Source organism: Pseudoalteromonas sp. 20-92 (genome assembly GCF_030847595.1).
Lineage (GTDB): Bacteria > Pseudomonadota > Gammaproteobacteria > Enterobacterales > Alteromonadaceae > Pseudoalteromonas > Pseudoalteromonas fuliginea.
Genome location: NZ_JANJGQ010000016.1, coordinates 57,672 through 104,458, shown reverse-complemented (window position 1 = coordinate 104,458; position 46,787 = coordinate 57,672). Strand labels below are relative to the sequence as shown.

Annotated in this window: 39 protein-coding genes and 2 pseudogenes (1 of these 41 only partly in view); 16 read left to right on the top strand and 25 right to left on the bottom strand. The window is 39.0% G+C overall.

Annotated elements, in window-relative coordinates; all coding sequences use genetic code 11:
- Nucleotides 1-174 precede the first annotated feature (174 nt).
- The 6 genes and pseudogenes from NRL14_RS14045 to NRL14_RS14020 form a co-directional block, all read right to left on the bottom strand.
- A pseudogene (locus tag NRL14_RS14045) lies at nt 175-579 on the bottom strand (transposase); the annotation flags it as partial.
- A 157-nt stretch (nt 580-736) separates the two neighbouring features.
- Entirely contained in the window at nt 737-1,579 is an 843-nt protein-coding gene (locus NRL14_RS14040; RefSeq protein ID WP_306724929.1) for a DUF4435 domain-containing protein, read from the bottom strand.
- Complete coding sequence (locus NRL14_RS14035) at nt 1,572-2,834, bottom strand: ATP-binding protein (RefSeq protein WP_306724928.1); 1,263 nt, start codon at nt 2,832-2,834, stop codon at nt 1,572-1,574. The genes NRL14_RS14040 and NRL14_RS14035 overlap by 8 nt, the downstream gene beginning before the upstream one ends.
- 131 nt (nt 2,835-2,965) lie before the next feature.
- Complete coding sequence (locus NRL14_RS14030) at nt 2,966-3,577, bottom strand: cold shock domain-containing protein (protein ID WP_306724927.1); 612 nt, start codon at nt 3,575-3,577, stop codon at nt 2,966-2,968.
- A 155-nt stretch (nt 3,578-3,732) separates the two neighbouring features.
- Nucleotides 3,733-4,236, bottom strand: coding sequence for a DUF421 domain-containing protein (locus NRL14_RS14025; RefSeq protein WP_306724926.1), 504 nt, complete (start codon nt 4,234-4,236; stop codon nt 3,733-3,735).
- Between the two features lie 91 nt (nt 4,237-4,327).
- Complete coding sequence (locus NRL14_RS14020; protein WP_306724925.1) at nt 4,328-4,768, bottom strand: GNAT family N-acetyltransferase; 441 nt, start codon at nt 4,766-4,768, stop codon at nt 4,328-4,330.
- A gap of 122 nt (nt 4,769-4,890) precedes the next feature.
- On the opposite strand from NRL14_RS14020, the gene gloA reads away from it, so the two are divergent.
- On the top strand, nt 4,891-5,418 hold the full coding sequence (gene gloA, locus NRL14_RS14015) for a lactoylglutathione lyase (protein ID WP_306724924.1): 528 nt from the start codon (nt 4,891-4,893) through the stop codon (nt 5,416-5,418).
- An 88-nt stretch (nt 5,419-5,506) separates the two neighbouring features.
- Here the strand turns inward: gloA and htpX are convergent, their stop codons facing one another.
- From htpX to bioB, 6 genes and pseudogenes are all read right to left on the bottom strand, one after another.
- Nucleotides 5,507-6,370 carry a protease HtpX gene (gene htpX / locus NRL14_RS14010; protein ID WP_282130414.1) on the bottom strand — a complete coding sequence of 288 codons (864 nt, stop codon included), beginning with the start codon at nt 6,368-6,370 and terminating at the stop codon, nt 5,507-5,509.
- 211 nt (nt 6,371-6,581) lie between these two features.
- Nucleotides 6,582-8,164: pseudogene (locus tag NRL14_RS14005) on the bottom strand (FAD-dependent oxidoreductase).
- Nucleotides 8,165-8,285: 121 nt separating this feature from the next.
- Complete coding sequence (gene bioD / locus NRL14_RS14000; RefSeq protein WP_306724921.1) at nt 8,286-8,969, bottom strand: dethiobiotin synthase; 684 nt, start codon at nt 8,967-8,969, stop codon at nt 8,286-8,288.
- Nucleotides 8,970-8,997: 28 nt separating this feature from the next.
- Nucleotides 8,998-9,873: a methyltransferase domain-containing protein gene (locus tag NRL14_RS13995; protein WP_306724920.1), complete on the bottom strand. Its 876-nt coding sequence runs from the start codon at nt 9,871-9,873 to the stop codon at nt 8,998-9,000.
- Nucleotides 9,870-11,027 carry an 8-amino-7-oxononanoate synthase gene (locus NRL14_RS13990; protein WP_306724919.1) on the bottom strand — a complete coding sequence of 386 codons (1,158 nt, stop codon included), beginning with the start codon at nt 11,025-11,027 and terminating at the stop codon, nt 9,870-9,872. Before NRL14_RS13990 ends, NRL14_RS13995 begins: the two co-directional genes overlap by 4 nt.
- 14 nt (nt 11,028-11,041) lie before the next feature.
- Nucleotides 11,042-12,082 (bottom strand): biotin synthase BioB, encoded by a 1,041-nt coding sequence (bioB, locus tag NRL14_RS13985; protein WP_306724918.1) that lies wholly within the window; start codon nt 12,080-12,082, stop codon nt 11,042-11,044.
- 94 nt (nt 12,083-12,176) lie between these two features.
- Here bioB and bioA point away from each other — a divergent pair, with 94 nt between their 5' ends.
- The 6 genes from bioA (at nt 12,177) to NRL14_RS13955 (ending at nt 18,698) form a co-directional block, all read left to right on the top strand.
- Nucleotides 12,177-13,478, top strand: a complete 1,302-nt coding sequence (bioA, locus tag NRL14_RS13980; RefSeq protein ID WP_306724917.1) for an adenosylmethionine--8-amino-7-oxononanoate transaminase — start codon at nt 12,177-12,179, stop codon at nt 13,476-13,478.
- A gap of 171 nt (nt 13,479-13,649) precedes the next feature.
- On the top strand, nt 13,650-14,462 hold the full coding sequence (locus NRL14_RS13975; protein ID WP_306724916.1) for a hypothetical protein: 813 nt from the start codon (nt 13,650-13,652) through the stop codon (nt 14,460-14,462).
- The gene (locus NRL14_RS13970) at nt 14,463-15,503 is read left to right on the top strand and encodes an extracellular solute-binding protein (protein ID WP_306724915.1); all 1,041 of its coding nucleotides are present in this window, start codon (nt 14,463-14,465) and stop codon (nt 15,501-15,503) included.
- Complete coding sequence (locus tag NRL14_RS13965; protein ID WP_306724914.1) at nt 15,503-17,002, top strand: iron ABC transporter permease; 1,500 nt, start codon at nt 15,503-15,505, stop codon at nt 17,000-17,002. The genes NRL14_RS13970 and NRL14_RS13965 overlap by 1 nt, the downstream gene beginning before the upstream one ends.
- Before the next feature lie 14 nt (nt 17,003-17,016).
- Entirely contained in the window at nt 17,017-18,033 is a 1,017-nt protein-coding gene (locus NRL14_RS13960) for an ABC transporter ATP-binding protein (RefSeq protein WP_306724913.1), read from the top strand.
- 35 nt (nt 18,034-18,068) lie between these two features.
- A complete protein-coding gene (locus tag NRL14_RS13955) occupies nt 18,069-18,698 on the top strand; it encodes a Vat family streptogramin A O-acetyltransferase (RefSeq protein ID WP_306724912.1) in 630 nt (209 codons plus the stop codon).
- Between the two features lie 4 nt (nt 18,699-18,702).
- On the opposite strand, the gene NRL14_RS13950 is transcribed toward NRL14_RS13955, so the two are convergent.
- Nucleotides 18,703-19,137: an AAA family ATPase gene (locus NRL14_RS13950; protein ID WP_008133749.1), complete on the bottom strand. Its 435-nt coding sequence runs from the start codon at nt 19,135-19,137 to the stop codon at nt 18,703-18,705.
- Nucleotides 19,138-19,434: 297 nt separating this feature from the next.
- Between NRL14_RS13950 and asnS the strand changes: the two genes are divergently transcribed.
- On the top strand, nt 19,435-20,832 hold the full coding sequence (gene asnS / locus NRL14_RS13945; RefSeq protein WP_002961230.1) for an asparagine--tRNA ligase: 1,398 nt from the start codon (nt 19,435-19,437) through the stop codon (nt 20,830-20,832).
- A 140-nt stretch (nt 20,833-20,972) separates the two neighbouring features.
- Here asnS and NRL14_RS13940 read toward each other — a convergent pair whose 3' ends face one another.
- Both NRL14_RS13940 and NRL14_RS13935 read right to left on the bottom strand, forming a co-directional pair.
- Nucleotides 20,973-21,899 (bottom strand): electron transfer flavoprotein subunit alpha/FixB family protein, encoded by a 927-nt coding sequence (locus NRL14_RS13940; RefSeq protein WP_306724911.1) that lies wholly within the window; start codon nt 21,897-21,899, stop codon nt 20,973-20,975.
- Nucleotides 21,900-22,649 carry an electron transfer flavoprotein subunit beta/FixA family protein gene (locus NRL14_RS13935; protein WP_007375779.1) on the bottom strand — a complete coding sequence of 250 codons (750 nt, stop codon included), beginning with the start codon at nt 22,647-22,649 and terminating at the stop codon, nt 21,900-21,902.
- A 221-nt stretch (nt 22,650-22,870) separates the two neighbouring features.
- Here NRL14_RS13935 and NRL14_RS13930 point away from each other — a divergent pair, with 221 nt between their 5' ends.
- From NRL14_RS13930 to NRL14_RS13905, 6 genes are all read left to right on the top strand, one after another.
- A complete protein-coding gene (locus NRL14_RS13930) occupies nt 22,871-24,517 on the top strand; it encodes an electron transfer flavoprotein-ubiquinone oxidoreductase (protein ID WP_306724910.1) in 1,647 nt (548 codons plus the stop codon).
- Between the two features lie 132 nt (nt 24,518-24,649).
- Nucleotides 24,650-25,114 (top strand): acyl-CoA thioesterase, encoded by a 465-nt coding sequence (locus NRL14_RS13925; protein WP_007375777.1) that lies wholly within the window; start codon nt 24,650-24,652, stop codon nt 25,112-25,114.
- A gap of 269 nt (nt 25,115-25,383) precedes the next feature.
- Nucleotides 25,384-25,953 carry an outer membrane beta-barrel protein gene (locus NRL14_RS13920; RefSeq protein WP_008133741.1) on the top strand — a complete coding sequence of 190 codons (570 nt, stop codon included), beginning with the start codon at nt 25,384-25,386 and terminating at the stop codon, nt 25,951-25,953.
- A gap of 178 nt (nt 25,954-26,131) precedes the next feature.
- Entirely contained in the window at nt 26,132-26,836 is a 705-nt protein-coding gene (gene tsaA, locus NRL14_RS13915) for a tRNA (N6-threonylcarbamoyladenosine(37)-N6)-methyltransferase TrmO (protein WP_033031846.1), read from the top strand.
- Nucleotides 26,837-26,925: 89 nt separating this feature from the next.
- A complete protein-coding gene (locus NRL14_RS13910) occupies nt 26,926-28,650 on the top strand; it encodes a proline--tRNA ligase (RefSeq protein WP_306724909.1) in 1,725 nt (574 codons plus the stop codon).
- 361 nt (nt 28,651-29,011) lie between these two features.
- Nucleotides 29,012-29,857, top strand: a complete 846-nt coding sequence (locus NRL14_RS13905) for a UDP-2,3-diacylglucosamine diphosphatase (protein WP_306724908.1) — start codon at nt 29,012-29,014, stop codon at nt 29,855-29,857.
- A gap of 29 nt (nt 29,858-29,886) precedes the next feature.
- Here the strand turns inward: NRL14_RS13905 and NRL14_RS13900 are convergent, their stop codons facing one another.
- The 4 genes from NRL14_RS13900 to NRL14_RS13885 form a co-directional block, all read right to left on the bottom strand.
- Nucleotides 29,887-32,889, bottom strand: a complete 3,003-nt coding sequence (locus NRL14_RS13900) for an ATP-binding protein (RefSeq protein ID WP_373462534.1) — start codon at nt 32,887-32,889, stop codon at nt 29,887-29,889.
- Nucleotides 32,890-33,973: 1,084 nt separating this feature from the next.
- Complete coding sequence (locus NRL14_RS13895; protein ID WP_306724930.1) at nt 33,974-35,182, bottom strand: ABC transporter permease; 1,209 nt, start codon at nt 35,180-35,182, stop codon at nt 33,974-33,976.
- Nucleotides 35,175-35,963 (bottom strand): ATP-binding cassette domain-containing protein, encoded by a 789-nt coding sequence (locus NRL14_RS13890; protein WP_306724906.1) that lies wholly within the window; start codon nt 35,961-35,963, stop codon nt 35,175-35,177. The genes NRL14_RS13895 and NRL14_RS13890 overlap by 8 nt, the downstream gene beginning before the upstream one ends.
- A complete protein-coding gene (locus NRL14_RS13885; protein ID WP_306724905.1) occupies nt 35,960-36,772 on the bottom strand; it encodes a DUF3025 domain-containing protein in 813 nt (270 codons plus the stop codon). Before NRL14_RS13885 ends, NRL14_RS13890 begins: the two co-directional genes overlap by 4 nt.
- Before the next feature lie 112 nt (nt 36,773-36,884).
- Here NRL14_RS13885 and NRL14_RS13880 point away from each other — a divergent pair, with 112 nt between their 5' ends.
- Nucleotides 36,885-38,510, top strand: a complete 1,626-nt coding sequence (locus NRL14_RS13880; RefSeq protein WP_033028365.1) for a M28 family metallopeptidase — start codon at nt 36,885-36,887, stop codon at nt 38,508-38,510.
- 243 nt (nt 38,511-38,753) lie between these two features.
- Nucleotides 38,754-39,929, top strand: a complete 1,176-nt coding sequence (locus tag NRL14_RS13875) for a putative manganese transporter (protein ID WP_306724904.1) — start codon at nt 38,754-38,756, stop codon at nt 39,927-39,929.
- A 69-nt stretch (nt 39,930-39,998) separates the two neighbouring features.
- Here NRL14_RS13875 and NRL14_RS13870 read toward each other — a convergent pair whose 3' ends face one another.
- The 6 genes from NRL14_RS13870 to pgm all read right to left on the bottom strand — a co-directional run.
- Complete coding sequence (locus tag NRL14_RS13870; protein WP_033014910.1) at nt 39,999-40,358, bottom strand: DUF805 domain-containing protein; 360 nt, start codon at nt 40,356-40,358, stop codon at nt 39,999-40,001.
- A gap of 152 nt (nt 40,359-40,510) precedes the next feature.
- On the bottom strand, nt 40,511-42,097 hold the full coding sequence (locus tag NRL14_RS13865; protein ID WP_306724903.1) for a dihydrolipoyllysine-residue acetyltransferase: 1,587 nt from the start codon (nt 42,095-42,097) through the stop codon (nt 40,511-40,513).
- A gap of 8 nt (nt 42,098-42,105) precedes the next feature.
- Nucleotides 42,106-43,083, bottom strand: coding sequence for an alpha-ketoacid dehydrogenase subunit beta (locus NRL14_RS13860; RefSeq protein ID WP_033028368.1), 978 nt, complete (start codon nt 43,081-43,083; stop codon nt 42,106-42,108).
- Entirely contained in the window at nt 43,083-44,297 is a 1,215-nt protein-coding gene (locus NRL14_RS13855) for a thiamine pyrophosphate-dependent dehydrogenase E1 component subunit alpha (protein ID WP_306724902.1), read from the bottom strand. Before NRL14_RS13855 ends, NRL14_RS13860 begins: the two co-directional genes overlap by 1 nt.
- 265 nt (nt 44,298-44,562) lie before the next feature.
- Nucleotides 44,563-45,615, bottom strand: coding sequence for a succinylglutamate desuccinylase (gene astE, locus NRL14_RS13850; protein ID WP_306724901.1), 1,053 nt, complete (start codon nt 45,613-45,615; stop codon nt 44,563-44,565).
- Nucleotides 45,616-45,736: 121 nt separating this feature from the next.
- Nucleotides 45,737-46,787 carry the 3' portion of a phosphoglucomutase (alpha-D-glucose-1,6-bisphosphate-dependent) gene (pgm, locus tag NRL14_RS13845; RefSeq protein ID WP_306724900.1) on the bottom strand. The gene runs 587 nt beyond the window's last position, so 1,051 of the gene's 1,638 nt are visible here — the last part of the coding sequence; its start codon lies beyond the right edge, outside the window; the stop codon is at nt 45,737-45,739.

Below are 46,787 nucleotides of genomic sequence, written 5' to 3'. Positions count from 1 at the left end.
AAAAATGCACGACGAACACAGCGTGAAATACAGTGATAGTATTTTGTATCAACCAAACTTACTTGACGCTTTCTTGCGATAGCCATGAGACACTCTGCTTGTTTTTTGTACTAACCAAAGGCTAGCCTTTAATTTTGAAAAGTGCAAAATTTAGGATGGGTGTCATTGTTAATCGCTTGATAGACGCTCTCGATATTCCTTTACTGTTTGATTAAAAAAGATAAGCTCAACTTTACTTAGCCTTTCACCCTGTATGTACTTTTGCGTTAACAATGTGCCTTTACAGAGTTTATGCCAGCGAATAATAATCGCTTTATCATTCAGCCTATTTGCCTGTTTATCATCAACATACAACACTAAATGCGTGTGGTTACTCATAACGGCATAAGCACAGACGTCAATACAAAACACCTTGGCTAACTCAAGCAGTTTGTCTTCAACCCAGCCTCTGCGGTGCTCGTAAGATTGACCCGTAAAATAGTCTTCACCACATAAAAATGCACGACGCACGCAACGTGAAATACAGTGGTAGTACTTTGTATCAACCAAACTTACTTGACGCTTTCTTGCGATTGCCATAAGACACCCTGCTTGTTTTTTGCACTGAACAAAGCCTAGTACTCCGTTTCAAAAAGTGCAAAAATTAGAATGGGTGTCATATTTTTTTTGTAATTAGGATGGGTGTCATCCTAATTCTAATTCTGTTTTTTGTTAATCACCTTCATAAGTTTAATTACTAAGCGGCTATAGAAAGATTTTTGATTGCATCTGAATAATAGTTATAGTGTTTATGCTCTTCATCAAAATTATTTTCAAAAGCAAGTAAAAGTGATCCAAATAAGGCATCATTGGAAATACTTACTTTTGAATTAATTTGCTTTATGCTAGCTGAGATGAACTTTGATACAGCAGAAAATAAAAAATGTCCTCTTATAAAATCACTAAAATCTCTTGGTATTTCACCGATTAAATTTATTATTGTATCAATTTCATTTTGAGACACTGAAAAGCCAATATTTGCTATAAATTCATTCACTTTAATCTCACATACATCATGAGATTTTTTTGATTTTAAAAACTTAGAACAATTATCACCAACAACTGAAATACCCAAACCATTTAGCTCATTGTGGACATCATAAATGACTAGGTTCTTCATAATCCGAGTAAAATAACTTAGCCATACACCCAGCTCTTGACTAGGTATATTTTTAGCAGAAATTTTACCTACACTTCGAATTACTTTTAATATTGTAGATGGACAAATTAAAGAATTTTCAATTGCGTAACCATAAGTTCTTATTATATTGGGGTTGCGTAAATTACCTTTCAAAATTTCAAAATCACTATCACAAGCAATTACGCCTTGTAATTTACCTAACTCTAATTCCTCTATATATTTTGCTAGTTCATTTGAACCACCAACTTCTTGAACTTCAACTTTGTACTCAGCCAAACTATTAAATACGACTTCCCAGAAAGGAACATCATCTTCTCCTTCCACATAAACCATAACATCTGCATTATAAAACAAATGCACGATATTATTAGCATCTTCAGAGTGGTAAAAATCATCCATTTATAATTCGCTCCATATCGTAAATAGAATCTCTGTACTTAGATGCAACCTCTGGCGAGTGAGTTGCTGCTATAATTTGTGCATTAGGATTTAATTGCTTTATCGCAGGTATGATTTTTCTTTGCCATGAGATGTGTAAAGATAACTCTGGTTCATCTGTTAAAAATATAAATGGCTTTTTTCTTTGTAATAGTGTTTCTATGAATAATATTAATAGCTGTTTTTCACCTGAAGATAAACCATCATAACTGATCGCGTTATGCTCATTGTTAATAACTAAATTACCTCCATTAAATTGAAAAATTTTATCGGTGATAAAGTCTTTTATTATTTCCAAAAAAAGATCTATTGGAGAAAAAATATGCGATGTAATTTCTTCTGCAATTAAAGACATTTTAATTATTTTTTGAGTCTTCCTTAAAGCTTCAAGTGAAGCAAAATCTATTTGAAAAGAAGATTCCCCTTTATTCTCTTTTTTTAATTCTGCAACGGTTTCATCAATTTTCATGACATGAAAGTTTATTTTTTTTCTAACATCTGAATCCATTGCATTCAGTTGGCTATATGCAGAAATCAAACTTGATTTTTCTTTATCTTTGTCAAAGTCTAACGCATACCCCTTCGTCTCAATATCTTCTTTAGAATAAAGAATTGATGCTAAAACATCTTTTTGAAGTGATGTAGCCACTTCTCTAGCTTGCTGCGATAGATCAAGTTGGTAATGTGTTAAGCCACGTAGTAATTCTGTAAGACGGTGATCAACTGGTGCGACAGCTCTAGCACCGTGCTTATCTCTTATTTCATAATCTTGACCATTCCGAAGCCTATAAACAGATAGAGATGATAACGAAACTAGTTCAGATAGTATGCGCCTTAGTTCTTCAGACTCTTCATGAGCTTTTCTTCGATGATGCACAGCAAAGCGCCTATCTTCTGCTGCTATGATCCTAACATTATATTTAGATTGTGATATTTGGTATTCCATTGTTAAAAAAGGAACATTGTCATTCTCAATTTTGCTAGCTCTTATAGTCTTTTGTTTACCATTTTGAGTTAATCTAATTTCAACGTAACTAAAATCGTTATCACTAATGCCATCTACGTCTACAGATAAAACTGAATATAGTATGTTCATAAACGTTGTCTTACCAGTACCATTTTTACCTATAATGATATTTACGTCTTCGTTAAATTGGCAAGTTGCATTAAATCTTTGCCAGAAGTTATCAATTTTTACACTTTGAATTTTATACATAGTTAAAATCTACACTTTATTATGAAAATGATGTACTTACGGACGCTTAGCGCTAAGCTAAGCTAAGCATTCAATAAAACTTATCTTAAGCCTAAACCTTTATAACTAAAAGGCTTATAACTACCCTAGCTTTAAAAGCGTGAATCCCTCTCACATGGGTCACCATCTCTATCGCCATCCATTTTTGTGTACGGGCAGTTATTTATAAAAAATACCGCCTCTGAACGTGAGGTCATTTGGCTACAGTGCTGCCTGCCATCACAGGTAAAGTTTTGTGAGTTTTGAGGAATTACAATTTTTGGGTATTGCTCATCAAACGTGGTTAAATCGGAGTTGGTGGATAAATCATTGGTGATAATGGGTGTTTGGCTGCTTGAGTGAGTGTTGTATTTATTAATTGTATAAAAGCAAAGGGCGGCAATAAGCGCAATTGAGGCAACTTTACCTAAAAAGCTACTGGCAAAATTAGATTTGGCAATGCGATGCGGCTGTTGTTTGTGTTTTTGGTAAGGTGCTTTTAGTAATTTAAGCTCTGCAACGCCTTCTATGCGGCAGTTAATTGCTTTGGTTTTACCGTCGGGCTGTGTTGCCACTTCAAAGTAAATAGTGTCGCCAACTTTTGGCTTACGGCTCATGTGCTTGAGCGCTGATATGTGTATAAACGTGTCGTGTTCTAGGGTGTCTGATTTAATAAAACCAAAACCTTTGTCGGTTTTCCACGACTTTAACAATCCTTTGTTCATTTATCCACCTGTTCTGCTTAAGCTGCAATTTACGCAAATTCCATTTAGTTAACACTTGTTATTATACGTTCCATAATTAAAACCATGCAACAAGTAATATTATTTACAGTTATTTTAAACCTTCAAATTATTGGTATTTGTCACCGATTAAATAGCTAAAAAACATCACTTAACGCAGTTTTAGAGTCACTGTTACTGTGAGCCATTACACTAAAACTGCCGTCTGTTTCGAGCACGACTGCGGCTACATCTTCAATGGCTAATATGCCTGCACCACGAATAGCAGCGCGAATTTCTGATTTAGTTACCCGCTGCGATTTAAGTGCAGCAGTGCAGTATTCACTATCACTCAGTAAAAGCGTGGGTTCTGCTTTTATAAGCGCTGCAAATTTTGATGAGCGCATACTAAGCCACGTAATAACATATTGCAGCCCTATTAATACGACAAAGGCAAGTATGCCCTCAGCTAAAGGGATACTTTTAGAAATAATAACAGACGCCAATATAGAGCCCAGCGCAATGGTGACTATAAAGTCGAACACGTTCCACTTTGAAAGCGTACGTTTACCCGATATACGCAGCCAAAACACCAGTGCTACATAACCCAGTACACATATTGTAAGTACACGTAATAACCCCTGCATATCATCATAAAACATAGTGGTTCCTTGCTATTAAAGGTGGCAATTAGCTTTTACTTATAACCCTTCATGGCGCTAAGTTAAATAACGATGAATAAAGTGCCTGCATTTACTTTGTTAGTTGTTTTACAAACTTAATTTTGCTTTGCTCTGTGCTTTGTTTATCAACGTAGCCACAAACGAGATAACCATTAGTGATGAGCATAGTGAGCATTTGAGGAAACCGGTTCATAGATTTAACGTGTATATTGGTAAAGCCTTGTTCACGAGCCCACTTTTCTTGTTGAACAAGTAATTTTTTAGCAATACCTAATCGACGATAGTTAAAGTGCACCCCGCCAAGCCAACTATAAAACTGTGTATTAGATAGCTCATAGCCAATTTTAAAACCAACTAATGTATCTTCTTTATGTGCTACTAATATCAATGCTTTTTTGTTTTCTAAACGGTTCCGTAAAGTGTCACTATCAATGGTTGTTAGCAGTTCAGGGACATATTCACTCACTGCGGTTATATCTTCAATGGTGCCTGTAGTTATAGTTATAGCCATAAAATTCCTTGTTTTTTATTATATGATTTGACCTAGACAGTTTAAATTTAAACTACGGTTGATTATGATGGTTTAAGCATTATATCTTTATTTTCGCTTTATCATTTTTTGAAAGGATCACCATGTCTAACTATAACGAATCTCCAGAACAAGTTGCACAGGCCACTCATGGCTTTGTTATGCAACAAACTATGTTACGTATTAAAGATCCAAAGCCGTCGCTTGAATTTTACCAAAATGTATTAGGTATGAAACTGTTAGGTAAGTATGATTTTCCTGGTATGAAATTTACGCTTTACTTTTTAGGCTACGAGCAAGAATTGCCACAAGGTGATGATAAAACTAAAGCAGAATGGGTGTTTCGTCGCCCTGCGCTAATTGAGCTTACTCATAACTGGGGCACTGAAACCGACGACAGCTTTGAGGGATACCACAGTGGTAACCAAGAACCAAAAGGCTTTGGCCATATTGGTATTAGCGTACCAGATGTTTATGCGGCCAGTGAACGCTTTACAAAGTACGATGTTGAGTTTGTTAAAAAACCAGATGATGGCTCAATGAAAGGCTTAGCCTTTATTAAAGATCCCGACGGCTACTGGATAGAAATACTGTCTGCCGAAGGTATTACTGAAATTATTCTTTCTCAATAATTATTCTTTTCAATTGCTAAAATATTACGGATAAAAAAAGCCTGCTAAAAAGCAGGCTTTGGGTATGTAGCAAGTAATGCTTAAAACATTACTTACGTAGTGCGTCTATTCGTGCATCGAGCGGTGGGTGCGACGAAAACAACTCAGCAACACCTTTGCCACTTGCAATACCAAAGGCCATCATTGAGCCTTCTAATTGCGAAGGATGGTTTTGCTTTAATCGCTCAAGAGCTGAGCGCATTTTATCTGCACCTACTAATTTAGCTGCGCCGCTGTCGGCTGCAAACTCACGCTTACGGCTGTAACTTGCAACTACTATGCTTGCTAGCACGCCAAATAATACTTGGAATAACATATCGAATAAGAAGTATGTCCAGCTACTGCCGCCCTCTTCCTCATCGCTATTAATAAAGTTATCTACAATGCCTGCCAGTACTTTTGCGGCAAATATTACAAAGGTGTTTACCACGCCTTGTATTAGCGTAAGCGTTACCATGTCGCCGTTAGCAATATGCGATACTTCGTGGGCAAGTACGGCTTCGGCCTGATCTTTGGTCATGTTGTGCATTAAGCCTGTGCTTACTGCCACTAACGAGTTGTTTTTACTTGGGCCCGTTGCAAACGCGTTCATTTCTGGGCTGTCGTAAATAGCCACTTCTGGCATTTTAATACCTGCTTTTTGTGCTTGCGCAGATACCGTTTGTACAAGCCAATGTTCGGTTTCGTTTCGAGGCTGCGTAATTACATGCGCGCCTGTTGATTTTTTAGCGATCCATTTCGACATAAATAACGAAATAAACGATCCACCAAAACCAAATACGGTGGCTATAAGTAAAATTCCGCCAAGGCTACGATGGCTTAAGCCCAGCGCACTCATTATTATTGAAAGCACTACACCTAATACCAACATAACCGCTAGGTTAGTTAATAAAAACAAAAATACACGTTTCATATTGTCCTCACAAAAATAGGTTTGATCACCGAACGTAACATTAAATTAGGTTAAAGCAATCACTGCGTCATGACACACTATGTCATAACATTAGCGCTATTCTGTGACAAACTATGTCATAACACAAGTGTTATTTATGTGTTTATTGATAATTTTTTTGAGAGGAGTTTTATAGCCAATTTAAGACTGACATTTCTCTATAATCAGTTTATTACAAGCTGTTATTTAGCTCTGCCATATCAATTGGAAAACCACGCTCGTGTGCCAATATGCGCGCAACTTCGCCAATATTTTCGCCGCTATTATGTTTAAGGTAAGACCATTGATGGGTACTGCGGTGATGATTTACAGCAGGATCGCTGCTTATTATTCCTAATTTTATAAACTCACCCACTATTTGATCGGCAGCGATTAACGTTGACGATGCTTTAACATTTTCGGCCCGTGCGTAGCAAATATGCGAATATAAACTGACATCGGCTACGCGCAAGGTGTCGTCATCACCCGGGATTTGTTGCCCGCCAAACAAGGCATTATTTTGTGTATTAGCAGTTTTAAACGCAGGGACAAACTCGGCTACATACTCAATTGCTGTTTGAGTACGTGTTTGCAATGCTGCTTCATCCCAGCCATCTTTAATATAATGCAGGTATTTATTGGGAAGTTTAGGTTGTGCGCTCATTGGCGTGGCATCAGCTAAGCCATCATTAAACAATGTAATGTTGTTAGTCATTCCATGTATTTGAAAGTAACCATTAGGGTAAGGGGTTAACTGCGCCATACCTTCTGGCGTACCACGGTTACCATAAATAATAATTTCGGTATTTGCCCACCAGCACCTTGCCAATGAGTAATGTAAGAGGCTTTAAATTCAACCATGCGTTTTACATCTACCCCAACCAAGTCGTCAATAATACCGGTTTGAAAACCACACGCATTAATTAGGTAATCTACCTCAATGGTTTGTGAATCGGCTTGTGTATCGGTTGAAGTATCAGGTTGTTCATCAAGGCTTGGCTCTGATTGGTATTCAATGCGCCATTTAAGTGTTTGCTTATCATTATTGGTATTTATAACTGGCGATACGTTTTTAACACTGGTGCTTGTTAAAACATAAGCGTGTTTGTACTGTGCAAGGGCCAGTTGAGCACTGGCCGATAAACGAAAAATATTCCAGCCATATTCTTGGGCAACAATTAGCGGAAACTTTAGCTTATTTAAATCTAAATGCTTAGCCACGGGTATCATCCACTCATCTAATGACGTGGGCTTGGCTACTTGTTTTTGTTTAGCAAGCTTTAGCATTTGCTCATAACTATATAACTGATAATAATGCTCTGGCTCGCCTAACACTTTATTAGCGCTGTCTTGCTCTACAAGCTCGCTGTAGGCTTGTGTTAATTTATTTAAACGCGGAAATAAATCCTCGGGTGCGTCGTCATCGCGCTTAGGCACTGCAAATACTGTGGGGCGAACATCGATGGTGTGAGGATAAAGGCGAGCAATATCTATACATTGCTTGAGTAAATCTATGCAGTCTTCGTCGGGTATTTCACGATATAAGTTGCCACCTGCGTGCAAATGGCACATTGGAGGGCCATCAATTAACGACTTTTTCTTTTCAAGCACATAAGTCTCTAACCCTAACGCAGCAAGTCTAATGGCTATTGTGGCGCCAGCTGTGCCTCCACCTATTATACCTACGCGTTTTTTAGGTAAGCCATAGTTTAGTGCTTTTGGCTCAGCGCTTACGTGCGCATCTGGGGCGTAGTTTTCAATAAATGGGTGCGTCATATAGTCGTTATGTCCTTAGTAACATTGTTTTTGAGCAAGCTATGTATTTATAAACGTTTATATGTGTACTAAGGCTGACTATTTCAAGATTTACCTAAAAAAGTAAATCTTTTTAAACCACTTAAGTGTTTATAGATAACGCAATAAGCAAGCTTTTGTATATTTGTAACTTAGGAGTTTGCTCGCTGTAGGGGCTTATAGCAAGTATTGGAAACGGTAAACGTGCTTTAAGTGAATCAAGGTTTGCTTGGTATTCGTCCATATTTTTATCTACTTGGTTTGCAATCCAGCCAACGCAGTTTATTCCCATACTTTGCATATGCGCAGCGGTTAGTAACGCATGATTTAAGCAACCTAGCTTCATGCCAACAACAAGTATTACCGGCATTTGCTCTGCTTTAACCCAGTCGTATAAATAATCGTTTTTATTAATAGGTAATGCCCAACCACCCGCACCTTCAGTAAGGATAATGTCAGCGCCCTGTTGTTTTACGTTTTTATAAGCATCACTTAGTTTATCAATAGTAATACTAACTCCAACTTGCTCAGCGGCTATGTGCGGCGCAATAGGGGGTGCAAACGCAAACGGATTTACTACGTCGTATTTAGCGCTCACTGTTGCGCTTTCCATTAGTATTAGAGCATCGGCGTTTACTAGCTGATCGAATGCCATTTCGCAGCCAGCAGCAAGGGGTTTAAAACCAATAGCTGGTTTTTTATGTTGGGCAAGTAACTTTAATAGCAAACTGGTAACGTGGGTTTTTCCGGCATCGGTGTCGGTGCCTGTTATAAAAAATTCTTTCATGCGTTGCCTTTAATGTCTTTGGGCTTATTTAGTGTTTTTCTAATGATAACAGCACCACATGATAAGACACACACGCTTTATTATTTATAAGCGGATACGCACTGCATACTTTTTTAAGCGCCGATTTGGTAAGTAACCCTTGGCGCGTATTGGTATGATTTTGCGTAGTTGCCCCTATAGCTTTAATTGAAGCAATCGCTTTTAAAGGTGTTGTGTATTCATCGGTGTAAATATGTTTTTTAGCGCTGTTAATAGTAAACCCTGTATTTTGGACTGATTGGTTTATATACAATTCACTATTAAAAGTATTTATGTGGCTGTTTGAATCAAGCGCTGCAAAAGCTGTTTTTATTTCGTTTAGTGAGCCCTCTACCACAGTGCTTATGTACGCCTGCCCGCCTGGTTTTAATATGCTATAAAGTGATTGCATTAAAGCCGAAAAATTAGCAGACCACTGCACTGCAAAGTTACTGTAAATAACATCAACACTATTTGCTTGCAGCGGTAAGTTATCCATATCGGCGCATATTTTAGCTGTGGTTAAATCACTACTTTGCAGCATGTTTAAACTTAAATCTATTGCCACAACGCTTGAAAACATGCTTTGTAAGGTATGTGTATTAACAAGCGGGCCTGCGCCTAAATCAACGCATACCTTATTTTTATTAAAGCCTGGTTTTATAAGTGCAAACAGATCGCTCGCAGCGTGTTTTTGTACATTTGCATGGGTGTTATAATGCTCAGCTGCTTTTGAAAACTTACTTTGGGTGGACTTTTTAAGCTCCTTGCTTAGCTCTTTATCCAATTCGCTAGTTAACTCTCTATTTAACTCGCTACTCACTAGGCACGGTTTTACAAGTTGTGTTTGCATTAAATCTGTTTTTAATACTGGCTGAGCAGTCATGCTATTGCACCTACTAAATGCTTCACTAAGTGCATTATGTCTTGCTCGGTATGTGCGGCGGTTAAAGTAATGCGCAAACGTGAGGTGTTATGTGCCACTGTGGGCGGTCTAATTGCAGTGAGCCAAATACCCTCTTGCTTAAGTTTATCTGCCGCTTGCAACGTTTGCTCAGCGCAGCCTAATACAATGGGCTGTATGGCTGTGTTTGATTCCATCACAGCAATATTATGGCTTTTAGCGAGTTGCTTAAACAATACAATATTGGCATTAAGCTTATCGCGTTTATCATCAGCTGTTTTTATGCTTTTAATACGCGCAAGTGTGTGGCTTACCATTAGCGGCGACATAGCAGTTGAGTACGTGTAATCGCGGTTAAACTGCAGCATGTATTCAATAAACTGTTTATTGCCTAATACACACGCGCCACTACTAGCCACTGATTTACCAAAGGTAATGACTAATATATCTGGAAGTGTAATGCCCTCTTCTAAAAGTACTTCGCAACTGCCTAAACCTGTTTTGCCTAATGCACCAAAGCCGTGTGCGTCGTCAATCATTAGCCATGCGTTGTGCTGTTTTGCAAGTGCGAGTAATTCTTTAAGAGGCGCGGTATCGCCATCCATCGAAAACACGCCTTCGCTTATAATAAGCTTGTTTTGCGCTTTTGATTTTTCGAGCCGTGAACGTAGGTGGTTTAGGTCGTTATGATTAAAACGCACTAAAGCGGCGTTAGAGTGCATAGCCCCGTCAATCAAGCTTGCATGATTTAACTTATCTTGAAAAATAGCGCTGTTTTGTGCAGCGGCTTTATCTTGAAACAACGCTTTAATTACGCTGCTATTTGCACTAAACCCTGAGTTAAGCAACATGCCTGCGCCATAACCAAATTGCTCGCATAAGTATTGCTCAAGCGCTTTTTGTTGCGCCTGATAACCTGTCACTAATGCAGAGCTGTGACTCCCTAATGCGTGGGAGTCATTAAGGTTAACAACCACGTCACCAAAGCCTAAGTAGTCGTTACTGGCAAAATTAAGGTAGGTTTTGTCATTAACCGTTATGGTACGCGCTGTAGCATACTCTACTACTTGGCGTTTACGAAGCAGTGCATCTTGCAGGCGAGCCTGTAGATGCGTTTTTATAAAATCAAAAGGCATAAATATAAAAAAGCCTACGCTTCGTAAAACAATTCAGAGGTTGCTTTGTCGGCTACTTGCGATGAAAGCGAGGCTTCTACTGCTTCGTCTGAATAGTCGTGACGCTTTTCTGGGTTCATGCCTAATTTTTTAATTAGGTTCATATCGGCATCAGCGTCTGGGTTTTCGGTGGTAAGTAGTTTATCACCATAAAATATTGAGTTAGCGCCTGCAAAAAAGCACATTGATTGCATTTGCTCGTTCATTGCATTACGCCCCGCCGATAAACGTACATAACTGTGTGGCATCATAATGCGCGCTGTTGCTATGGTACGTATAAATTCAAAATGATCTAAATCGTCTGCGTTTTCAAGCGGTGTGCCTTTAACTTTAACCAGCATATTAATAGGCACGCTTTCTGGCTGTTGTGGCAAATTAGCTAGCTGCATAAGTAGTCCAAAGCGGTCACTTGCTTGCTCGCCCATACCGACTATTCCGCCCGAGCATACTTTCATACCGGCATCGCGGACGTGATCAATGGTATTTAATCTATCTTGAAAAGTACGGGTTGATATAATTTGCTCGTAATACTCAGGTGACGTGTCAAGGTTATGATTATAGTAATCAAGCCCTGCGTCTCTAAGCTCATGGGCTTTTTCGTTTGTGAGTTTACCCAGCGTCATACAGGTTTCTAGCCCTAGCTCTTTTACTTCTTTAACCATTTGTGAAATGTATGGCATATCTCTGTCTTTTGGATCTGACCATGCAGCGCCCATACAAAAACGCGTCGCACCTTTTTGTTTTGCAAGGCGTGCTTGCTCTACTACTTTTTCTACTTCTATTAAGCGCTCGCGTTCTAAATCTGTTCGGTAATGCCCCGACTGCGGGCAGTACTTACAGTCTTCTGGGCAAGCGCCTGTTTTAATTGATAACAACGTAGAAATTTGCACTTCATTTGGATTGAAGTTAGCACGGTGAACCGATGCGGCTTTAAAAAGTAAATCGTTAAATGGCATTTCAAATAATGCTTTAACTTCAGCGTGGGTCCAATCGTGACGAACAGGCGCAAATTCCATAATACTCTCTTATTTTTTTCTCAGCGGTGATATTGGCTTAGTCTACGAGTTGAAGTACCATTGTCAACGAAGCCCACCAAGTTAAAGTTTACATATGACTAAAAAGAATACGATTGACCTTGATTTTGATCGTGAGCACATTTGGCACCCATATACATCGATGACTAAGCCAATTCCGGTATACCCTGTTACACATGCAAATCACAACATTATTTACCTTGAAACTGGCGAGCAATTAATCGATGGTATGGCCTCCTGGTGGAGCGCAATACATGGCTATAACCACCCAGTTATAAATAACGCAATGATTGAGCAAATTAATAATATGAGCCACATTATGTTTGGCGGTATAACGCATAACAGCGCAGTAGAGCTTTGCAAAAAAATAGTAAATATAACGCCGCCTAGTTTAACTAAAGTGTTTTTAGCCGACAGCGGATCGGTAAGTGTTGAAGTAGCAATAAAAATGGCGCTGCAGTATTGGTTAAGCCAAGGCATTACAACAAAACAAAAACTAATGACGCCTTACAAGGGCTACCATGGCGACACCTTTGCAGCCATGAGCGTATGCGACCCCGTTAACTCAATGCATAGTTTATATTCAGGCTTTTTACCTGAACACGTTTTTGTACCTGCACCGGTTAGTCAATTTGGGGGCGAGTTTAACCAAGCTGAAGCTCAAGAGCTTGAAGAATACTTTAAAGCAAACCATAACCAAGTAGCCGCCTTTATCATTGAGCCAATAGTACAAAACGCCGGTGGTATGAACTTTTATCACCCTGATTATTTAGCCTGCGTACGTAAATTGTGCACCCAATATAACGTACTGCTAATTTGCGACGAAATTGCCACAGGCTTTGGCCGTACAGGTAAATTATTTGCTGTAGAGCACGCCAATATAGAGCCCGATATAATGTGTATTGGTAAAGCATTAACTGGCGGCTCAATGACGCTATCGGCCACTATCACTAGCAATAAAATAGCCATTGGCATAAGCGAAGGTGAAGCAGGTGTTTTAATGCACGGCCCTACGTTTATGGGCAACCCGCTTGCCTGTGCTGCGGCCTGCGCAAGTATTGATTTGTTACTTGAACAAAACTGGCAACAACGAATAAAGCAAATAAATACCCAACTACAACAACTTAATAAATGCAGTGAACTAGAAGCAGTTGCCAATGTACGTACCTTAGGTGCAATAGGTGTTGTTGAACTAAACGAGGCTGCGGACAATGTTGATGTTGCTAAAATTCAAGCTTATTTTGTAAAGCAAGGTGTATGGATACGTCCATTCGGTAAACTAATTTACCTTATGCCACCGTATATAAGTGATGATGCAAGTTTAAAAACACTGTGTGATGCCATTTATAATGCTATTAAAGGCAAGCATTACGCTTAATAGCCGGTCTCAATATATTCTCTTAATACAGGTTATAGCGCTATTTGCTGTAACCTACCGCTACATTTAGTGTTTTTATCTATTAAGCGAGTTTGTGGTTATTGATCTCGTTAACTATTAGCTATATGATAATGTCTATCATTTACAATTACCTTTTTGGACTCTTTTGCTATGAAATTACTATTTAAACCAGCCAAAACTTTAGGCGCAAGCCTTTTACTAGCCTCGGCATTTATGGCTCAACCAGTATTAGCTAACGGCCCTATTGGCGAGCATGTTAATCATCTTCAAGCTAACCTTAAAAGCTACACCGAAGAAGTAGAATGGATGGTAGGCAAAGTTGATACCATGGTAAGCGACTACGATACTAAAGGCGCAAAAGCAGTAAAAACTGATGATTTAATTGAATATTGGGAATCAGTTAAGTTTCACAGCGCAATAGAAACTAACTTTGTACCAGTATACGCTTCTATTTGGCAGGGTCTTTATGGCGTAAAAATGGCCATTGATAATAAAGAGCCTGCTGAGGAAGTTCGTAAACAGCAAAAAGCGATGAACATAGCCTTGTGGCAAGGCCTTGGGGCTGTTAAGCTTGCTGCAAAATTCCAGCAAAAAGGCTTGTTAGACACTGTAAAAGCAACCGCTACAACTCAAATGACACAAAGTGCCACAATTGATGAAATTAAGCACAAATTAGACCGTGTAGTAGCTAAATTTGCTGAGCGTTTACGAGACGAAGCAACTGAAATTGTTCACGATACTTATCTGCACCTGTTTGAAGGCGTTGAAGGTACACTTATTGAACAAGATGCAAAACTAGTTGAAGTGCTGGAAAAAGACTTTAACGTAACACTGCCACAAGCCATTAAAAACAGCAAAAGCGTAGACGAAGTACGCGATGTGATCAGTGACATGCAAACAAAATTAGACCGCGCTAAGGTTTTAATAGAAAAAGCCGAAAAAGCTCGTAAGGATGTATTTTAAGTGAAGCGTAGGACCTTTATTCAAGGCCTAGCTGCGTTAGGGGTGGTTGGCTCATTGCCGCTGCCTCTTTCTCGTGCGCTAGCCGCTGATATAGCAAACCCTGTTTCTGTTGACGATTTACCAAAGCTTAAAGGCGAGTTAACCCTTTATTTAGGCCGAGGCGAAGGTGGTTTGTATGAAAACGTATTACAAGCAATCCAGAAAAAAAATCCAGACTTTAAGTTAGGCATTCGCCGAGGTCCTACTGCTGCTTTAGCAAATACCATTGTTGCAGAAGCTAAAGCCGGCGTTAAACGCGCTGATTTATTTTGGGCTGTTGATTCAGGCGCGATTGGTTTAGTAACCGATGCTGGCCTTGCACAACCTATCCCAGGTGATTTATCTGCTCAGTTACAACCACAATTTAGATATAAAGAGTGGGCACCAGTAACTGGCCGTATTCGTACATTGCCATATAACACGTCGCGTTTGACTAAAGATCAAATTCCAACAAGTATTATGGAAATTGCCGACAGCGATTTAAGTATTGGTTGGGCACCCGCCTACGCTTCTTTTCAATCGTTTGTAACCGCAATGCGAATTTTAGAAGGCGACGACAAAACCGCTAAGTGGCTTAAAAAAATTCAAAAACGTGCTAAAACATACGCTGGAGAATTAGGCGTTGTTATGGGCGTTGAACGCGGTGAAGTTGATATTGGTTTTGCAAATCACTATTACACATTGCGTTTAAAATCAGGCAAGCCTGATGCTAAGCTTGATTTAGCATTTACACAAAATGATGCGGGCTGTTTAGTTAATGCATCGGGTGTATTAGCGCTTAACGATGATCCGCTTGCTACTAACTTTATGCGTTACTTACTAAGTAAAGAAGTACAAGGTTACTTAGCCAGTGAAGCGTACGAAATTCCGTTAGTAAATGATATTACCCAACCTGAGGGTTTACCGTCACTTGCTAACATTTCTCCACCTAAAGTAGATTTAACACAGCTAGCTGATTTACGCCCTACTATAGATTTGATGCGAAGCAGCGGCGTATTGTAATGAAAATACCTGCCTCTTATCCAATGGCGCTGCTTGCAGCGCTTGTTGCGCTTACCCCTGTTTATGTATTAATTGTGCTTGCAAGCGATGCAAGCTCAGTGTTTGACACCCACAACCTGCAAATTTTAGGTAACACGTTATCATTAATGGGTTTAACGGTACTCGGATCTATTTTAATTGGTGTGCCACTGGCGTTTATTAGCGCGTATGTGCATTTACCATTTAAAAAGCTCTGGCTGGTTGTATTTGCAGCCCCGCTGGCAATTCCCAGTTATATTGGCGCATTTACACTTTATGCTGCTTTTGGCCCCGGTGGCGAAATAAACACCTTAACAGGAATAGAAACACCATCAATGTATGGCCTAACAGGTGCCGCCATTGTAATGACGCTTTATACCTTCCCGTTTGTAATGATGACAACTCGCTCATCTTTACTGAGCCTTGACGCAAGCATGGTTAATGCCGCGCGAACGCTAGGCATGTCGATGACACAAAGCGTGTTTAAAGTAATATTACCGCGCGTAATTAACGGTATTGCAGCAGGCTCATTGTTAGTCGCGCTTTATACGTTATCAGACTTTGGTACGCCCGCAATGATGCGCTTAGATACCTTTACCCGCGTAATTTATGTTGAATACAACGCCTTTGCGCTAGGGCGCGCTGCAATGCTTTCACTTCAGCTGATGGTTATTGTTGGCTTTTTACTTTTAGTTGAATCACAAATAAAAACAGCGCCTGAGCGCCATGGTCGTCCGTTAATTTTATTTCCAAACAAGTTACAGTTAAGTGCATTGTTTGTTACGTTTGCACCTGTTTTACTACTCGCTATTGGCTTGCCTTTGGCTATATTTTCGCTTTGGTTAGCTCGTGATGGTTTTAGCTCATTTGATTTTAATATTGCGTGGAACTCTACGTATGCATCGGGTATTGCGGCAATTGTAGCTGTTATCGTTGCGATCCCCGTTGCGCATGCCGCACTGAGTGGAAAAGCGGGTCGTATAATGGAACGTGTTACTTACTTTGGTTTTGGTATTCCGGGTATAGTAATGGGCACAGCGCTTGTTTACGGTGGTTTGCAGTTACCGTTTTTATATCAAACACTGGGATTGCTTATTATTGCTTATATGCTGCGATTTTTACCACTTGCTGTAGGCTCTGTTAGAACAAGCACCGAACACTTAGATCCAAGCTTAGTAAAGTCTGCGCGCGTATTAGGGGCAAGCCCACGTGAAGTATTTACTCGTATAACACTGCCTTTAACAATGCGCGGTATTATTGCCGGTGCAGCACTGGTGTTTTTAGAGTCAATGCGCGAACTAGAAGCCACGCTACTACTTGGTCCAACAGGGTTTGAAACCCTCTCTACCTATTTATGGCGTGTATACGAAGCGGGCTATTTTGGTCGCGCCGCTATTCCTGGATTATTGTTAGTAGTGATATCTGCCTGCGGGTTAGCTATTATGATGTCTGGCGAAAAACGCAACCAGTTCGAACATTAAGGATTTAAAAAACAATGCTATCTGTAAGTCAGTTGTCTATAGATTATGGCAGTAACCGCGTAGTAAGCGATTTAAACTTTTCGCTGGGTGAAAACGAAATCCTTATGCTTGTAGGACCAACAGGTTGTGGTAAAAGTACAATTTTACAAGCCCTTGCTGGCCTTATACCTATTAGCGAAGGCGAAATAAACACGGGTAAATGGCGCGCTACTCCCAAATTAACACTACCTCCTGAAAAACGCAGTGTAGGTATGGTGTTTCAAGATTTTGCGTTATTTCCGCACTTAACCGTACAGCAAAACATTTGTTTTAGATTAAAAGATACAGCCCCTGCTGAGTATTGGATAAACCTACTTGGACTGAACGATTTTAGAGATAAAAAACCAGCAACGCTTTCTGGCGGACAAAAACAGCGTGTAGCACTTGCGCGCACCCTTGCCCACCAACCTGATTTTGTATTACTTGATGAGCCGCTTTCAAACTTAGATGCCGCTCTTAAAGACATGCTTCGTTGGGATATTAGAAACGCACTTAAAGCTGCTGGCGTACCGGCGATTTGGGTAACACACGACCAAGAAGAAGCACTCTCAGTTGGCGATCGCGTTGGTGTGCTTAAAGGCGGAAAAATTCAGCAAATCGATACACCAGAGCGCTGCTTTAGTACCCCAAACAATCGCTTTGTGGCACGCTTTTTAGGTGAAGCCAGCTTTATTAGCGGCCAATTTAGCCAAGGGCAAGCCACTACCTCAATTGGTAATGCGCCAGCTCATGGCGTTGACTGTGAAAGTGGCGACGTTGATGTACTACTACGCCCTGACGATGTATTGCTTGTACAAAGCAGTGTTGGTAATAACGGCGAAGTGATTTGGGTACGCTTTGAAGGTGGCAGCCGCTTGTGCGCTGTAAAACTTGCGTGTTCTACGGTGGTAACTAGCAGAGTAAGCCATGAAGTTGTGGTAAACCCTGGCGATGAAGTGCATGTATCACTAAGCACATCGCACCCACTAGCCGTTTATAAATCTATAGATTAATATCTATACCTAACTCAAAATTAAGAGGAAACCTCATGAACGGACCAAACCCCAATAATCCTTCACCAATGGAAGGTTTTCCTCAAGTAGGTTTTTTAAAAAACTATATTACTTCTATCAATATTGAAGTAGGCGATTATACATATTATGACGATCCTGATGGCCCTGAGAATTTTGAAAAAAATGTGCTTTACCATTTCGATTTTATTGGGGATCGTCTGATCATAGGTAAATTTTGTGCGATAGCTAAAGACGTTACTTTTATAATGAATGGCGCTAACCATCAAACTTCTGGATTTTCTACTTATCCATTTTTTATATTTGGTAATGGCTGGGAAAAGTTTGTACCAAAATCAAATGATTTACCCTTTAAAGGCAATACAGAAATTGGTCATGATGTTTGGATTGGTTATAACGCTACAATTATGCCCGGGGTAAAAATTGGCAGCGGCGCTATTATTGCCAGTAAATCAGTTGTTACCTGCGATGTACCTGCTTATAGCGTTGTAGGTGGAAATCCCGCTAAAGTGATAAAAACCAGATTTGACGATAAAACAATAAATACGCTGCTAGATATAGCTTGGTGGGATTGGAACAATGAAAAAATCACTGCTCATTTAGATGCCATTACACAATGCGATATAAAAGCCTTATCTAATCTCTAAGTGATTACCACTCAAACATGTACGCCATTTTACTTATTGTTTTTAGTGGGATGTGATGGGAGTTGCGTTTAGCGTATAAATGCTGCATTGATTTGTCTTTCACTTCACCCACTATCACTTCTTTTACTTGATAACCTAAAGCGATAGCCGCTTGCGAATACGCTACAAACTCCCACTTTTTAATATTAGTGTTATCTACAATTACCAAAGGAGTGCCTTGGGAAAGTGCATTTATAAAACGCGCTAAATTTAAATTATGAAATTGCGGTAATTTAAACTTATCGAAATGATACTCGCCTTGCTCATTAATAAAGTAATCATCTGTTGAGCAAATTAGGTACTGGCTTTCGTCAGCGCCGCCTAATTCGTCGGCAAGGTTTTGCGCGTAATAAGACTTACCACTTCCAGGTAGTCCACGTAATATAAAAACTTGTTTCATAGCATCGATTTTTTAAGTGTGAATAAAAAGAAATTTAATTAGTTTGTTAATAATGCCACAAAATCACTAAATTTGAGAGTAACAAATAACATTAGAAGTAATAAACCCTCTAAAACTGCTTAAAAATAAACCGCATGCATAAAAACTTTTAAAGAGTTGCCCACAATAGTTTTTTTATTTAACTTTACTAGGTAAGATACAGGGTTCAAGTGCAGCGCCGTTTATGTGAAATTTATGCCCGAGTGTTGCGCACAGTTAAAATAAAATAGTTAGGCAACTTATATCATTGGAGTGAAGATGAGCCATTTAGCGATTTCAGAGCTATTAAAAGGCAATGTTGCGGTAGACAGCCAAGTAACAATTAAGGGCTGGATCCGTACTCGCCGCGATTCAAAAGCAGGAATTTCATTTTTAGCCGTTCATGACGGTTCGTGTTTTGATCCTATTCAAGCGGTAGTTCCTAATTCACTGAATAATTATGATGAAGTTACTAGCTTAACAGCCGGTTGTTCTGTGTCGGTTACTGGTGTTTTAGTTCAATCTGCTGGCCAAGGTCAATCTTACGAAATTCAAGCTAACTCAGTGACTGTGTTAGGTTGGGTAGAAAACCCAGATTCATACCCAATGTCGGCAAAGCGCCACAGCATTGAGTACTTACGTGAGCACGCTCACCTTCGCCCTCGTACAAATATGATTGGCGCGGTAACTCGTGTACGTAACTGTTTAGCACAAGCTATTCACCGTTTTTACCACGAGCAAGGCTTTTACTGGATCAGCACGCCAATTATTACGGCAAGTGACTGTGAAGGCGCTGGCGAAATGTTCCGTGTATCAACGCTTGATATGCAAAACTTACCACTTACAGACAAAGGCGATGTTGATTACAGCGAAGATTTCTTCGGTAAAGAAGCATTCCTTACTGTATCTGGTCAGTTAAATGGCGAAACTTACGCGTCTGCAATGTCAAAAATTTATACATTTGGCCCTACATTCCGCGCAGAAAATTCAAATACATCTCGCCACCTTGCAGAATTTTGGATGGTAGAGCCTGAAGTAGCGTTTGCTGATTTAGAAGATATAGCAAAACTGGCTGAAAACATGCTTAAGTATGTGTTTAAAGCGGTACTTGAAGAGCGCCGTGATGACATGGAATTTTTTGCACAACGTGTAGAAAAAACCGCAATTACGCGTTTAGAAGAATTTGTAGATAAAGACTTTGCACAAGTTGATTACACAGACGCTGTAGAAATCCTTAAAAACTGTGGCAAAAAGTTTGAGTACGCTGTTGAATGGGGCGTAGATTTACAGTCTGAGCACGAGCGTTACTTAGCTGAAGAGCACTTTAAAGCACCGGTAGTTATTAAAAACTACCCACGTGATATTAAAGCATTCTACATGCGCCAAAACGAAGACGGTAAAACCGTTGCCGCAATGGATGTTGTAGCACCTGGTATTGGTGAGATCATTGGCGGTTCACAACGTGAAGAACGTCTTGATGTACTTGATGCACGCTTAGAAGAAATGGGCTTAAACAAAGAAGATTACAGCTGGTACCGCGATTTACGTAAATACGGTAGCGTGCCACATTCAGGCTTTGGTTTAGGCTTTGAACGCTTAGTTGCTTATGTAACAGGTATGGGCAACGTACGTGACGTTATTGCCTTCCCTCGTACTAAAGGCAGCGCAACTTACTAATATTTAGTAAGATGTTTATAAATACTAAAAACCAGCCAATTGGCTGGTTTTTTTGTGTCTTGAATTAACCGAATAAAAAAGCCGCAGCACTCAAAGAGCACCACGGCTTTCAACCAGAATAAATTTTGCTCGATTAAGCGTTATAAAGCGCCTTCAAGCTGTGGCAGTACTTCAAATAAGTCAGCCACTAAACCGTAATCAGCGACTTGAAAAATAGGTGCATCGGGGTCTTTATTAATCGCGACGATTACTTTTGAGTCTTTCATGCCCGCTAAATGCTGAATAGCACCGCTAATCCCCACGGCAATGTATAAGTTAGGCGCTACAATTTTACCGGTCTGCCCTACTTGCATGTCGTTAGGTACAAAGCCTGCGTCAACTGCTGCGCGCGACGCACCAACAGCTGCCCCGAGTTTATCGGCAATACCGTTTAGTAATGCAAAGTTTTCGCCGTTTTGCATACCGCGACCACCCGATATGACCACACTAGCTGCTGTAAGCTCAGGGCGTTCTGATTCGGTTTGCTCAACACTTACAAAGCTGCTTAATTGCGAATCTGATACTGTATCAATGCTTGTTAAAGCAACAGCTGATTGCTCACCTTGTAAATCAAAGCTACTGGCACGTACGGTAATTACTTTTTTACTGTCGAGTGATTTAACCGTGGCGATTGCATTACCTGCATAAATAGGTCGTTTGAATGTATCGGCGTCCACTACTGCGATAATTTCAGAAATTTGCGCAACATCTAATAGCGCGGCAACACGTGGCATAAAGTTTTTGCCCGTTGTAGTAGCACTTGCAACAATGTGGCTGTAGGTGTCGCTAAGTGATAACACTAAATCGCTCATGCTCTCAGCTAATTGATGTTCATAAACCCTATTATCAGCAACTAAAACATTAGCTACGCCATCAATGCTGGCAACTTGTGAGCTCATTGCGCTTAAGTTGTTACCTGCAATTAGTATATCAATAGGAAAACCCATTTTTACTGCGGCGTTAATAGTTTTTGAGGTTTCTGGTTTTAAGGCACCGTTGTCGTGCTCTGCAATTACGAGTGTTTTCATTTAAATCACCTTTGCCTCTGTTTTTAATTTTTCTACAAGCTGTGCAACGTCTTCAACAATAATTCCTGCGGTGCGTTTAGCTGGCTCTTCAACACTTATTAATTGAATACGCGGTGTTAAATCAACACCAAGCGAATCTGCTGCTATTACTTCAAGCGGCTTACGTTTGGCTTTCATAATATTTGGCAGTGATGCGTAGCGAGGCTCGTTTAAGCGTAAGTCGGTTGTAACAACTGCCGGTAAATTAAGTGCTACCGTTTGCAGCCCGCCATCAACTTCGCGGGTTACGTTTACTTTGCCATCTTTAATAACCACTTTTGATGCAAATGTACCCTGCCCACGATTAGTAAGCGCAGCGAGCATTTGACCTGTTTGATTATTATCTGAGTCAATTGACTGTTTACCTAAAATGACAAGTTCAGGCGTTTCTTGCTCTACAATTTTAGCGAGTAGCTTTGCAATATGAAGTGACTCGAGCTTTTCATCAGTTTCGATGTGAATGGCTTTGTCAGCACCCAATGCTAATGCTGTGCGTAATTGTTCTTGTGATGCTTTAGGACCAATAGTTACGGCAACCACTTCACTGGCTGTGCCGGCTTCTTTGAGGCGAATTGCTTCTTCTATGGCAATCTCACAAAACGGGTTCATTGCCATTTTTACGTTGGTTAAATCAACGTCGCTGTTATCACTTTTAACGCGTGCTTTTACGTTGTAATCAATCACTCTTTTTATTGGTACGAGAACTTTCATAGGAACTCCATAATTATTTAAACCTACAAGGTAACGTGCACGTCAACCTATTTATTTTATGAAATTAGACTACTTCCTGTTGACGTAAACGTCAACCTAAAATAACCTTTAACTATTCACAGTCTGTAACGTTTAATTTGCAAGGTTAAAAATAGGCTGTACACCTTATTTAAATGCTTAGTAAACATTGAAATAAGTCCGTCATAGATAAAGAGGTTATTATGGTCGAACGTGAAACCATGGAATTTGATGTAGTAATTGTTGGTGCAGGCCCTGCTGGGCTTTCAAGTGCAATTAAACTCGCGCAATTAGCACAAGAAAAACAACAAGAGTGCATGATTTGCGTAGTCGAAAAAGGTTCGGAAGTAGGTGCACATGTACTCTCTGGGGCTATTTTTGAAACCAAAGCTTTGGATGAACTACTACCTAATTGGCAAGAGCTTGGCGCACCGGTTACAACCAAAGTAACTAACGATGAAATTTATTGGTTTAACAACGAGCAAAAAGCGACATCAATCCCCCACTTTGCTACACCAAAAACATTTCATAATGATGGTAACTACATTGTATCTATGGGTAACGTGTGTCGATGGCTTGCAGAGCAAGCTGAAAACTTAGGCGTCGAGATTTTTCCAGGATTTAGCGCACACTCTTTAATAATTGAAGATAAAGCAGTAAAAGGGATTATTACTGGCGATATGGGCGTAGACAAAGACGGTAATGAAAAAGACGGTTACATGCCTGGCATGGAGCTTCGTGCAAAATACACTATTTTTGCAGAAGGTTGCCGTGGTCATTTAGGTAAACAATTAATTAATGAGTTTGCACTTGATGCAGGTTCATCGCCGCAGCATTACGGTTTAGGCTTTAAAGAAATTTGGCAAATTGATGAAAGTAAACATGAGCTTGGCAAAGTTGTTCATGGTACAGGTTGGCCACTTAGCGGCGATACTAATGGTGGTGCATTTATGTATCACAGTGAAAAAAATCAAGTCGTTGTTGGTTTAATTGTTGATTTAAATTACGCAAATCCACATTTGAGTCCGTTTGATGAGTTTCAGCGAATGAAACACCATCCAGTTTTTAAAAACGTACTTGAAGGCGCTGAACGTATTGCTTACGGTGCGCGTGCTATTGCTAAAGGTGGCTTGCATTCATTACCAAAAATGCATTTTGCTGGTGGTTTACTTGTAGGGTGCGATGCAGGCACACTTAATTTTGCAAAAATTAAAGGTAATCACACAGCAATGAAATCGGGAATGATTGCCGCTGAGGTTATTTTCGAAGCGCTGAAAAATGAGTTAGCAAATACCGATTTAACTAAATACCAGACAGCGTTTGAGCAATCGTGGGCATATAAAGAGCTATATCAATCTCGTAACTTTGGCCCTGCAATGCACAAACTTGGTAAGTTTATAGGTGGTGCGTATAACACGCTTGATCAAAATATTTTTAATGGCGGTTTACCGTTTACATTTAAAGATAGTACGCCCGATCACTCTACCCTTGTTGATGCAAAAGCTGCTGACAAAATTGCGTATCCAAAACCAGATGGACAACTTAGCTTTGATAAACTCTCAAGTGTGTTTTTATCAAATACTAACCACGAAGAATCACAGCCTTGTCATTTAAAGCTTAAAGATGCGTCAATTCCTATTAACGTAAACCTAGTTAAATTTGATGAACCCGCACAACGTTATTGTCCTGCTGGCGTTTACGAAGTACAAGAAATAGCAGGCAATAAAGAGTTTGTTATTAATGCCCAAAACTGTGTGCACTGTAAAACTTGCGATATTAAAGACCCCAGCCAAAACATTACGTGGGTAACACCTGAAGGCGCTGGTGGACCAAATTACCCTAATATGTAACTAAATTATGCGTCGTATAGTTATATAACTACGTTTTTTACATATAAATTATAAACATATCCTAAATTGCAGGGGCTTCGGCCCCTTTTTTGCGCTATGCTCATATGCAGTATTAATAAATGAGTAATATCTATGCCGTCGTCAAAAGTTGTTTTTCGTTTTTTAGCAGAGCCTACCGATGTAAATTTTGGTGGTAAAGTTCATGGTGGAGTCGTCATGAAGTGGATTGACCAAGCTGGTTATGCATGTGCAGCTGGCTGGAGTGGTCATTATTGTGTGACTGTGTCAGTTGCTGGGGTTAAATTTAGACGTCCAATATTAGTAGGGCAAATTGTCGAAGTAGAAGCTAAAATAGCGCATACCGGTAAAACAAGTATGCAGATATTTATTCAAGTACGTTGTGGCGATCCAAAAACACAAAATATGGTTGAAACAAATCACTGTGTTATAAGTTTTGTCGCAATGGATGAAACGGGTTATCCAGTAGAAGTGCCTGAATTTAAAGCTGTGACAGACGAAGATTTAAAATTAGAAAACTACGCTATTAAAATGAAAGAAATAGCAATTGAAACTGAAAACCTGTTACACAATGTATAACTTTTAGCTGTTCTGTAAATTGAAAATGTAGCTGTGTAAAAAACTCATGTTGTCTTGTAAAACGTACAAAACTGCTTAGAAAACAAATCACTACAAAAGCTCGCGTTGCTTAAAAACCAAACAACCCCTTGCGATAACCAGTACTAAAGTAGGTATTGTGAGGGGTTTTTACTTGTTTTTAAAATTGGCATGTTCACTGCACTTATTAAATTGAAGTTTGATTGACTTAATCGAACATTAATTTTTAATTTGTAAAGGAGCTATTCACAATGATTAAAACACTTTCTCTTTCTGCACTTGCATTAGCAACACTGGGTTTTAACACAGCAGCACACGCTGATATTTCTGATTTTGATTCTCCACGTATTTATACTGGTATCGGTTACGGTCAATATTCTTTTGAGTTTGAAGACAGTGACAACGACACTGACTTTGACGACGATGCACAAATGCTCAAAGGGTATGTTGGTACTCAATTTAACGAGTACTTAAGCTTAGAGCTTGCTTACCAAAACTTTGATGAAGTTAGTGACATAGACAGTAAAGCTGAGATTGATGGCGTATCACTTGCCGCACGCCTAGGGCTTCCTCTATCTGAAAGCTTCACTGTATACGCAAAAGGTGGTTGGCTTGAATGGGACGCAGACTACACACAAGACCTACCAGTAGGAAGTATATCAACCTCTACAGATGGTGGAGATGCGTTTTACGGTGCAGGTATTGAATATGCGCTTACAACAAATGTTCAATTTCGTTTAGAGTATGAACGTTACAAACTTGACGATGATATTGATCCAGACATGGATGTAGCGTCTGTATCAGTTCAATACATGTTTTAATGAGTCTTTAACATGTATTAACAGGGTAAGCTTAAGAGCTTACCCTTTTATGTTTTAAGGCCTGCTAATTTTCATCATATAAACCAAGCAGTCTATAAATAATAAACTTATTCACATTAATGCCATAGCCGCTAAATAAAGGTAGAATAGCGCTCTATTTTATTTGTATCCGAGTACTATGAGCGATTATACCATTTCGGCTATTGGCCACATTGAATCCCCTTATAAACAAAAGTTTGCTATACCTAGGCAGCCTCGTTTAGTGCCACAAGCCAAGGCAAAACTTATTTTTGCACCTGATTTTAATCGCGAAGAGTTTGTACGTGGTTTAGATGAATTTACTCATATTTGGTTGTTATTTCGTTTTCATGAAACGGCCGATAAAGGTTATTCTGCCATGGTTCGCCCACCTCGTTTAGGTGGCAATGAGCGAAAAGGTGTATTTGCTACCCGCGCTACATTTAGACCAAACGCGATTGGTATGAGCGCAGTAAAGCTCGAAGGTATTGAGTATAAAAACGGACAACTTAGTTTATTACTCGCTGGCATTGATTTACTTGATGGCACACCCATTATCGATATTAAACCGTACTTACCTTATTCAGATGCTATGTTTGACGCCAGTGCTGGCTTTGCAGATACACGCCCAGAAACACAAATGACGGTTGAATTTAGCCCTCAGGCAATTGAGTTTGTTAATGCGCAAACACAGTACCCAGATTTACATGATTTTATAGCTAATGTTTTAAAACAAGATCCCCGCCCTGCCTATAAAAAACAAAAAGATGGCGAGCAAAGCTACGGTATGACTTTGTACAATTATAATATTCGCTGGCAAGTCAATGGCGAGCATAACCTAGTAACAAGCATAGAAAAAAACTAAATAACTCACTTAGCGCTTTAGTGTAAAAGCATCCGCTGTTAAACTTAAGCTCTATTAAAAGAACATAATTACTCTATTTCGGAAAAAACATGCGTACAAGCCAATATATACTCGCAACACTTAAAGAAACGCCATCAGATGCTGAAATCGTATCGCATCAGTTAATGCTTAGAGCCGGTATGATCCGTCGCGTCGCTTCGGGTTTATACACTTGGTTACCCTCTGGTTTACGTGTGCTACGTAAAGTAGAAAACATTGTACGTGAAGAGATGGACAAAGCTGGCGCTATTGAAATGCTAATGCCAGTTATTCAACCGGCTGATTTGTGGGAAGAGTCTGGTCGTTGGAATGAGTTTGGTCCTGAGCTAATGCGCTTTACTGATCGTCATAACCGTACATTTGCACTTGGACCAACGCACGAGGAAGTGATTACTGATTTCGTTCGTAAAGAAATTAATAGCTATAAACAGTTACCAGTTACTTTATACCAAGTACAAACTAAGGTACGCGACGAACGCCGTCCTCGCTTTGGTGTGATGCGTGCTCGTGAATTTACAATGAAGGATGCCTACTCTTTTCACCTAAGTGAAGAATGTTTAGATGCAACATATCAAGCGATGCACAAGGCATATTGTAATATTTTTGAGCGCTTAGGTCTTGATTACCGTCCTGTTATCGCAGATACAGGCTCTATCGGCGGAAGCGTATCGCACGAGTTTCATGTACTTGCTGAATCAGGTGAAGATGCCATTGCATTTAGTGATGGCAGCGACTACGCCGCTAATATTGAAAAAGCAGAGGCGCTTGCACCAAACGATCCACGCCCTGAAGCATCAAAAGAGCTTAAAGCGTTTCCAACTCCTGACGCTAAAACTATTAACGAGCTTAAAAAACACTACGGTGTTAAGCCACATCGCGGTGTTAAAACGTTAATTCTTTATGGTACGCCTGATGAAAACGAAGTACGTGGTCTTGTAGCCTTAGTACTGCGTGGCGATCACGAATTAAATGAACTAAAAGCTGAAAAGCACCCGTTAGTAGACTCTCCGTTAGAAATGGCAACAGAGGCTGATATTGTTGCTGCGATTGGTGCAAGACCTGGTTCACTTGGCCCGGTTGGCCTGTCGATGCCAATTATTGTTGATAGAACGGCTAACGTACTTGCTGATTTTGTTGCCGGTGCTAATAAAGATGACGAGCATTACAGCGGCATTAACTGGGATCGTGATGTAACTAATTATGAAGTTGCTGATATCCGTAATATTGTTGAAGGCGATATGAGCCCATGTGGCCAAGGCGTTTTACAAATTAAACGTGGTATTGAAGTTGGGCATATTTTCCAGCTTGGCACTAAATACTCACAAGCAATGAAAGCGGGCGTATTAAACGAAGACGGTAAAAACCAAACAATGACCATGGGTTGTTACGGTATTGGTGTTTCACGTATTGTTGCTGCTGCTATAGAGCAAAACAACGATCAATACGGGATCATTTGGCCAAAATCAATCGCGCCATTCGATTTAGCAATTGTGCCAATGAACATGCATAAATCGCATCGTATTCCTGATATTGCAAATGACCTTTACCAAGGTTTAAAAGATGCAGGTCTTGATGTGTTATTTGATGACCGTAAAGAGCGCCCTGGTGTTATGTTTAACGATATGGAACTCATTGGTGTGCCATTTACGCTAGTAATTGGTGAGCGCAACCTTGACGAAAACAAAGTTGAGCTTAAAAACCGCCGCACCGGTGAAAAGCTAATGATTGATATCGACACAGCAATTGATGCAATTAAAGCAGCCGTTAAAGGGTAAGCTAAAAATACTTATAAGTAATTTTAAAACCGCTTTTTAAAAGCGGTTTTTTTATACCTAAATTTTGTGTGTGTCATTTAGCTTTAGTATTACTATCGTATAATTGTCATTTTCATTCCCTAAAGTATTTAACCTGAACTCTGGATAATAAATCTATCTCGAGCAGCTATTTTCAGTGCTAACTGCGTTGAATTTACTTGCAATAGGCTCGCTATTGACGCGTAAATTCGCCTTGTTTTCACTGAAAATCTCTGGCTAGAAAAAATAAATTTAAATATCACCATGATTCAATACCTTAGTAAATTTCTTAACCAGAGTTCAGGTTATTTAACTATTACACTCGATACTTTAGGGAATGAAAATGAGTAACGCTGCAAAGAGTAATAAACAACACTACCCTGCCATTTGGATATCTGATGTTCATTTAGGTTACAAAGATTGTAAAGCTGATTACTTACTTGATTTTTTAAACTCGGTAGAATCCGATACACTTTATTTAGTCGGTGATATTATCGATTTATGGTCAATGAAACGTCAGTTTTATTGGCACTCTTCACATTATCAAGTATTAAATTCTATACAACAAAAAGCAGCTAATGGGACACGCGTCATTTATATTCCCGGTAATCACGATGAGACGTTTCGTAACTACGTTGATCAAACTTTATTCGGTGTTGAGGTCCATCAGCAGTTTATTCACACCACTAAAGCTAATAAGCGATTCTTGCTTGTTCATGGTGATGAATTTGATATCGCAACTCGCTATAACAAACTCATTAGCATAGCTGGTGATGCAGGATACGACTTTTTATTGTTTTTAAATCGTTGGATAAATCGTATACGTAAAGTATTTGGTGGGAATTACTACTCACTTGCCGCGTGGATCAAAGCGCGAGTACACAAAGCCCGTGAAGCTATTGAAGCCTTTGAGGATGCCGCTATCCGCGAAGCTAAAAAACAAAAAGTAGATGGTATTATTTGTGGACATATCCATCACCCTAAAATAAAAGTGGATGATGGGATTATGTATTGCAACGATGGAGATTGGATTGAGAGCTGCACGGCACTTGTAGAGCAAAAAGATGGAAAAATTGAGTTATTACATTGGTCAGATACGCAAACCGTGCTCGACAGTGCTGATATTACAAAACTAGCTGCACCGATAGTCAGCTCAGTAGAAGCTAAACCAAAAAAAACAGCTGCATAGCAGCTGAACACTTACACAATGGATGTGATTCAGTTTAACCAAGTCAATAGCTTACTCTTTAGCGTTTGTGGCTTTATTGGCTTAGTAATATAATCGTTCATCCCTGCAGCTAAACAGCGCTCTCTGTCACCTTCCATCGCACTTGCTGTCATAGCAATAATTGGCACGTACGAATATTCACTTCCCGCTTTACCACTTCTTATTGCGCTAGTAGTATCGTAACCGTTGAGATTTGGCATTTGACAATCCATTAAAATAATATCGAAGGTTTGACCCTCATGTAGTTTTAATACCTCTAATGCTTCTAAGCCATCTGATGCTGTGGTTATTTTTACTTTCGTATGTTTTAAAATAGCTTTAGCAACTTCAACGTTGATCATATTATCATCAACTAATAATACGTTATAATTCGATAAGTCTGGCTCTATAGGTTCTTCAATTAAATGGTTAGCTGCTGCAACCACAAGTTCATTATTTGCGCCGAATAAACTCGCTAACTTGTAGCTAAACTGATCTTGGGTAAGTGGTTTATTTAAAATATGGCTATATTCGGCCACTATCGTAGACTGCTTGTTTACTACCATATCACGTAAAATCAGCACATATTTCTTATCATATTGATTACAAAAACTAATGAGGGCGTCAATTTGTGGATGCTCATCATCTATAATTAATAAGTCGGCATCAAATGCACTATGTCCACTAAAATAATCTAAGCGGACAATTTTATCCTTATCTATTTTACACGCATGTATTAGTAAATTTGTGACGTTGTTAAATACGTTATCACGCGCAATTAATGTTGCCACGTTAATTGATGTCGCTAATTCAATGCTCGTATTTAACTTTTTCTGCTGTGCAACATGCAACTCTAACGTAGCAATAAAAACACTGCCAATCCCTTTTTTACTAGTAACCGTAATATTGCCTCCCATCAACTGGGCTAACTTTTTGCAAATAGATAAACCTAAACCTGTTCCACCAAAGTGACGAGTCGTACTTGAATCCTCTTGTGTAAACACCTCGAATAATCTATCTAAATTTTCAGGAGCAATACCAATCCCGGTATCTTTGATCGTAAAACTCATTAACAGTTTAGAATCGGTGATGTACTTAGAGCCAATTGTTAAGCTAACCTCACCTTTGTGGGTAAACTTAAAGGCATTATTAACTAAGTTTATCAAAATTTGTTTTAAGCGGTGACTGTCACCAATCACCATCCGGTCGATAACGTCTTTTGTATCTAAAAAAACTTCAAGTCCTTTTCGTTGTCCTTGCAATGCTAAAGAAGTAATCATATCACTGCATACGGTGACAACATCAAAAGTATGATTATCAATATCGAGTTTTCCGGCTTCAATTTTAGAGAAGTCTAAGATGTCATTAATTAAGTTCATTAATGAATGTGCACTGCTGTTAGCTAATTTTAAATAATGATGCTGTTGCTCAGATAACCCCTCCTCTTTTAACATTTCTAGCATGCCTAATACGCCGTTCATTGGGGTACGAATTTCATGAGAAATGTTAGCAACAAAGTCACTTTTTGCTTGGCTCGCTGCTAGGGCTTGATCTATAGCGCGTTCTAGTTCTATGGTTCTTTGGGATACTTTAAGCTCTAAAGTACTATTTAAACCTTCAAGTTCTGATTGTATGTTTTTCAGTGAAGTAATATTTCTTAAAATCGCAGCAACTTGATAGCGGTTGTTATACACATCAAAAATACTACTGAGTGTTATCGAATAAAATTGCTTGTTACCAAATGCATCAGTATAAATAGCTTCGAAGGGCATTTTTGCCCCATCAATTATAGTTTCTTCAATACAATTAATATCCGCTTTATTTAAGTTAAATAGTGAAATGAAATCGTTTTCTTTGTCCTCGAGAGTACTGCCAAATACATTTTTAGCCGTGTTATTAAAATGAACAATTTGTCCCGTTTCTTCAATTGTAAAAATAGCGTCCAAAGAATTTTCTATTACTTTATTATTTTGCTCTTTCAATGAATGTATAAGTAATTTACGGTTTATGAATCTTTGATATATAGAGGTTATTATTAAAAATATGCTAAAAAACACAACGAGTAAAATAATGAAATTTTGTCGCCTTTCACTTACTTTCAATAATAAATCATGAGTATTTAAGCTAACAGCTAATTCAAGAGGGAGCATCGCGATATCTCCTTCAAAATAAATCCGTTTTTTTAAGTAGTATTGTTGAGGGTAACTATTTATTGGCAGTGTATTGCCAACAGACATTTCTTCGGCTTCATTAAATTCATCATCCCAAGTCCTACTTTGGTTAAACTCAAAGCCAAATCGTAAGTCAGTATCTGGATGGTATAAAAATTCACCTTCATTATTCATTAAGTAAATAGCAATGCCCTTTGGAGACTCTACAATTAAGCTTTTAAATAATTCGTCTGCAAAATAATTAGTGACTAGTACTGCAAACACTTGCTTATGTTCGTCGAAAACAGGTTTAGCAACTCGAAAAGTACTAATGTAAGGCTGCTGTATTTCGCCATTTTCTCGATTGTAATTTATAGGGGAAATGTAAACTGAATTTGCATCTAATATACTGGCTTTAATTACGTAGTCACGTTGTCCTTTTTGTTGTAATTGTTCTCCATCGAGCCTAACTAGGCTGCCGAGCTCAGTGCGATCGACCCTAACAACTTCTCGGCCACCGTCTGCTAGTGTAATATAACGTGCCTGTAATATGCTTTCGTCTGTGCGCATAAAACCCGAAAATATACTTGCTAAGCGCTCTTGCCAGACCGCAATTGGCGTACCCAATAGTGGATCTATCAATTTATGTTCTGAGGCGCGAGAAATACCTTGGATTGGTGGTGTAGCATCTAGAAATCGGATAGCAGTAACGCTGTCTTTAAAGTGCTTTTTTAAAGACAGCGTTTTTGTTTCTAATTCTCTTTTTAATTCAATTTGAGCTGTATTATAAACGTCACTTCTTACTTTTTTCTCAAATAAATAAAGCGAGGGTAATGAAATAACTATAAATGTTATTACTACCAAAAGTATCAGCTTGTTATTTTTTGTGCTTCTTAAAAAAATATTCTTTTTTAACATTTACTTTCGCCACTAAATTGAACTACTAAACAGTATAGAGTATTAAACAATTAAATATCCTAAAAACCAGAGCTTACAGGTCTATAAGGGGTAATTTTCAATATTTAGCTTTTAGTTACTTAAAGATTGATAATCTGAGATGGCATCGTAAATCCATTTATGTATTAACCGTGCAATTATTTTATTAGTAACGGGTAACTATTTACGTATAGTTTTTCAGCATTACGCCCTGTTTATCATTCAAGATTGAAATTTGTTCCGTCAAGGGCCTATATCGCGGCACATGGTTTATAACCTTTGGGCTAGCTAGCTGCTCCTGCGTTACCTTACTGACTTACATTAAGAATAAGTAAAATGTCTGCAGATTACTAACGCGCTTTACCTATCTCAATATAAGCGGCAAAGAATCATAAGGGAGAATGCAATTGGCAGCGTATGTTTGGCATTTATGCTGCGCTATCGCCTATTTATAAATAATCCCTTATAAGTAACACCACATTATTTAGGCTGTATTTTTTAGGCTGTATTTTGACTAAAAAACAGGTCTATTTTTGAGATTTCACCCACAAAAGTTCAACACGCCTAACTTAAATTAATAAACACCGAGGTAATTATAAGCATAGAGTACGTTAATACGTTCTGAACAGATCTGAACATTGGGAACTAATGACCATGAGAGCAACATTCGTAAACAGCTGTTTAAAAGGTTTTTTATACCAATCCGCAATAATACTTAATCAATTTCAGGGATTAAATCTGACTTTAACTGCGTTAAAATTCCTGTTATACGACTGCATGGATGCAGGAGGTAGAGCAATTAGTGATAACAATTAAATAAAGAAGTTTTTGCTTTGTTATCAACATAATTTTCTTACTTAAAAATAGATCACGTAATTAAGGGTATTGGTATTATTGATGATTTCCATAATTAAAATCAACATATAAAAATAGCAGCTAAACGCTGCTATAAAACTTAAATATACGATTACTGGCTTTGGTAATAAATTACCAAAGCCAGGATAACTTTATATCATCTAAAAAGTACATCTTCGCGATTAAACCACTTAACGCAAAAGGCCAGTAGCCCTGCAGCAATGATTGCAGTGGCTAAAAATATTAAGCCTATGAATGTGTAATCAACAGTCCCTTTTACTATTTCTTTAATCGCTAAAGCCACGTTTGTAACTGGAATAAATGCTGTTTTAGCAGTGAGTTCCATATTTGGCATTATTGAAATAATAATCGGGAAAAATACGCCCATACTAAGTGGTGCCATATAGTTTTGCGCTTCTTTAAACGTGCGAGCATAGATAGATATAGCCAGAGCTAAGGCCGAAAATATAGCTGCAACCGGTAATAATAGTAAAAATATCATCAGTAAGTCGGTAACTGCTAATGTACTAAATGCCGCTTTAATAAAATCAAGATCGGCAAATGCGAGCGCCAGTGCTATCCAGCAGCCCATACTTAAGACCGTTATGGTTGTGGAGGCAATGGATGTAGTTAACAAGGTTATAAATTTACCAAGCACCAGCTCTGTACGCGTAATAGGTGTAAGTAGGAGTGTTTCTAGCGTGCCACGTTCTTTTTCGCCAGCGCCTAAATCAATAGCGGGATAAGTTGCCCCCATCAATACTAATGGAATAAGTAAATAAGGTAAAAACCCGCCAATTTTTTCGCCAAGGTTTTCACGTTTATCGGCTGTATCCACTTTTATGACTTCAATCGGATTAAGAATAGATTTTTGAACAGACTCTTCAATACCAAAACTGATTAGCTTTTGAGTTTGCAGCACGTCACTGTATTCTTTTGCGAGTTCTTTAACGCGTTCGAATAAAAAGTTGATAGATTTTGAATCGTTAAAAACAACCTGCCACTGGCTTTGTTTTCCATCGTCCAATGTTTGCACAGCATGACTTGGTAAATAAATACCCATATCAATATCGCCAGCGATTACGCCTGCTTTAAGCTCATCAATATTGTTAAAGGTTTTATCCCCTTTATAAAGCTCAAAACTTTTGTGATAATACACTTTGTCAGTAAATTCTTGTGCGTATTCACCGTTGATAATTGCGTAAGTATTTACTTTTTGCTCAGCGTCCATTGCAGCTTGCGAGCTTATAAATGCCATTACGGCAAACAATAACGGAAATATAGCAACAGGGAGCGCGACTACAAATAATAGCGTTTTTTTATCGCGTAATAACTCTCTTAATTCCTTTTTAAATACCTCAAACATCATGTTTCTCCGTTAATATATTCATAAACGCTTGGTTAAGCTCATCACTATTGCCTGCTTGTTTAAACTCTTCTACTGTCCCGTCAAAACAGCTAATACCTTCGTTAATTACGGCGACACGGTCACATAAAAGTGCAACTTCATCTAGATGATGGGTTGAGAAAATAACAGGTGTCCCCTGCGCCTTTAAACCTTTGATAAATTTAATAACTGTTTGTGTTGTCATTATATCAAGGCCCGTTGTTGGCTCATCAAGTACCACAACTGCTGGGCGATGAACAACCGCACGCGCAATATTTGCTTTTTGCTTCATACCTGTTGAAAGGTTTTCTGCCCGTTTATCTACAAATTTGTGCATATCAAGCAATGTAAATAGCTCATCACAACGCGTTGCTATATCGCTTTTTTTCATGCCATGAAGCTTTGCAAAATACTCTATATTTTCTTTTACAGTTAAGCGGCCATACAACCCTGTAGAGCCTGATAAAAAACCAATAGACTTACGTCCCAATAGCGGTTTTTTTACAATATCGTTTCCGGCAATCGTTATTGAGCCTTCATCGGGCTTTAACGCAGTTGAAATCATTCTAAGTGTCGTCGTTTTACCCGCACCATTTGGGCCGAGCAATCCAAGTACCTCACCTTTAGCGCAACTAAAACTAACGTCTCGTACTGAGTGAAAGTAGTCTTTATCTTCACGAGGATCGATGTCGTCTATTTTATTTTTTTTGTGATCTTTAGTTAGCTTAAATTTCTTTTTAAGCCCAGCAACTTCTATCATGTTCGCATCCTTCGTTTCGCTCTAAAATAATCTGTATTGTTGTAAAAAGAATCGTCTTTGTTTTCGTCATGCCAGCCAGGCACACCTAATAAAGGCAGTGGTGAAAGCTTTTTGTTATCGGCTAAGCAGTTATCTGTATTAATCATCTCATAAAGGGCTTGGTCAAGGTAATGGTATTGAGTTACTAAATCTTTACAAAATATTTCATTAGGTACACAAACAAATAACGCTTTACCCGTTAAACCTATATAAGGCTTTGTTAGCATTTCATAATTAGCATGACCAAACATAAAAGGTTTTATTGTTTTACCCCACTCATGTTTGTGTTCAACGAATGCAGTTTTCCATTGGTGATCGCAAAGCCACTGCCGCCATTTACTCTCACTTATAGCTAATACAACACCACATTCATCAAAAAGCGTTAGTGCATTACGATGCTTAGTACGCTGTTGCAGTCCATGCTCAGCTATATCTTGCACATGTCTATGGTTTATTAACGCTTTGGTTTTTGGAAATAAACACCATATAAACCCACCAAATAAGTCATGCCAATTTTCACTGCGTGTAGGCACAACACCCGTTTCAAAAATTACTTGCTCGTAATACCGATCGCCAAAGTCTACCTTTGCATCATCTTCAAAAGTAATAGGAATATTATTCTCATTAATAGCGGTTAAAAATGGAGAAAACCACTGCGGCGCCGGCCAATCTGTTAGTTCGTTAACTTTAAATAGCTCACGTAAATGCGCAAATGCACCTGTTTCTAAACTACTGATTTGCCACTGCTCGGGGGGAGTAAAACGCTTCATTTAAACCTTTAACAATTTATGCCTATAATTTACGAGAAGTTTACCGCAAAAACTGGTTCTGATTAATAGAAGTTAATATACTAATCACAACTTAAAACAAAAAAGAGCTGACATGAAACATTATTTCTCTCTCACACTCCTCGCTACGGCTGTTTTAGCAGGTTGCGCAACAACAAGTATTACTCCTACTGATGTAACAAATGGTTATAACAGTATTCAAGCTGATGAATTGGCTAAACATGTAAAAGTACTCGCATCGGATGAGTTTGGTGGCCGTGCTCCTTCATCACCTGGCGAAAAGCTAACGCTTGATTATTTAACTGCGCAGTTTAAAGCTTTAGGCTTAGAACCTGGTAATGGCGACAGTTACTTACAAGAAGTGCCATTGGTTTCTTTAGAAGCTGATTCGAATATGGTCCTTAGTATTGGTGGTAAAGACTATCAATATAAAAAAGACATGGTTATGGGTAGCAGCCGCATTAGCGCACAAGAAGGCATAGAAAATTCTGAACTCGTATTTGTGGGCTACGGCGTTAATGCACCTGAGTACAATTGGAATGACTACGAAGGGTTAGACGTTAAGGGCAAAACGGTTGTAATGCTGGTTAACGATCCGGGCTTTGCAACAAAAGACCCTGCTTTATTTACTGGCGACGCAATGACTTATTACGGTCGTTGGACATACAAATATGAAGAAGCAAGTCGACAAGGTGCAGCTGGCGCAATTATTATTCACGAGACAGCACCTGCGTCATACCCATGGTCAGTAGTTGAAAACTCTTGGAGTGGTGAGCAGTTTGGTTTTCAAAAAGAAAACAACAATATGGATCGTGTAGCTGTTGAAGGCTGGGTTACAACTGACGTAGCAAAAGAGCTTTTCACTAAAGCAGGTTTAGATTTTGATACCGTTAAAACAAATGCTGCTAAAGGTGCTTACCATGTTGATATGGGCGATTTAACTGCTTCTGTTAATGTTAAAAATACGATTAAAAAATCAGTGTCGTATAACTTTATTGCCACGTTACCAGGAAGCGAGCAACCAGATGAGCATGTTATTTACTCAGCTCACTGGGATCACTTAGGTACGGATAAAACACGTAAAGGCGATCAAATTTATAACGGTGCTCATGACAACGCAACGGGTACAGCTGGGCTAATTGAAGTAGCTGAAGCCTTTACTAAGTTACCTAAGCACCCTAGCCGTTCAATGACATTTTTAGCGGTAACTGCTGAAGAGCAAGGCTTACTTGGCTCTAAATACTATGCAGCAAACCCAGTGATTGCAGCGAATAAAACAGTCGCTAACATAAACATGGATAGCTTAAATTTATTAGGCAAAGTAAAAGACATGAATGTGGTTGGTATTGGTAAATCACAAATGGATGAGTTTTTAGCAACTGCAGCTAAAGAGCAAGGCAGAACAATATCAGGCGATCCTAAACCATCATCAGGTGGTTATTACCGCTCTGATCACTTTGCATTTGCTAACATGGGTATTCCAGCCATGTACGCCGGTGGCGGCACAGTAGCTGCTGATGAAGAAACGGCTAATTACCGTAAACGTATGAGCTTAGTACTTCGCGGTTGTTACCATCAACCATGTGATCGTTATAGAGATGAATGGGATTTATCGGGTGCTGTTCAAGACTTACAATTGTTTTATAAAGTAGGTTTTGATATTTCTGAGCAAGAGCAATGGCCGACGTGGAATACAAATTCAGAATTTCAACGTAAATAATATAAGTCGTGTTTACCATCAAAGGTTAAATTTACAGCAATGTGTTTTTTATTTTTAGGCTAGGTAGCCTATTGTGGTTATAACCCACGAATAGGTGATATCGACACATAAATGGATACGCACATTGTTTTATTTTAATCGGAAATTCAAACAAGCATTCGATTTAAATTAATGCAAATGATATTGATTATCGTTTAATTAAAATATACAGTGTGACTTAGATAATTTATTAGGTCGCATTGTATGATTCTACTCTCTCACTTTGGTTTAATAACTCCCGCGTCAAGACAGTTTATAGGCCAAAACAAACGTTTATTGCTACCTTTATTTATATTGGTTTGCTTAGCATTACCTACCTTACGTGAAATTACTGTGACTGCATTAAGCGATGCTTTTTTTCAAGTGAGTGTGTTTGTTGCTGCTACCCTTTTGATTTATTACTACGCTATAGAGCATTTACCTCAACTAGAGCTGAGTTATTTAAGTGCTAAGTCGCCTATTTTAGAAATTAGTTTTGCTGCTGTTTTAGGTGCATTACCTGGCTGTGGTGGCGCTATTATAGTTGTTACGCAGTTTACTAAAGGTCAAGCGAGCTTTGGCTCTATTGTTGCTGTGCTAACAGCAACGATGGGCGATGCTGCTTTTTTGCTACTTGCCACACGCCCTACTGAAGGTTTAATTATTATGGGGATAGGATTAACTGTCGGTATAGTAAGTGGATTACTTGTTAATGCAATGCACAGTAAAGATTTTTTACGCCCAACAGCGCAAGAACAAAAACATCAAATTAAAATTTTACCCACTAATATTATTAAAATTAGTAAACCTGTGTGGATGATAACAATTGTACCTAGCTTAATGATTGCTTTATTAATTGCATTTAATGTCGACTTCACAAAATTTGGCACAAATATAGATACTGTGATCAGTATTTTTGGTGCCGCAATGGCACTCTTTGTTGTCAGTATTTGGGCATTTTCGTCAAAGGGTGAAAGTTATAAAGAAGTGACCTCAGAAGATGATACGTGCAATCCTCCTTCTAAAATAATTAAAGTATTACAAGACACACACTTTGTAACTGCATGGGTAGTAGCCTCTTTTATGTTATTTGAAATTTTAGTCAATATTGCAGGACTGAACTTAAAAACGTGGTTTGTACATTACGCCTATTTAGCACCGCTTATTGCAGTTGTTATTGGGTTTTTACCTGGCTGTGGCCCGCAAATAATTGTCACTACATTGTATATTCAAGGCATTATTCCCTTTAGTGCTTTAGCAGGAAACGCGATTTCTAACGATGGTGATGCGTTATTTCCAGCAATAGCAATGGCTCCTAGAGCTGCAGTGATAGCTACGCTTTATACATCTATTCCTGCTTTACTTGTAGGCTATGGACTCTATTTTTTAGTTGATATCTAAAGATATACTGTAAATTATAAACACAAAAAAGCTCAGCAATTGCTGAGCTTTTTGCTAAAAAATAGTAACTTACTCTGCTGCTACAAAACCTTCTTTAGGGTTTTGGCCAAAATCGTTTTCACCTTCGTGAGAATCTTGTGCTAAAAAGATGATTATAACTATCCAACCAATAATAGGTACTAACCAAAGTAGCTGCCACCAACCAGAGCGGCCAGTATCATGAAGGCGACGAGCACCGGCGCTTAATTGAGGAATTAATAATGCAAGGCTATAAATAGTGCCAATAAGAGCTATACCAAGTACTTCATCAACTACTGATAATGCTAAAGCGATTAAAAAGTTAATCAAATAAAACATCCAAAAAGCTTTGCGGCGATTACGACCTGAAAAATCTGCGTAGCTACGCAACGCATCCATATAATATTCCATAATAATATTCCTTAATGTTATTTTTTATATTCCCTAATGGGCTTGATTTCAATTACTTTTTAGTAACAATTGTATCTTAATTAAAAACAGTTCATATTAAAACAAAAACCAGCTTAAAGCTGGTTTTTTATTACACACTAACAATTGAGTTATTAACTCATAGCCATCATCATTACCGATGGATTTTCTAAGTACGATTTCCATAGGTTATTAAAACGAGCAATAGTCCCGCCATCAATAACGCGATGATCGCCAGACCAACTCACTTGCATAATAGCTTTACTCACAACTTGCCCACTTTCGTCAAAACGTGGTAGATGCTGTAGTTTACCAAGCGCAACAATAGCCACTTCTGGTTTATTAATTATAGGGGTTGCGATAGTGCCGCCAATTGCACCAATATTAGAGATGCTAATCGTCCCACCTTTTAAATCATCCGGTGCAACACGCCCTTCTCGCGCTGAATGAGTTAAGCGAGTTAAATCATTTGCCACATCTACAATGCTTTTACTCTGACACGATTTGATATTAGGGACTAACAAGCCAATTTTTGAATCAACCGCTATACCAATATTATGATCGCTATAATAGGTAAGCTCTGAGCAATCATCATTCACTTTTGAATTAAGTACAGGGTACTCTTTCATTGCTAGCGAAAGTGCTTTTACAAAAAATGGCATCATGGTGAGCTTTACGCCTTGTGCTTTGTACTGCTCTTTTAAGGAGCTGCGCAAAGCGATTAGCTGTGTTAAGTCGATTTCATCACTAAACGTAAAGTGCGGAATAGTTGAAACCGAAGCCACCATTTGCTTGGCCATGGCCGCTTTAATGCCTTTAATTTGCTCTACTCGTACGCCACCGCTTTGATTCTGCGTTTGGTTTTGCACTGCACTTTGAAAAGCATCGCTATTAAGCGGTGAAGTATCAATAGTATTTGGCACTTCGCCTTTTACAAACTCTTCAATATCTTGCTTGTAAATTCGACCATTTTTACCACTACCTGGAACGCACGTTAAATCAACATCTAGCTCACGTGCTTTACGACGAACCGCGGGGGATGCAACCGCTTTTTGATTGATAACTTTAGCAGCTTGCTGCGTTTTAACAAAGGCAACTTTTTCAGCGACGGCATTAGTTTGAGCCTTTACGACCGCTTGGTTTATATCAACACTTGGCTTTACTGCACTGCCTGCAATTGTCATTTGAAACAACGGGCTATGTACTTTTGCTATTTCACCTTTTTGGTAATATAGTTTTTTTACTGTGCCTGTATATTTTGCCGGAATTTGTACTAATGCTTTGTCGGTCATTACGTCACAAACCGCTTGGTCTTCTTCTATTTCATCGCCTTCTGCGACTAACCAATCAACAATCTCACACTCGACAATACCTTCACCAATATCAGGTAGTATAAAGTCCTCAACTACATCAGATACATTGTTATTAGTTTGATTTTCAGCTTGAACTGGCTCTTCTACTACTTCATTACTCGTACTATCACCACTTACATCCATAGCAAATAAAGGTGCATGTACTTTAGCAATTTCACCTTTTTGATAATATAGCTTTGAAATAATGCCATCATGCACTGCCGGAATTTGTACTAATGCTTTGTCTGTCATCACATCACAAATTGGCTGATCCTCAGATACGGTATCGCCTTCTTGAACTAGCCACTCAACAACTTCGCATTCAACAATGCCTTCACCAATATCGGGTAATATAAAATCTTTAGCCATGGTAACCCCTAAAAATCCATTGATTGTTTAATTGCAGCCAACACTTTTAGTGCGTCCGGTACGTATTCTTTTTCAAGTGCCAACGGGTATGGTGTATCTAGGCCACATACACGTAAAATTGGCGACTCTAAATGCAAGAAACACGCTTGTTGTATTGTTGCTGCTATCTCGGCACCAAAGCCATTAGTTATAGGCGCTTCATGACTCACGATTAAACGGCCGGTTTTAATAACCGATTTAGCAATCGTTTCAACATCCCATGGTAAAATACTACGAAGATCTATTACTTCACAGCTTATACCTTGCTCGCTTGCTTGCTGTGCAGCCGCTTCAATAATCTCCATTTGAGCACCCCACGCTAAAAGCGTAATATCGGTACCTTCTTGTACTACTTCAGCCGTGCCTAGTTCAATACTGTAATCTTCTTCAGGTACTTCGCCTGTTGATGCACGATATAAACGCTTAGGCTCAAAAAATATGACCGGGTTATCATCTTTAATTGCAGCACGTAATAAACCTTTAGCCTGATAAGGGTTACGCGGTACAACCACTTTTAAGCCCGGTGTATGCGCAAAATAAGCTTCGGGTGATTGCGAGTGATATAAGCCGCCTGCAATACCACCGCCATAAGGCGTACGAATAGTTAAGTTACCCACATTAAATTCATTACCACTACGGTAACGAAATTTAGCAGCTTCATTTACTATTTGATCGAACGCTGGAAAAATATAATCAGCGAATTGAATTTCTGCCAATGCAGGTGCACCAAATGCCGCTAAACCATTAGCAAAACCTAAAATACCTTGCTCGGTTAAAGGCGTATTAAAAACACGATGTTTACCGTACTTTTCTTGCAAGCCTGATGTTGCTCTAAATACACCACCGAAGTAACCAACATCTTCACCAAAAATACAGGCTTGAGGGTGTTCATCCATCGTAATATCGAGGGCAGAGTTAATTGCGTGGAGCATGTTCATTTTAGCCATTACTTAATTCTCCCTGCGGTTACTGGGTAAGCATCTGGATGCTGTTTTATATGTTCTTTTAATTGCTCGTACTGGCGTTGCAATAATGGAATTGGTGTATCGTAAACGTCAGATACCAGTTCTTCTAAAGCGGGCTTGGCAACAACTTCAGCACGCTTTAGCGCTGCTAAAATTTCTTCACGAATCGACTCTTTTGCTTTTATGTCGTCCTCTTCGTTTAACCAGTCTTGTTTGACCAGCCATTTTCTAAATTTATCAATAGGACAGGTTTGATTATTTGCTTCTTCATCTTTAGAGCGATAACCACTTGGATCGTCTGACGTAGAATGCGCGCCTAATCGATAAGCAATTGATTCAATAAGTACGGGTTCACCTTGTGTTGAGGCTATTTCACGTGCTTTTTTAGTCGCTGCATACACAGCAAGTGCATCTGTGCCATCAACACGAATTGTTTTAATACCATAACCAACACCACGCGAGGCGATACCATCGCCTTTAAATTGCTCATCAGCAGGGGTAGATATGGCATAGCCGTTATTACGTGCAAAAAATATAACTGGCGCTCTGTGAACAGCGGCCATATTTAAACCGGCATGAAAGTCACCTTCTGATGCAGCACCTTCGCCAAAGTAACAAATAGTCACATTATCAATTGTGCTGGCAAGCTCGCCTGTTTTAGCGTCGATGTGCTTTATTTTTTGGCCATATGCATAACCCGTTGCTTGTGGTATTTGCGTACCCAATGGCGATGAAATCGTCATGTAGTTTAGCGCTTTAGAGCCATAATGGATTGGCATTTGGCGACCTTTGCCTAAATCCAATTCATTTGAAAACATTTGGTTCATAAATTGATCAAGTGTAAAACCACGGTAATGCAATGCAGCTTGTTCACGATATTGCGCCATGATCATATCGTCTTGATCAAGTGCAGCAGCAGAGGCTGTAACTGCGGCTTCTTCGCCTAGGCATTGCATATAAAAACTAACACGGCCTTGGCGCTGCGCGCCTTGCATACGTTCATCTAACAAACGTATAAAACGCATTGTTTCATATAACTTAATAGCGGTATGTTTTGAAATGTCAGGTGCGGTTGCACTAGGATGGATGTCGCCGTCCTCAGTTAAAATACTAAGGGTTGGAATATTAAGTGCTTGGCCATCAATAAATTCAAGCGCGTGGTTAATATTCAGCGATACGTTATTTGGATTACTCATAACCTACCTTCTTTTGTTGTCGGTAAAACAGTGCCCCTTTAAATTATTATTGTGGGTGATTGTTGCTGGTTAAACTTTGCAACATCTGCACTATCTTTAATTAAAGCTGCCAACACTTTACGTTAACGTAAAGTGTTATTCAACAGATCTGGGACGAAACAAAAGCAAATACTGGCTAAATAAGTGGCAAGTTAACGATACGGTTACTTTAATTAATAGTAATCATATAGTTAACTTTAAGTTACTAGTGGTCTGATGAGTCAAATTAGATAAAATTACTATCAATATCCATTGGAATAACAGTAAGGAGTGCTCTTTGCCCTAATGCTACGCTCGCATTTGGAAAAATAATAGCCTCCCCTTCAACGTCAGCGTAAATCGCTGTATCACCGTCGGTTGCAAGTAGTTCACCTTTCGCAAAGCCAGTAAAGTTCTCAGCATCGTCAGAAAAAGGAAAACTAAAATCGTGCTGCGTTCTATTAATTGTGCGGTGCACTGCAAATAATTCAAAATCGTTTGCATTAAATTCAGGATATTTAACTTTATTTTGACTAATTAATGCAGTTAAGGTTTGCTTTGTTTTTTCAAAGCGGGCCATATCATTTTGGCCAAATGGCTTAACTTGACCCAGCTCTACCGTAAAAGAATCAGCACCGCGTATAAATGACGAATAATAGCTAAATGTGGTTGCAGGAGATTTCATCATAAGCACGGTATTTACACCACAACTCAATAAAAATTGTAGCTGTGATTTTTTCCACGGTTTTCCGTGTAAATATGGATACACGGCAAACTTTTCATTCTTTGATCCACGAATAGCAGTATGTAGATCGTAATGACATCGGCTACTGCCTTGCTCGCCACGGGCATAAAAATCGCTTACGTATTGCTCAAGCTTTGCAGCGCGGTTTCGCTCATTATTCATTGGTACACCTTCAACTGTATGGTGACCATTAAATAATCTATTTAAGTTTTCTTCTACAAAACGCAGGCCAATATTAATTGATTGTGGATTACCGTAAATAAACAAAGCGCGCTGCTTAAGTATCAGCTCGCCTTTTATAATTTGTTTAATGAGCTCATCACAAATTTCAATTGGCGCAGTTTCGTTACCGTGTACAGCGCTTGAATAAACTACATCCTTTGACGTTGTAACAGCAGGTTGAAACTCAATGACTCCGGTATCGTGGATATTTACACGAGTCCCATTATCTAAAACAAACTCACCTGCATCTAAATGCCATTCGTTGTCACGACTAAGCGTTAAAAAATCGCCAGTTTGTTTTAATTCATTTAAGTAAGATGGATTGGCTGACATATAATAAGCCCTTTAAAAATAATGTGAGAGTAGACTCTTATGCATATATTTTTATAAATACACAAGGTATAGAAACGAAAACGGCTGAATAAATCAGCCGTTTTAAAATTATTAGATTAAGTTAGCTTATAACTGAATCTACAAGCTTTTTAGCTTCTTTTTCAAGTAACGCTAAATGCGCTTCACCTTTAAATGATTCAAGGTATATTTTATAAATATCTTCAGTACCCGATGGACGCGCTGCAAACCAGCCATTTTCAGTGACCACTTTTAAACCACCAATTGCCGCATCGTTACCTGGTGCATGAGTCAATTTTTGCAAAATAGGCTCGCCAGCAAGTGTATCTGCTTTAACATCAGAAGCACTCAATGCTTTTAAACGTGATTTTTGACCGCTTGTAGCAGGTGCATCTAGGCGTTTATAAATTGGAGAACCAAACTCTTGTTCTAATTCTTTATAAAACGCTGATGGCGTTTTACCTGTCACAGCAAGTATTTCTGCAGCGAGTAGCCCCATTATGAAGCCGTCTTTATCTGTACACCATACAGAGCCATCAAAACGTAAGAATGCCGCACCGGCGCTTTCTTCGCCACCAAACGCAAGTTTGCCTTTACTTAAGCCTTCAACAAACCATTTAAAGCCTACGGGTACTTCTTTAACTTTACGGCTGTTACGAGCAGCTACTTTGTCAATCATAGAGCTAGAAACCAATGTTTTACCAATTTCTACGGTTTCATTCCAATCACGGTGTTTAAGTAAGTAATCGATTGCCACTGCTAAAAAGTGGTTTGGATTCATTAAACCATCTGGCGTTACAATACCGTGGCGATCGTAGTCAGGGTCGTTACCAATAGACACATCAAAATCATCTTTTAATGCAATAAGATTCGCCATTGAATAAGGTGATGAACAATCCATACGAATTTTGCCATCTTTATCAAGTGGCATAAAAGCAAAACGTGGGTCAACAACATCATTAACAACGGTTAAATCTAAATTATATTTTTTAGCAATAACAGGCCAAAAATTAATACCCGAACCACCAAGTGGATCGATACCAATTTTGATACCTGCATCGCTAATTGCTTTTAAATTAACGATATTTGCTAAATCACCAATATAAGGAGTCATTAAATCTTCGTAGCGGATAAAACCTGAACGTGAAGCTTTG

Excerpts from the sequence above, each read along its gene's own strand:
- NRL14_RS13890 (WP_306724906.1), bottom strand. The coding sequence starts at position 35,963 with ATGATAGAAGTTGCTGGGCTTAAAAAGAAATTTAAGCTAACTAAAGAT.
- NRL14_RS13995 (WP_306724920.1), bottom strand. The coding sequence starts at position 9,873 with ATGACTGCTCAGCCAGTATTAAAAACAGATTTAATGCAAACACAACTT.
- NRL14_RS13935 (WP_007375779.1), bottom strand. The coding sequence starts at position 22,649 with ATGAAAGTTCTCGTACCAATAAAAAGAGTGATTGATTACAACGTAAAA.
- NRL14_RS13875 (WP_306724904.1), top strand. The coding sequence starts at position 38,754 with ATGATTCTACTCTCTCACTTTGGTTTAATAACTCCCGCGTCAAGACAG.
- NRL14_RS14035 (WP_306724928.1), bottom strand. The coding sequence starts at position 2,834 with ATGTATAAAATTCAAAGTGTAAAAATTGATAACTTCTGGCAAAGATTT.
- NRL14_RS13955 (WP_306724912.1), top strand. The coding sequence starts at position 18,069 with ATGAACGGACCAAACCCCAATAATCCTTCACCAATGGAAGGTTTTCCT.
- NRL14_RS14025 (WP_306724926.1), bottom strand. The coding sequence starts at position 4,236 with ATGTTTTATGATGATATGCAGGGGTTATTACGTGTACTTACAATATGT.
- NRL14_RS13920 (WP_008133741.1), top strand. The coding sequence starts at position 25,384 with ATGATTAAAACACTTTCTCTTTCTGCACTTGCATTAGCAACACTGGGT.
- NRL14_RS13930 (WP_306724910.1), top strand. The coding sequence starts at position 22,871 with ATGGTCGAACGTGAAACCATGGAATTTGATGTAGTAATTGTTGGTGCA.
- NRL14_RS13860 (WP_033028368.1), bottom strand. The coding sequence starts at position 43,083 with ATGGCTAAAATGAACATGCTCCACGCAATTAACTCTGCCCTCGATATT.
- NRL14_RS13865 (WP_306724903.1), bottom strand. The coding sequence starts at position 42,097 with ATGGCTAAAGATTTTATATTACCCGATATTGGTGAAGGCATTGTTGAA.
- NRL14_RS13895 (WP_306724930.1), bottom strand. The coding sequence starts at position 35,182 with ATGTTTGAGGTATTTAAAAAGGAATTAAGAGAGTTATTACGCGATAAA.
- NRL14_RS13910 (WP_306724909.1), top strand. The coding sequence starts at position 26,926 with ATGCGTACAAGCCAATATATACTCGCAACACTTAAAGAAACGCCATCA.
- NRL14_RS14040 (WP_306724929.1), bottom strand. The coding sequence starts at position 1,579 with ATGGATGATTTTTACCACTCTGAAGATGCTAATAATATCGTGCATTTG.
- NRL14_RS13870 (WP_033014910.1), bottom strand. The coding sequence starts at position 40,358 with ATGGAATATTATATGGATGCGTTGCGTAGCTACGCAGATTTTTCAGGT.
- NRL14_RS13960 (WP_306724913.1), top strand. The coding sequence starts at position 17,017 with ATGCTATCTGTAAGTCAGTTGTCTATAGATTATGGCAGTAACCGCGTA.
- NRL14_RS13905 (WP_306724908.1), top strand. The coding sequence starts at position 29,012 with ATGAGTAACGCTGCAAAGAGTAATAAACAACACTACCCTGCCATTTGG.
- NRL14_RS14020 (WP_306724925.1), bottom strand. The coding sequence starts at position 4,768 with ATGGCTATAACTATAACTACAGGCACCATTGAAGATATAACCGCAGTG.
- NRL14_RS13950 (WP_008133749.1), bottom strand. The coding sequence starts at position 19,137 with ATGAAACAAGTTTTTATATTACGTGGACTACCTGGAAGTGGTAAGTCT.
- NRL14_RS13925 (WP_007375777.1), top strand. The coding sequence starts at position 24,650 with ATGCCGTCGTCAAAAGTTGTTTTTCGTTTTTTAGCAGAGCCTACCGAT.
- NRL14_RS13990 (WP_306724919.1), bottom strand. The coding sequence starts at position 11,027 with ATGCCTTTTGATTTTATAAAAACGCATCTACAGGCTCGCCTGCAAGAT.
- htpX (WP_282130414.1), bottom strand. The coding sequence starts at position 6,370 with ATGAAACGTGTATTTTTGTTTTTATTAACTAACCTAGCGGTTATGTTG.
- NRL14_RS13885 (WP_306724905.1), bottom strand. The coding sequence starts at position 36,772 with ATGAAGCGTTTTACTCCCCCCGAGCAGTGGCAAATCAGTAGTTTAGAA.
- bioB (WP_306724918.1), bottom strand. The coding sequence starts at position 12,082 with ATGGAATTTGCGCCTGTTCGTCACGATTGGACCCACGCTGAAGTTAAA.
- NRL14_RS13965 (WP_306724914.1), top strand. The coding sequence starts at position 15,503 with ATGAAAATACCTGCCTCTTATCCAATGGCGCTGCTTGCAGCGCTTGTT.
- asnS (WP_002961230.1), top strand. The coding sequence starts at position 19,435 with ATGAGCCATTTAGCGATTTCAGAGCTATTAAAAGGCAATGTTGCGGTA.
- astE (WP_306724901.1), bottom strand. The coding sequence starts at position 45,615 with ATGTCAGCCAATCCATCTTACTTAAATGAATTAAAACAAACTGGCGAT.
- gloA (WP_306724924.1), top strand. The coding sequence starts at position 4,891 with ATGTCTAACTATAACGAATCTCCAGAACAAGTTGCACAGGCCACTCAT.
- tsaA (WP_033031846.1), top strand. The coding sequence starts at position 26,132 with ATGAGCGATTATACCATTTCGGCTATTGGCCACATTGAATCCCCTTAT.
- NRL14_RS13855 (WP_306724902.1), bottom strand. The coding sequence starts at position 44,297 with ATGAGTAATCCAAATAACGTATCGCTGAATATTAACCACGCGCTTGAA.
- bioD (WP_306724921.1), bottom strand. The coding sequence starts at position 8,969 with ATGAAAGAATTTTTTATAACAGGCACCGACACCGATGCCGGAAAAACC.
- NRL14_RS13940 (WP_306724911.1), bottom strand. The coding sequence starts at position 21,899 with ATGAAAACACTCGTAATTGCAGAGCACGACAACGGTGCCTTAAAACCA.
- NRL14_RS14030 (WP_306724927.1), bottom strand. The coding sequence starts at position 3,577 with ATGAACAAAGGATTGTTAAAGTCGTGGAAAACCGACAAAGGTTTTGGT.
- NRL14_RS13975 (WP_306724916.1), top strand. The coding sequence starts at position 13,650 with ATGAAATTACTATTTAAACCAGCCAAAACTTTAGGCGCAAGCCTTTTA.
- NRL14_RS13880 (WP_033028365.1), top strand. The coding sequence starts at position 36,885 with ATGAAACATTATTTCTCTCTCACACTCCTCGCTACGGCTGTTTTAGCA.
- bioA (WP_306724917.1), top strand. The coding sequence starts at position 12,177 with ATGACTAAAAAGAATACGATTGACCTTGATTTTGATCGTGAGCACATT.